We start from the raw sequence: 55,284 nt of genomic DNA, 5'->3' as shown, positions 1-55,284 counted from the left end.
CCAGCGGATCGTCCAGGACCGGCTGCCAGGCCAGTTCCGCGGCGCCGACCAGGCTGCTGTGGTCCAGGGTGCACGGCAGGATGGGGACGCCGCCGCTCTGGCCCCACAGGCTGCGGTCCGCGACCACCGCGCGCAGCCGGCCCGGGTCGGCCGCCAGCAGGGTACCGTGCAGGCCGCCGAGGACGATGCGGTCCGGGTTCAGGATGTTGACCAGGCCGGCCAGGCCGAGGCCGAGGCGGTCGATGAGGGCCTCGGCCGCCCTGCGGACGGCCGGGTCGTCGTACCGGGTGCGCAGCAGGTCGTCGGCCTGCCGCAGCAGCGACAGCTCGGGGCCGGGCGCGCGGCCGGCCTCCACCAGCAGGGCCAGCGGGTCGGCCTCCACGTCCAGGCAGCCGCGGCCGCCGCAGTGGCAGGGGCGGCCCTCCGGGTTGACCGTGAGATGGCCGACCTCCAGCGCGAGGCCCGAACTGCCGGTGTGCAGGCGGCCGTCCAGCACGAGCGCGCCGCCGACCCCGCGGTGCCCGGTGGCCACGCACAGCAGGTCCCGCGCGCCCCGTCCGGCGCCGTGCCGGTGTTCGGCGAGCGCGACCAGGTTGACGTCGTTGCCCGTGAAGGCGGGCCCGTCGATGCCGGCGGCGCGCACGCACTCCGCGAAGATCCGCCGGACGGGCGCGCCGACGGGCCAGGCCAGGTGCAGTGGGTTCAGGGCCAGGCCGTCGGGTTCGGCGACGGCGGACGGCACGGCGAGTCCGGCGCCGACACAGCGCCGGCCGGTCTGGTGCAGCAGCTCCGCGCCCGCCTCCACGACGCTGGCGAGCACCTTGGCCGGGTCGGCGTCGACGGTCTCGCAGCCGGGCGCGGTCGCCACGATCCGCCCGCCGAGTCCGACCAGCGCGGCCCGGAAGCCGTCGGCGTGGATCTGTGCGGCGAGGGCCACCGGCCCGTCCTCGGCGACCTCCAGCCGGTGCGAGGGGCGGCCCTGGGAGCCGGCCGCGGAGCCGGGCCGGGCGTCGACCCGGATCAGGCCGAGCGCCTCCAGTTCGGCGGCCACCGCGCCGGCCGTCGCCCGGGTGACGCCGAGTTCGGCGGTGAGCACGGCCCGGGTCGGCGCCCGTCCCGTGTGCACCAGCTCCAGCGCGGGTCCGAGGGCGCCGCGCCCCCGGTCCAGCCGCGCCCTCGAGGTGGTCCTCTCCCCCGCTGTCCGGGGATCCGCCTTGCCGTTCATGAGGGCGAGTCTCCCATGATCTCCGCCCTGGGTGACCGGTGCCGGCGGCTACCGGCCGCTCACCCGCAGGGTGATGTTCAGCCGGCCGGAAAGGCCCAGCCAGTCCGGGGCCGTGCCCGGGTGGACGCGCGGCACGCCGTGATACGCGAGCCGGGAGGGGCCGCCGAAGACGAACAGGTCGCCGCCGCGCAGCTCCACGTCGGTGTACGGCTTGCCGCGCGTCGCGGCGTTGCCGAAGCGGAAGACGCAGGTGTCGCCGAGGCTGAGGGAGACCACCGGCGCGTCCGTCCGCTCGTCGGCGTCGCGGTGCATGCCCATGCGGGCGTCGGCGTCATAGAAGTTGATCAGCGCGATGTCGTACGGCGCGGCCGGTACGGCGTCCGGGCCGAGCGCGTCGGTCACCGCGCGGCGGCCCAGCTCGTCGAGCCAGTCCGGGAACGGCTTGACCGGGGCGCCGTCGCCGTCCACGGCGGTGCGGGCGTAGGCGTACGGGTACCAGTGCCAGCCCAGGCAGACCTGGCGGGCGGTCATCGTGCCGCCGCCCGGGGTGCGGACCGTGCGCAGCCCGGCGGGGGGCCGGGCCCAGTCCCGGCAGGCGGCGAGCAGGGCGCGCTGCCGTTCGGGTGCCAGCCAGTCCGGGACGTGCACGGCGCCCGGCGCGACCCGTGTGCGCTCCCTCGGGAAGAGCTCGTCCTCCATGCCCCCATCCTGCCGCACGGGCCCTGAGCTGCGGCTCGGCTAGCCTGGACGCACGATGAGCGACCGTATGACGACACCGTGGGGCGAGGTCGAGCTGACCCGTTTCCCCGAGGATCCGCGCGACCGGCTGCGTGCCTGGGACGCCTCCGACGCGTACCTGCTGCGCCATCTCGCCGAGGAGGAGGTGCCGCTCACCGGCACGGTCGTGGTGGTCGGGGACCGCTGGGGCGCGCTGGTCACCGCGCTGGCCGGGCACCGGCCGACGCAGATCACCGACTCCTTCCTCGGCCAGGAGGCGACCCGGGCGAATCTGGCGCGGGCCGGTGTGGAGCCGGGCGCCGTGAGGCTGCTCACCACGCAGGACCCGCCTCCGGAGCGGGTGGACGTGCTGCTGGTGCGGGTGCCCAAGAGCCTGGCGCTGCTGGAGGACCAGTTGCTGCGGCTGGCGCCGGCCGTGCACGCGGACACGGTGGTGATCGGCACCGGCATGGTGAAGGAGATCCACACCTCGACGCTCCGATTGTTCGAGCGGATCCTCGGGCCGACCCGGACCTCGCTGGCCCGGCAGAAGGCCCGGCTGATCTTCTGCACCCCCGATCCGGCGCTGGAGCGGCCCGCGAACCCGTGGCCGTACGGCTACGCCCTGCCGGACGGTGTGGGTGTGGTGTCGGGGCGCCCGGTGGTCAACCACGCGGGTGTCTTCTGCGCCGACCGGCTGGACATCGGCACCCGCTTCTTCCTGCGGCACCTGCCCGGTCCCGGCGCGGGGCGCGTGGTGGACCTCGGCTGCGGCAACGGCGTGGTGGGTACGGCGGTGGCGCTGGCCGATCCGACGGCCGAGGTGCTGTTCGTGGACGAGTCCTTCCAGGCGGTGGCGTCGGCGGAGGCTACGTACAAGGCGAACGGGGTGCCGGGACACGCCGAGTTCCGGGTCGGGGACGGGCTGGCCGGAGTCGCCTCGGGCAGTGTGGACCTGGTGCTGAACAACCCGCCGTTCCACACCCATCAGGCGACCACGGACGCGACGGCCTGGCGGATGTTCACCGGGGCGAAGCGCGCGCTGCGGCCGGGCGGTGAGCTGTGGGTGATCGGCAACCGGCACCTCGGCTACCACCTGAAGCTGAAGCGGTTGTTCGGCAACAGCGAGACGGTGGCGTCGGATCCGAAGTTCGTGGTGTTGCGGGCGGTCAAGAAGGGTTAGGCGGTCCGGCCGGGGGCCGCGCCGCCCGGCCCGGCCGGGGCGCCGGTCCCCGGCCGGTGCCGGTCAGTCGCGGCCGGTACCGCCAGTCGCCACCGGTGCCGGTCAGTCGCCGTCGGTGCCGGTCCCTCGCCGCCGGTGCCGTTCACTCGCCGTCGGTGCGGGACAGGACCCCGATGATGCGGCGCACTTCGCGGGCCATCGCCTCCCGGCCCACGCCGAGGTAGGCGCGGGAGTCGACGGCCTCGGGGCGGGCGGCGAGGAAGTCCCTGATGGCGCCGGTCATGGCCACGTTGAGCGCGGTGCCGACATTGACCTTGGCGATGCCTTCGCCGACCGCCGCGACCAGGTGCCCGTCCTGCACGCCGCTGGAGCCGTGCAGGACGAGCGGCACGCCCAGCGCGGCGGACAGCCGGGTGAGCAGGGCATGGTCGAGGACGGCAGTGCGGCTGGTCATGGCGTGCGCGCTGCCGATGGCGACGGCCAGGGCGTCGACGCCGGTGCCGGCGACGAAGTCCCGCGCCCGGTCCGGGTCGGTGCGCGCGCCGGGCGCGTGGGCGTCCAGCGGGGGCCGGCCGTCCTTGCCGCCTATTTCTCCCAACTCGGCCTCGATCCACAGCCCTTGGGCGTGCGCCCAGTCGGCGGCGGCCCGGGTCGCGGCGAGGTTGTCGGCGTAGGACAGGCGGGCCGCGTCGTACATGACCGAGCCGAACCCGGCGTCGGGCGCCTGGCGGAGCAGGTCGTCGCTCTGTACGTGGTCCAGGTGCAACCCGACGGGTACGGCGGCCCGTTCGGCGGCGGTGACGGCGGCGCGGGCCAGCGGCAGGAGCCGTCCGTAGCGGTACTTCACGGCGTTCTCGCTGACTTGGAGGACGACAGGGGAACCGGCCGACTCGGCGCCGGCGATGACGGCCTCGATGTGTTCCAGGGTGATGACGTTGAACGCTGCGACGGCGGCGCGGGCCGCTGCGGCCCGGGTGACCAGCTCGCCGGTGGGCACGAGGGGCACGGGGGGTGTGTCCTTCCTGGGCGGGGCCGGCGGGTCAGGGGGCGAGGATGACCGAGCGGGTGAGGTGGCGCGGCCGGTCGGGGTCGAGTCCCCGGGCGGCGGCGACCGCGACCGCGAGCCGCTGGACGCGGACGAGTTCGGCGAGCGGGTCCAGCTCGCCCTCGACCCACATCCCGCCGGTGGCGCGGACCTGCGCGGCGAGCCCGTCGGGTGCCGCGCCGAGCATCCAGGTGGCGGTGCCCTCGCAGGTCACGCTGATCGGGCCGTGCCGGTACTCCATCGCCGGATATGCCTCGGTCCAGGACAGCGACGCCTCGCGCATCTTCAGCCCGGCCTCGCTGGCGAGCCCGACCGTCCAGCCGCGCCCGAGGAAGGTGAACTGGCGGCACTCCACGAGCCCTTCGGGCAGGGGGGCGGCGAGGGCGGTGCGCGCGTCGGCCACGGCGGCGTCGGTGTGCAGGCCGAGGTGGGCGCGCAGCAGGGTGAGCGCGGTGGTGGCGAACCGGGTCTGGACGACGGAGCGTTCGTCGGCGAAGTCCAGGACCACGAGGTCGTCCGCGGTGTCCACGACCGGGGTGTCCGGGTCGGCGGTGATCGCGGTGGTACGGGTACGACCGGCCAACTCGCCCAGTAGTTCCAGCACTTCGGTGGTGGTGCCGGACCGGGTGAGGGCGACGACCCGGTCGTAGGACCGCCCGTGCGGGAACTCCGAGGCGGCGAACGCGTCGGTCTCGCCCTGCCCCGCGCCCTCCCGTAGCGCGGCCACCGCCTGGGCCATGAAGTACGAGGTCCCGCATCCGACGACGGCGACCCGCTCCCCCGCCCGCGGCAGCGCCTCCCGGTGCCCCGGCGCCAGTTCGGCGGCCCGTATCCAGCACCCCGGCTGGCTGTTCAGCTCGTTCTCGACATGGGTCATGGCCCATACCCTCCCCTTGCTGATTGTTCTTGCAAGGTATAGCGATCTTTCGAGCACAATCAAGCATTTGGCGGGGAAGCCGGGTGCGCTAGGGTCGCCGGGAGATCGTCCGGAGGAAGAAGACGGAGGCCGCGGATGTCCCGGGACGCCCGCTGGAAGGCGCTGCTGGAACTGCTCGTCGAGCGCGGCCGGCTGGAGGTCGAGGAGGCGGCGGCCGAGCTGGCGGTGTCGGCGGCGACGATCCGCCGGGACTTCGACCAGCTCGCCGAACAGCAGATGCTGGTGCGCACCCGGGGCGGCGCGGTGGTGCACGGAGTGTCGTACGAACTCCCGTTGCGCTACAAGACGGCCCGGCGGGCCTCGGAGAAGCAGCGCATCGCCAAGGCGGTGGCCGAACTCGTCGCGCCGGGCGAGGCGGTGGGGCTGACCGGCGGTACGACCACCACGGAGGTGGCCCGCGCGCTGGCCGTGCGCGGCGATCTCGCCACCGGCTCGCCGGCGTTGACCGTCGTCACCAACGCGCTCAACATCGCCAACGAGCTTGCCGTGCGCCCCCAGTTCAAGATCGTGGTGACGGGCGGGGTGGCGCGCGCGCAGTCCTACGAGCTCATCGGTCCGCTCGCGGACGGGGTGCTGGGCCAGATCACCCTGGACGTGGCCGTGCTCGGTGTCGTCGGTTTCGACGTCGCGCACGGGGCGGCGGCGCACGACGAGGCGGAGGCCGCCATCAACCGCCTGCTGTGCGAGCGCGCCGAGCGGGTGGTGGTCGCCGCGGACTCCAGCAAACTGGGCCGCCGCGCGTTCGCCCGGATCTGCGGGACCGAGCTGGTGGACACGCTGGTGACGGACACGGCGGTGGAGCGGGAGACGGTACGGCGCTTCGAGGAGGCGGGCGTGCGGGTGCTGACGGTGTGAGGCGGGGGGTGCCTGGTGCCACGCGGGCCGACGAAGCCGGTCCGGCTCGGGCTCCGCGACCACTGGAGCGCCGTTCATCTCGGGTGCGGCAGCGACTGAAGCGCCGTTCCGTGCGCACACCGCGCCGATCGGCACGCCGTTCGCCTCGGACACCGCTCCAACCGGGGCACCAGTCACCCCGGTTGCCGTACCGGCTGCCGCGCCGTGCGTCCGCCCGCCTCACATGCCGCGGAGGTCGGCCTTCACGAAGCCCGCGCCCCGCTGGTCGTTGCAGAGCGCCGGCGGCCGGTCGGCCGGGTCCGGCCAGGTCTGCGGGGCCTGGAGCGCCACGCTCACCAGGGTCAGCAGCAGGTCGACGTCGCTCGCGGCGTCCAGGCGCAATGTCACCCACGGCGAGCCGCGCACGATTCTGATCGCGCCCGAGTCCTTGAGGTCCTTGGCGAACCGCCGGACGGCCCGGTCGGTGAGCAGCAGGTCGACATCCCGCTCGGAGTGGAAGTGGACGATCTCACCCTGGGCGGAACTCACCGCCTGCCCCAGGCCGCAGCTCGGCACGGTCTCTCTCAGATCCGGCCAGGTCGCCAGTTGCGCGAGCGCGCGCGAGGCCAACGTCATGGGCCCATCATGGCGCGCTCACCCGTCCGCAACCAGCTCGTGAGTGAGCATTAACCGACCCGTATCCGGCGCGTGTTCAGCGTCTCGTACACGTGTCCAGTCGCCGAACAGGTCCGCATACGCCCGGTATTGCCTCGCCCTACGCCACCCAGGGAGGGGAATCCGCAGGTGGGCCCGTACGGCAGGGCCGCCCGCCCTGCTCCCGCGACCCGGGCGAGCGCGCGATCCGGGGCCGCGACGCGAGCGAGACGGCCCGGGGACGGGGTCCCCGAAAGGGCGAAGCACCGGACGCCGGTTCGTCACCGCCCCGCCCGAAGGGCGCCCGGTACGACGGCCGGCCGCGCGGGGCCGGTCCGCGACCGTCTTGCCCCCTCCCGGTGCCCCCCGTACGCTGAATTTTGTGCCGATAGTAAACAAAACCCGTGTGCACAGCGACGTGCCGGGCCGGAGCCTCACGGCACTGCGCGCCGCGATCACCGCCTTCTTCGCCCTGGACGGTTTCATCTTCGCGGGGTGGGTCGTCCGCATCCCCGACATCAAGCACCAGACGCACGCCTCCACCGGCGCCCTCGGGCTCGCCCTGCTCGGCGTGTCCGCCGGTGCCGTGCTCACCATGACGCTGACCGGGCGGCTGTGCCGTCGCTACGGCAGCCATCCGGTGACCGTGGTCTGCATGGTGGTGCTCGCGCTGAGCGTGGCGCTGCCCCCGCTCACCCACTCGGCGCCGGCGCTGGGTGCCGTACTGCTGCTGTTCGGCGCGGGCTACGGCGGGGTCAACGTGGCCTTCAACAGCGCCGCCGTCGATCTGGTCGCCGCGACGCGCAGGCCGATCATGCCGAGTTTCCACGCGGCCTTCAGCCTGGGCGGGATGGTCGGCGCGGGCCTCGGCGGGCTGGTCGCCGAGCACCTCTCCCCCACCCGGCACCTGCTGGGCCTCACCGTGGTCGGGCTGCTCGTCACGGCCGTCGCCGGACGCGTCCTGCTGCGGTGCGAGCCGCCGGAGCCGCCCGAGCGCACACCGGCACAGGCCGCACAGGCGAGCGGACGGCAACGGCGCGGGGTCGTGATCGTCTTCGGGCTGGTCGCGATGTGCACGGCCTACGGGGAGGGGGCGATGGCCGACTGGGGCGCGCTCCACCTCCAGCAGGACCTCTCGGCCTCCGCGGGCGTCGCCGCGGCCGGGTACGCGTGTTTCGCGCTCGCCATGACCATCGGCCGGCTGACCGGGACGACGCTGCTGGCCCGGTTCGGGCGGGCCCGGACCGTGGTCGCCGGAGGCACCGTCGCGACGGCCGGAATGCTGCTCGGTGCCCTCGCGCCCTCGGTGTGGGCCGCGTTGGCCGGTTTCGCGGTGACCGGTCTCGGGCTCGCCAACCTCTTCCCCGTCGCCGTGGACCAGGCGGGTGCGCTGGCCGGCGCGTCCGGCGTCGCCCTGGCCTCCACCCTGGGTTACGGCGGCATGCTCCTCGGGCCGCCGGCGATCGGGTTCATGGCCGACTGGTTCTCCCTGCCCACCGCGCTCACCAGCGTGGCCGCGCTGGCAGCGGTCGCCACCGTCCTCGGCCTGGCGACGCGGCACGCCTTCACAGACACCGTTTCGCCCGGCCGACGAAGCCGGTGACGAGGTCCCGGGTGCGTATTCGCAACTCGTCCGACTCGGCCCTGCTGTTCGCCTTGGACAGCTTCGTGATCTCCGCGAGCACGTCCTCCGCGGCCCGGCCGAACTCCTCGTCGTCCGTCAGCATCTGCGTGCGGAACAGGGCCTCTTGGGCCCGGGAGCGCAGGTCGTAGGCGCGGATGCGGACCGTGCCGGGGTCCTCGGGCGGTGGCTGTTCGTGCTCGCAGAACCACAAGTGGATCAGGCAACGGCGGTAGTTGACCAACGCGCCCGCGTAGGCCGAGTACGCCTCCAGCCGCTCCTGCCGGAGGCTCTCGCGCCGGGTGAACCGGTGGCCGCTGTCCGTGGTGCGCCGCTGGAACGCGAGGGTGAGTGCCGACCCGAGCAGGGTGCCGAGGACGGCTACGGCGCTGGCGATGATGGATTCCACTCCCCGAGCTGATCACGCACACCGCGAGCCGGCCACCCACGCCGAGTGACCGGTCCGGCCTGGATGACCGACCGCAGTACGGGAGTTGGGGTGGAAGGGAGTGATTCGGTGAGCGTCGTGTCCCACGTTCGGGTGTTTCGGTCCCGTCGCCCGGATGAGCCGGCGCGGCCATGAGCATCGTCGCCTCATGACCAAGCGAAAGACACCCGGCCCGAACCTCGCTGCGGTGCTGGGAACAATCCTGCTCGTGAGCGCCTTCGCGAGTCCCTTGGCGAGCGCGAGCGCCGCCTCCGCCACCACCGTCTCCTCCGCCACTGCCACCTCCTCCGTCTCCGCCGCGCCCGCGGCCCTCGCGGTCCGCGCCTGTGAGACCGGTGGGCCGCACACCGACTTCAAGGGGACGAACATCAACATGCGCAGCACCCCGGGCGGCAACTACGTCGGCACCGCGAACCAGGGTGACTGCGCGTACTGGTACCAGACGGACTCCGGCCCCCGCGTACAGTGCCCGGGCGGCACCAGCACGGTCGCCTGGCATCTCGTGCAGAACAAACGGACAGGGGTGGTCGGTTATGTCTCCGCCTGCTATCTCTGACGACCGGCCGACCCGGTTGCGGGTGAGCGACTTCCTCGAAGTCCTGGACCGGGAGGGCCGGTTGCTGGCGGCGGCCGCCGCTGCCGCGGGGCCCGGCGCGGCCGTGCCCCCGTGCCCGGGGTGGCGCGTGCGCGATCTGGTACGGCACCTCGGCGCCGTGCACCGCTGGGCCGCCGCCCTCGTCGCCGACCGGGCCACCGCGCGCCCGCCGTTCGGCGACCCGCCGGAGCCCGCCGACGACGAACTGGTGAGCTGGTACCGGGACAGCCACCGCCTGGTGGTGGACACCCTGGCCGCCGCGCCCGCCGATCTGGAGTGCTGGACCTTCCACCCCGCGCCCACCCCGTCGCCGCTGGCGTTCTGGGCCCGGCGGCAGGCGCACGAGACGGCCGTGCACCGTTATGACGCCGAAAGCGCGCGCGGCGGGGAACCGTCCCCGATCGCCCGGGACTTCGCGGTGGACGGCATCGACGAACTGCTGCGCGGCTTCCACGCCCGCGACCGGAGCCGGCTGCGCAGCGAGCGGCCGCGCGTGCTGCGGGTGCGCGCGGTGGACGCGGGACCGGACGCCGTGTGGACCGTACGGCTCACGGCCGGGCCGGCCCTGACCGTACGTACGGCCGAGGGCGAGGCGGAGGCCGAACTGTCCGGCCCGGCCGATCAGTTGTACCTGGCGCTGTGGAACCGGACGGCCATCCCGAAGGTGACCGGCGACCCGGCGCTCGCGACCCTGTGGCGGGAGCGGTCCGGGATCTGAGGCCCGGTCAGCCGGCCTCCGAAGCCTGTGGCCCGGTCAGTCGGCCTGGGTCAGCATCCGGGTCAGCACCTCGCGCTGCACGGGTCGTACCTCACCGTGCAGCGCGGATCCCCTCTCCGTGAGGCAGACCCGCACCGCGCGCCGGTCGTCCGCGCACATGCCCCGCTCGACGAGGCCGTCCTTCTCCAGCCGGGCGATCAGCCGGGACAGCGCGCTCTGACTGAGGTGGACCCGCTCGGCGATCTCCTGCACCCGGTAGGCACCGCCGCCGTCCACGGCCTCGCCCTCGGCCAGGACGTCCAGCACCTCGAAGTCACTCGCGCACAGCCCGTGCCCGTGGAGCGCCCGGTCCAGTTCGCACTGGGTGCGGGCGTGCAACGACAGGATCTCCCGCCACTGCTCGACGAGCCCTCGCTCGGCATTCTTCGCCGCCATGCCCGCACGGTAGCAGAAAATCGCGTTTGTTGCACTGTAATTAAATGAGCTTGCATTGAATGCGCGTGCATGTAATTTCGTCGCCATGACTTCTCCGCTCACCCCCTCCGCGGCCCCGTCCCCGGCCGTGCGCTGGACTCCCCGGCTGTGGGGCACCCTCCTGGTGCTGTGCGCCGCGATGTTCCTGGACGCGCTGGACGTGTCGATGGTCGGCGTCGCACTGCCGTCCATCGGCTCGGAACTCCACCTGTCCACGTCGACGCTGCAGTGGGTCGTCAGCGGCTACATCCTGGGCTACGGCGGCCTGCTCCTCCTCGGCGGCCGGACCGCCGACCTGCTCGGCCGACGCCAGGTGTTCCTGGTGGCGCTCGCCGTCTTCGCCCTGGCGTCGCTGCTCGGCGGACTCGTGGACTCCGGCCCGCTGCTGATCGCGAGCCGCTTCGTCAAGGGCCTCAGCGCGGCCTTCACGGCACCGGCCGGCCTGTCGATCATCACCACCACGTTCCCGGAGGGCCCGCTGCGCAACCGGGCCCTGTCCATCTACACCACCTGCGCCGCAACCGGATACTCCCTGGGCCTCGTCTTCTCCGGCCTGCTCACGGAGGCCAGCTGGCGGTTCACCATGCTGCTCCCGGCGCCGGTCGCGCTGATCGCCCTGTTCGTGGGCATGAAGCTGCTGCCGCGCAGCGCGCGGGAACGCGGCCACGGCGGCTACGACGTCCCGGGCGCGGTCCTCGGCACCGCCTCGATGCTGCTGCTGGTCTTCACCGTCGTCCAGGCGCCCGAGGCCGGGTGGGCGTCGGCCCGCACGATCCTGTCCTTCGCCGCCGTGGCCGTCATGCTGATCGTGTTCGTCCTCGTCGAGCGGCGCAGCCCCAGCCCGCTGATCCGGCTCGGGGTGCTGCGTGCCGGCTCCCAGGTCCGGGCCCAGCTCGGCGCGCTGACGTTCGTCGGCAGCTACACGGGCTTCCAGTTCCTGGTCACGCTCTACATGCAGCAGGTACTGGGCTGGTCCGCCCTGCACACGGCGCTGGCGTTCCTGCCGGCGGGTGCGCTGGTGGCGCTCTCGGCGACCAAGGTCGGCACCGTCATCGACCGGTTCGGCACGGGACGGCTGATCGTACTGGGCTTCGTCATGATGACGGCCGGGTACGCGCTGTTCCTGCGCATCGACCTCCACCCGGTCTACGCGTCCGTGATCCTGCCGACCATGCTGCTGGTCGGCGCGGGCTTCGCCCTGTCCTACCCGTCGCTCAACGTCCAGGCCACCAACGGGGTGGGCGAGCACGAGCAGGGCATGGTCTCGGGTCTGCTGAACACCTCGGTGCAGGTGGGCGGCGCGATCTTCCTGGCCGTGGTGACGGCGGTGGTCACCGCGCACGCCCCCGAGAAGGCCACCCCGCAGGCCGTCCTGGACAGCTACCGGCCCGGACTCGTCGTCGTCACGATCGTCGCCGTCGTGGGACTGCTGCTGTCGCTCAGCGGACTGCGCCGGCCCCGGCCGACCCACTCCGTCGTGGTCGCCAGGTCCACCGTGAAGGAGGCGGACGCCGACCGGGTACCGGTCCGCGACTAGGGGGACCGCCTCCAAGGTGCGCCCGGTGGGGGTTCGTTGCCCGCCGGGCGCACCTCTGCGAAGCTGACGGCATGGACGCCCACGGAGGCCGCCGCAGCCAGGCGGAGCGGGACGCGGTGACGGTCGAGATCGGGTACGCGCTGGTCAGCGCGGCCTTCGCGGCTGCCGTGCTGTTCGGGGCCGTGGCCGGGCCCGCGCTGCTCTTCGACCTGCCGAGCCCGCTGTCCACGGTGCTGCTCCGGCTGGGCCTGGTGGTCGCCCCGCTCGTGTTCATGGCCCGGGTGGTCAGCGTTCTGCTGCGTTTCCGCCCGCCGGCCCAGCCCGGCCGGCCCGGCCGCACCAGCCCCGACTCGTAGAGGAGCACGACGAGTTGGGCCCGGCCCGCACGCCCGGCTTCCACCGCCCGCTCAGCCGGACGGCACGCCCGGCCCCGTACGCCCTGCCCCGTGACTCTGCCCCGCCCCGTCAGGAACCGGCCGGCTCCTCCACCGCGGGCTCCGCCGGAGGTGCCGCGCGGTGGTCGAGCGCGGTCAGGGCGCGCTGGGCGATCGGGCGGGAGCGGACGATCTCGGCGAGGGAGGTGGCGCCCGTGGTGATGTCCCGGAACGCCCGCCACGCCGGACGGAAGCCGGTGAGCGCCGCGTGGAACAGGCCCGGACGCCGCTCGAACACGGACAGCAGCCGCCTGCCGACGCTCATCTCGACACCGAGCCCCGCCTTGATCGCGAACGCGTAGTTCAGGGCCTGGCGCCGGGTGTCCACCGCGTCGTGCGCCTCGGCGATCCGTACCGCCCACTCCCCCGCCAGCCGGCCCGAGCGCAGCGCGAAGGAGATGCCCTCGCGGGTCCACGGCTCGAGCAGGCCCGCCGCGTCGCCGCAGACCAGCACCCGGCCCCGGGACAGCGGCGAGTCGTCGGCGCGGCAGCGGGTCAGGTGCCCGGAGGAGAGGGACGGCTCGAACCCGGCGAGACCCAGCCGGGCGATGAAGTCCTCGAGGTACCGCTTGGTGGCGGCTCCCTCACCGCGCGCGGAGATCACGCCGACGGTCAGCGTGTCGCCCTTCGGGAACACCCAGCCGTAACTGCCCGGCAGCGGCCCCCAGTCGATGAGCACCCGTCCCTTCCAGTCCTCGGCGACGGTCTCCGGCACCGGGATCTCCGCCTCCAGGCCGAGGTCGACCTGGTCGAGCTTCACGCCGACGTGGGCTCCTATCCGGCTGGCGCTGCCGTCGGCGCCGACGACCGCGCGGGCCAGCACCGTCTCCCCGCCCTGGAGGACGACGGCGACCGTGCGCCGGTCCGGCACCGCCGAGCCGTGCTGCTCGACCCGCTGGACCGTGACGCCCGTACGCAGTTCGGCGCCCGCCTTCTGGGCGTACTCGACCAGTTGCTGGTCGAACTCCGGCCGGTTGATCAGGCCGAACAGTATCTGCTTGGAGCGGCGGGTGCGGGTGAAGCGGCCGTTGTGGGAGAACGTGACGGCGTGTACCCGGTCCCGGAAGGGCAGTTCGAAGCCGGGCGGCAGCGCGTCGCGCGAGGGGCCGATGATGCCGCCGCCGCACGTCTTGTACCGCGGCAGCTCGGCCTTCTCCAGCAACAGCACACGCCGTCCCGCGACCGCCGCCGCGTAGGCGGCCGAGGCGCCCGCCGGGCCCGCGCCCACCACGACGACGTCCCACACGCGCCGCACGTCGTCCGCTGAAGAGTTCTCGCCGCTCACGATGGTCTACCGCTCCGCTCAAGCCGCTGCCAAGTGTCTGTCGCATCCTACGGCGACCGGCCACGCGATCCGCTGTGGGAGGATCGTCGTACCCACCCCGTACCACGTCGCACCCACGAGGAGCGTGCCCATGCCGTCGAATCCGCTCGCCGAGACCGTCGCCGCGCTGCTGCCCCGGGCGAAGGCGGAGCTGGCCGAACTGGTCGCCTTCCGGTCGGTGGCGGACTTCTCCCAGTTCCCGAGGAGCGAGAGCGAGGCCGCCGCGGGCTGGGTCGCCGACGCGCTGCGGGCCGAGGGGTTCACGGACGTGGCCCTGCTGGACACCCCGGACGGCACCCAGTCGGTGTACGGCTACCTGCCGGGCCCGGAAGGCGCCAAGACGGTCCTTCTCTACGCGCACTACGACGTGCAGCCCCCGCTGGACGAGGCCGGCTGGTCCACTCCTCCGTTCGAGCTGACCGAGCGCGACGGCCGCTGGTACGGCCGCGGGACCGCCGACTGCAAGGGCGGCTTCATCATGCACCTGCTCGCCCTGCGCGCCCTGAAGGCGAACGGCGGCGTCCCGGTGCACGTGAAGGTGATCGTGGAGGGCTCCGAGGAGCAGGGCACGGGCGGCCTGGAGCGGTACGCCGAGCAGCACCCCGAGCTGCTGGCGGCGGACACGATCGTCATCGGCGACGCGGGCAACTTCCGGGTCGGTCTGCCGACCGTGACCACCACGCTGCGCGGAATGACCCTGGTCCGGGTGCGCGTCGACACCCTGGCCGGCAATCTGCACTCGGGCCAGTTCGGGGGTGCCGCCCCGGACGCGCTGGCCGCGCTGATCCGGGTGCTGGACTCGCTGCGCGGCGCGGACGGGTCCACCACCATCGACGGCCTGGACGCGACGGCCCGGTGGGACGGCCTGGAGTACACCGAGGAGCAGTTCCGCGCGGACGCCAAGGTGCTGGACGGTGTGGGACTGATCGGTGACGGTTCGGTCGCCGATCGCATCTGGGCCCGCCCGGCGGTCACCGTGCTCGGGATCGACTGCCCGCCGGTGGTCGGCGCCACCCCGTCGGTGCAGTCGAGCGCCGGTGCCCTGATCAGCCTGCGGGTGCCGCCGGGCACGGACGCGGCGGAGGCCACCAAGCTGCTCCAGGAGCACATAGCGGCGCACACCCCGTGGGGCGCGCAGGTCACCACCGAGCAGATCGGCCAGGGCCAGCCGTTCCGCGCCGACACCTCCAGCCCCGCCTACGCGGCGATGGCCGAGGCGATGGCGGTGGCCTACCCCGGCGAGACCATGCAGTACGCGGGTCAGGGCGGCTCCATCCCGCTGTGCAACACCCTCGCCGCGCTGTACCCGCGGGCGGAGATCCTGCTCATCGGGCTGAGCGAGCCGGAGGCGCAGATCCACGCTGTCGACGAGAGCGTGTCCCCCGAGGAGTTGGAGCGGCTGTCCGTGGCCGAGGCGCTGTTCCTGCGCAATTACGCGGCGGGCTGATCCCTTCTGCCCACGGCAGAGGGCCCTCGCCCGCGGGGGAGGGCCCTCTTTACGGTCGGCGCATGGACGTCATCCCACTGCTGCCCCGGCTGCACCTGCTGCGCTTTCCCGTCGGCCAGGCCTATCTCTGGCGCGATGACGGGGAGTTGACCCTGATCGACGCGGGCCCGATCGGCTCCGGCCGGCCGATCGCCGACGCGGTCGCCGCGCTGGGGCACGATCCGCGCGACGTACGACGCGTCGTGCTCACCCACTTTCATGAGGATCACGTCGGCGGAGCGGGCGAGTTCGCCGCGCTGAGCGGGGCGGAGGTGCTGGCGCACCGCCTGGACGCCCCGTTCGTCCGCGGAGAACGGCCGGGCCCGCCGCCGCGGACGGAGGAGTGGGAGCGGCCCCTGCACGCGGCGGCCCTCGCGCGGTTGCCCCCGGGCCCTCCGGTGCCGCCGGCCTCGCTCACCGAGCTGTCCGACGGCGATGTGCTGGACTTCGGCGGCGGCGCCCGGGTGGTGCACGCCCCCGGGCACACGGACGGCAGCATCGCGGTGTTCCTGCCCGCGCACGGTGTGCTGTTCACCGGGGACACGGTGGCGGCGGCGCCGGACGCCGGGACGCCGATCCCCGGGGTGTTCAACCTGGACCGGGCGCGACTCCTCGCGTCGATCCGCCGGATGGCGGACCTGGGCGCGGACGTGGCGTGCTCCGGGCACGGCGACCCGGTGCTGTCCGGCGCCGCCGCGGTGCTCCGCTCGCTCGGCTAGCCGCACCACGGGGTCAGCCGACCGGCACCCCCGCCTCCAGGTAGAGCGCGCTGCCCCGTTCCCGGGCGCGCAGCGCCCAGCGCAGCCGCTCGTAGCGGACCGGGGGCAGCATCGCGGCGGCCTCCTGCTCGGTGGCGAACCGCCAGGCGCGCAGCTCGGGTCCGGGCAGCAGCACCCGGGACGCCTCGCCGGGGCCGAGCCGGCCGCCGTCGAAGAGCAGCCGCAGCCCGCCGTAGCCGGGCGGGGCGGGGCGTTCCCAGTCCACGACCAGCAGCCGGGGGACCTCGCGCAGCTGTATGCCGGTCTCCTCGGCGACCTCGCGCATCCCGGCGCGGGCCGGCGCCTCGCCGCGTTCCACCACGCCGCCGGGGAACTCCCAGCCGGGCTTGTAGGTGGGGTCGACGAGCAGCACCCGGTCGTGCTCGTCGAAGAGCAGCACCCCGGCGGCGAGTGTCTCGGCGGTCGGCTCGGGGGTCTGCACGATGTCGCAGGCGGGTACGGAGCCGTCGCCGACGGCCTCGGCGATGCGGACGGCGGTCTCGTACGGGGTGAGGGCGCTGGTGTCGAGCGGGTGGGCGTCGGCGGTGAGCCAGGAGGCGAGGGCGGCGCGGTAGGGCTCGATGTGGTCGCAGGACCACTGCCGGGCGGGTATCTCGCCGTCGTCTGTCTCGGGCGGGACCTCCCGGTCGGCCATCCGCTCCCGCAGGATCGTTTCGGTGGGGGCGAGGAGCAGATGGTGCACCGGTATCCGGCGGGCGGCGAGCCCGCCGAAGATCTCGTCGCGGTATTCCTGGCGGAGCAGGGTCATCGGCACCACGAGGGTGCCGCCCAGCTCGGCGAGCATCGCGGCGGCCGTGTCGACCACGAGCCGGCGCCAGATCGGCAGGTCCTGGAAGTCGCCTGCCTCGGCGAGACGCTTGGGCGGCAGCAGGTGCGTCAGTGCCCCGCCGATGATCTCGGGGTCGAAGAGCGCGCTGTTCGGGATCAGTTCGATCAGTTCACGTGCGGTCGTGGTCTTCCCCGCACCGAACGCGCCGTTGATCCAGACGACGGTCACGGACTCCCCCTCTTCTGTTGGCCCCCTGAGGATTGCCCGCTCCACCCTGCCATGGAAACCCCCCGCCGTTGAGGGCGCCTGCCCGCGCGTATACACGCACGTGCCGGTGTCCCCTGGGACGGGGACACCGGCACGGACGCCGTGGGTCGCGGGTCAGTCGTGGTCGAGGATGGAGTCGTCGAGGTCCAGGCTGTCGTGGCTGACGAGATCACCGACCTCCTCCACCGTGTCCGACACGTCGAACGGCCGGTCGACCGCCGCGTGGGAGGGAGTGACGGCGGCCACGACGAATCCGGCGGCGAGGGTGGCGATGGCGAGCATGCTGCGCTTCTTCATGCGCTGATCAACGGCGTGGAGCGGCCGGGGTCACGCGGATCGCGCGAGCTTCCCCCCTCGGTGCCACCCTTTCCCGGTCGAACACATCCGAACAACGCCACGCCCGGCCTGAACGACCCTTCCGACACAGTCCGACACGTCCTACCGTGAGCGCGCATTCATGACGCGCACATGCCGTCATCCGCGCTTTCGCGAGTGGGAGGAACGTCGACGATGCGTCACCCTCACAGCCGCACGACCCGTTTCAGAGTGGCCGGAGCGCTCAGCGCCGGAGTGCTGTGCGCGACAGGCCTCGCCGCCCCCGCCCTGGCGGCGACCGCGCCGGCCCCGGCGGCGCGGACCGCGTCCGCGTCCCTGGACGACGGTCTCGCCCTCACCCCGCCGATGGGCTTCAACAACTGGAACTCCACCTACTGCCGGGCGGAGTTCAACGAAAGCATGGTCAAGGGCATCGCGGACATCTTCGTGGAGAAGGGCCTGAAGAAGGCCGGCTACCAGTACGTCAACCTGGACGACTGCTGGGCCCTGCCCCAGCGCGACGCGAACGGCCGGCTGGTGCCCCACCCGGAGCGCTTCCCGAACGGCATCAAGGCGGTCGCGGACTACGTCCACGCCAAGGGCCTCAAACTCGGCATCTACACCAGCGCCGGCACCAAGACCTGTGACAGCGTGGGCCTTCCGGGCGCCCTGGGCCACGAGTACGAGGACGCCCGGCAGTTCGCCGACTGGGGCGTGGACTACCTGAAGTACGACAACTGCAACAACCAGGGCCTGGACGCCAGAGAGCGCTACCGGACCATGCGCGACGCGCTCAGGGCGACCGGCCGGCCCATCGTCTACAGCATCTGCGAATGGGGCGAGAACAAGCCCTGGGAGTGGGCCGCCGACATCGGCCACCTGTGGCGGACCACCGGCGACATCAAGGACAACTGGCCCTCGGTGCTGTCGATCCTGAAGCAGAACCTCCCCCTCGCCCGGTACGCCGGACCCGGCCGCTGGAACGACCCCGACATGCTGGAGGTCGGCAACGGCGGCATGACGGACACCGAGTACCGCTCGCACTTCTCCCTCTGGTCGATCATGGCCGCGCCGCTGCTCATCGGCACCGACCTGCGCAAGGCGTCCCAGGCGACCTACGACATCCTGGGCAACACCGAGGTCATCGCCGTCGATCAGGATCCGCTCGGCAGGCAGGGCACGGTCGTCTCCGCCGAGGGCGGACGCTGGGTCGTCGCCAAGCAGATGGCGGACGGCAGCCGCGCGGTGGCCCTCTTCAACGAGTCCGGCAGCGCCCAGCGGATCGCCACCAGCGCCGGCGCGGTTGGCCTGCCCCGCGCCGCCGGTTACGCCGTGCGCGACCTGTGGCAGCACCGCACGTACAACACCGCCGGCACCCTCGCCGCCACCGTCCCCGCCCACGGCACGGTCCTGCTGCGCGTCACGGCCGACCGGCACTGGGCCGCGTATCCGCCCGCCGTCGAAGTGGGCCTGGACAGCGACCTGTTGCTGACGGCCGGCGCCCCGGTCACCCTCACCAGCACCGTCACCGACCTGGGGCGCACGCCCGCGCGCCGTGTGTCCGTGGCGCTGACCGGCCCGGCCGGCTGGGACATACGGGCCACCTCGGCGACCTCGGCCACCGCCCTCCGCACCGGCCTGACGCTGCGCACCGGCTGGCAACTGACCGTCCCGGCCGGCACCCCGACCGGCTCCTACGGCCTCACCCTGCGAGCGAGTTACCGATCGCCGTCCGGCACGCCGGTCACCAGCACGGTGCCGCTGACCGCGTCCGTGGTCGTACCGCCGCCGCCCGGGACGTCGTACCTCAGTGACCTGCCGTGGATGTCGGCCGCCAACGGCTTCGGGCCGGTGGAACGCGACACCAGCAACGGCGAGAAGGCCGCGGGCGACGGCCGCCCGCTCACCATCGGCGGCACGGTGTACGCCAAGGGGCTCGGCGTGCACGCGCGCAGCGACATCGCGTTCTACACCGGCGGGGCCTGCGAGAAGGTCACCGCGTCGGTCGGCGTGGACGACGAGAAGGGCGCCAAGGGCAGCGTCACCTTCGAGATCCTGGCGGACGACACCCGGGCCGCCGCCTCCGGCGTCCTCACCAACGCGATGCCCGCCCAGTCGCTCACCGCGGACATCACCGGCGCCCGGGTGATCCGGCTCGTCGTCACCGACGGCGGCGACAACACCGACTCCGACCACGCGGACTGGGCGGACGCCCGCCTGAGCTGCTGAACGCCCGGCGGGGCCGGAGCCGAGCCGTTCGGTAGTGTGTTCGTACGGCGGGGCCCGCCGTCGCCGGACGGCGACGGCCACGGCCGTGACCCACGTCCGACGACCACGGGCGTCGGCACGGCCGTCGGTCCCCGAGCGCGGGGAACGGACGACGCGACGGACGGGGGAACGACCGATGACGACCGCTGATGTCCTGTCCGGGGCCGGAAGCGGCCCGCCGGACGGTGACACGGTCATCGACGTGCGGGAGCTGCGGATGCGCTACCGCGGCCAGGACGTGCTGAAGGGGGTGGACTTCACCGCCCGGCGGGGCGAAGTCGTCGTGCTGCTCGGCCCGAACGGCGCCGGCAAGACGACCACCATCGAGATCCTGGAAGGTTTCCGTATGCGCTCGGCCGGTGACGTGACCGTCCTCGGCACCGATCCGGCCCGCGGAAACGAACGTTGGCGTGCGCGCCTGGGCATCGTCCTGCAGTCCTGGCGCGACCACGGCAAGTGGCGGGTGCGGGAACTGCTGGCCCATCTCGGCTCGTACTACGCGCCGTACTCCACCCCCCTGGTACGGCGGCCGTGGGACGTCGACGAACTCCTCGCCGCCGTGGGGCTGTCCGGGCACGCGGACAAACGGGTCGGGACCCTGTCCGGCGGCCAGCGCAGACGGCTGGACGTGGCCGTCGGCATCGTGGGCCGGCCCGAGCTGCTGTTCCTGGACGAGCCGACGGCCGGTCTGGACCCGGAGGCTCGCAGCGAGTTCCACGGTCTGGTGCGCGGGCTCGCGGACGAGAGCACCACCGTCCTGCTGACCACGCACGACCTCGCCGAGGCGGAGCGGCTCGCCGACCGGATCCTCATCCTGGCCGGCGGCCGGATCGTGGCCGACGGCCCGGCCGTGGAACTGTCCCGGCGGGCATCGGCCGAGGCCACCGTGCGCTGGACCCGGGACGGGCGGCCCTTCGAGGAGACGACGGCCGAGCCCACCCGGTTCGTGCGCCGGCTGTTCGAGGAGTACGGAGAGGCCATCGGCGGGCTGGAGGTGCGCCGGGCGAGCCTGGAGGACACCTATCTGACGATGGTGCGGGAAGTGGAGGCGGGGAGCGTGGCCGGCGAGCGGGCGGCGCACTCGTTCAGGGGGGAAGCGCGATGAGTCCGGTGTGGTACGCGGCGCGGGCCGGGGTGCGGCGCGGTCTGACGGAACTCCGGCAGACCTTCACCACCGGGCAGGACGTGTTCGGCTACGTGCTGTGGACGGTCCTGCTCATGGTGCCGCTGTTCCTGGTCGGGGACGATCCGCTGGAGGGCGCCGGTATCTCGGTCGGCGCGTTCATGCTGCCCAGCATGGTGGGGATGACCCTCGCGTTCACCGGGATGCTGACCACGGCGCAGCTGCTCGCGACCGAACGCGAGGACGGCACCCTGCTGCGGGCCAAGGCCGTGCCCCACGGCATGGTCGGCCACCTGGTCGGCAAGATCGTCACGGTGTCGGGGACGGCTCTCGTCTCCATGGCGCTCCCCTTCCTCCTGGGCGTGTTCCTGGTGGACGGGGTGGCCCGGCAGGGCGGCGGGGCGCTGCTGACGCTGGTGTGGGTGGTGCCGCTGGGGCTCCTCGCGAGCCTGCCGATCGGCGCCGTCCTCGGCTCGCTCGTCGACAGTCCGCGCACCATCGGTCTGCTGACGCTTCCGGTGATGGGACTCGTCGTGATCTCCGGGATCTACTTCCCGCTGTCGAAGCTGCCCGAGTGGCTCCAGACCGTCGGGCAGGTCTTCCCCGTCTACTGGCTCGGCCTCGGCCTCCGGGCCGCGTTGCTGCCGGGCGAGGCGGTCGCCGCCGAAGTCGGCGCGTCCTGGCGGCACCTGGAGACAGCGGGCGCGCTGGGTGCCTGGGCGGTCGCCGGGCTGCTCCTCGCACCGTCCGTCCTGCGCAGGATGGCCCGCCGCGAGTCCGGGGCCACGATGGCCGAACGGCGCCGGAAGGCGATGCAGCGGGTCGGCTAGCGCCGGACGGGCCGGCCCCCGTTGCCGGACCCGCCCGGCCCGGCCGCACCCCGGCGACCGCTACGGACGCCGCCGCACGACGCGCCGACGCGCCGACGCGGCGGTGGGGCCGCGGCAGGGCCTAGCAACTCGCCGCGGTCGCGTCCGGGGTGCGGGTCTGGGCCGCCGCCGCCGCGCCGACCAGGCCGGCGTCGGTGCCCATGCGGGCGGGTACGACGGTCAGCCGCCGCACGAAGGACAGGGTCGCGTAGTCGGTGAGGGCCTGGCGCAGCGGGGTGAACAGGATGTCGCCCGCCTTGCCGACCCCGCCGCCGATCACCGCGATGTCGATCTCGACCAGGGTCGCGGTGGCCGCGATCCCGGCGGCCAGCGCCCGCGCCGCCCGCTCGAAGGAGGCGACGGCGACCGGGTCGCCCGCGCGGGCCGCCGCGGCCACCGCGGCGGCCGAGGTGTCGCCGTCGGGGCCGGGGCGCCAGCCCCGCTCCAGCGCCCGGCGGGCGATGTTGGGGCCGCTGGCGATGCGCTCCACACAGCCGCGCGCGCCGCACGGGCAGGGGTCGCCGTCGAGGTCGACGCTGATGTGGCCGATGTGCCCGGCGTTGCCGGTGGGTCCCGGGTGCAGCCGCCCGCCGAGGACCAGACCGCCGCCGACGCCGGTGGAGACCACCATGCACAGCGCGTTGTCGTGGCCCCGCGCGGCGCCCTGCCAGTGCTCGGCGGCGGTGATCGCGACCCCGTCGCCGATCAGCTCGACGGGCAGGCCCCCGGTGGCCGTACGCACCCGGTCGACCAGCGGGAAGTCCCGCCAGCCCGGCACGTTCACCGGACTCACGGTGCCCGCCGAGGCGTCCACCGGGCCGGCGCTGCCGATGCCGACCGCCCCGGCGCGGTCCCACAGCGGCGACGCGGACAGCTCGCCGAGCACCTCCGCCACGGCCCGCATGACCGTTTCGCCGTCCTGCCGGGCGGGCGTGGGGCGCTGGGCGCGGACCAGAAGGCGTCCGTCGCCGTCCACCAGCGCGCCGGCGATCTTGGTGCCGCCGATGTCCAGGGCCGCCACGAGGTCGGTGTGCAACAAGTCAGATCTCCCCGTTGAAAGCTCGAGAACCAAAGAGAGCCGGCCGGTCAGGCGGTGGGGGCGCAGGCCGGAGACAGCGGTGCACAGTCTCTCGCGGTTCTGACAACGTTGTCCAGGCTCTATGCTCGACGCCACATCCTCATACAAGCCCACGGATGCCGCACCCCCGTGGACGGGATGAATGACCGCCGGACGACAGACAGGACAGCGCACGTGCCCGAGACCACCCGCCGCGCAGACCGCCCCACCGGGAACCGGTACGGCAACCGCCCGACGATGAAGGACGTGGCGGCCCGCGCCGGGGTCGGGCTGAAGACGGTCTCCCGCGTGGTCAACGGCGAGCCCGGGGTCACCCCGGACACCGAGCGCCGGGTGCAGGAGGCGATCGACGCGCTCGGCTTCCGCCGCAACGACAGCGCGCGGGTGCTGCGCAAGGGGCGGACCGCGAGCATCGGGCTGATCCTGGAGGACCTCGCGGACCCCTTCTACGGCCCGCTCAGCCGCGCCGTCGAGGAGGTGGCCCGCGCCCACGGCGCGCTGCTGATCAACGGCTCCAGCGCCGAGGACCCCGAGCGCGAGCAGGAGCTGGCGCTGGCGCTGTGCGCGCGCCGGGTGGACGGGCTGGTGGTGATCCCGGCCGGGGTCGACCACCGGTATCTGGAGCCGGAGATCCGGGCCGGTGTGGCGACCGTGTTCGTGGACCGCCCGGCCGGCCGGATCGACGCCGACGTGGTCCTGTCCGACAGCTTCGGCGGCGCCCGCGACGGCGTCGCCCACCTCATCGCGCACGGCCACCGGCGGATCGGCTTCATCGGCGACATGCCCCGGATCCACACGGCGGCGGAGCGGCTGCGCGGGTACCGGGCGGCCATGGAGGACGCCGGAATATCCGTGGCGGAGCGCTGGATGTCCCTGGGTGCGACCGACCCGGAGCGGGTGCGCCGGGCGGCGGAGGAGATGCTGACCGGCCCCGACCCCGTGACCGCGGTCTTCGCCGGCAACAACCGGGTGACGGTCACCGTCGTCCGGGTGCTGGCCGAGCGGGCCCGCCGGGTCGCGCTCGTCGGCTTCGACGACTTCGAGCTGGCCGATCTGCTCCAGCCGGGCGTCACGGTCGTCGCCCAGGACTCGGCGGCCCTCGGCCGCACGGCCGCCGAACGCCTCTTCCGCCAGCTCGACGGCACCCTGGTCGCCCCGGAGCGCATCGAACTCCCGACCCGCCTCATCACCCGCGGCTCGGGCGAACTGCCGCCGACGGACTGAGCGGGGCGGGCGGGGCCGGGCGGGGTCGCTACGGAGTGGCCGTGCGGCCGTGCCGGCCCGCCGCCTCCTGAGCCGCATCGAAGGCACGTCGGCCGGCACCGCGACCGTACGACGGGCCGGGCCGGAGCGGTCCCGGCGCGGCCAGGCCACCGGAGCGCCGACCGACCGGCGGCGGGGACGTTCAACACCCCACACCGGCCGGAGGACCACGGGCCCCCGCCGGACCCCCGGCCGTGCCCGCCGCCGCCCTTGCCTGCGGCGGGCACGGTGACCACAGCCGGTACGGCGGGGCGCGGGCCGGCCGGTCGCCCGCCGGTACGGGCGCTCGTACCGCCCCGGTCAGCGGCCCCTCGGGCTACTTCGCGGACGCCGTCAGGTCGCCGCGGCGGGGGGAGGCGAAGGATTCCAGGTCGGCGCGGGTGAGCCCGGTGAGGCGGGCCACCTCGGCGATGTCCAGGGCGCCGCAGTCCAGGCCGCGCAGCAGATAGCCGCTGAGCGCCTTGGCGGTGGCGGGCTCGTCCATGACGTCGCCGCCGGCCCGGTTGGCGTAGCGGGCGAGGCGGGCCGCGGCCTGCTCGAAGCCCTCGCGGTAGAAGGCGAAGACGGCGGCGTAGCGGGTGGGGATGTGGCCCGGGTGCATGTCCCAGCCCTGGTAGTAGGCGCGGGACAGCGCCCGCCGGGTCAGGCCGTAGTGGAGGCGCCAGGCGTCGTGGACCTTGGCCGTCGGGCCGACGGGCAGGACGTTGGTGGAGCCGTCCGAGACGCGGACGCCGGTGCCGGCCGCGGCCACCTGCATGACCGCCTTGGCGTGGTCGGCGGCCGGGTGGTCGCTGGCCTGGTAGGCGGCGGAAACGCCGAGGCAGGCGCTGTAGTCGAAGGTGCCGTAGTGCAGCCCGGTGGCACGGCCCTCGGCGGCCTGGATCATGCGGGCGACGGCGGCGGTGCCGTCGGTGGCCAGGATGGACTGGCTGGTCTCGATCTGGATCTCGAAGCCGAGGCGCCCGGCGTCCAGGCCGTGCGCCTTCTCGAAGGCCTCCAGCAGCCGGGCGAAAGCGCTCACCTGCTCGGGGTAGGTCACCTTGGGCAGGGTGAGGACCAGGCCCTCGGGCAGGCCGCCGGCCTCCATCAGGCCGGTGAGGAAGACGTCGAGGGTGCGGATGCCCCGGTCCCGTACGGCGGCCTCCATGCACTTCATGCGGATGCCCATGTAGGGCGCGGCGGTGCCGTCCCGGTACGCCTCGGCGATCAGGCGGGCGGCGCGGGCGGCCGTCGCGTCCTCCTCGTCGTCGGGGCGGGGGCCGTAGCCGTCCTCGAAGTCGACGCGCAGGTCCTCGATGGGCTCGCGCTCCAGCTTGGCCCGCACGCGGGAGTAGACCGGCTCGGCCAGCTCGTCCGACAGGCCGAGGACGGCCGCGAAGGAGGCGGCGTCCGGGGCGTGTTCGTCGAGCGCCGCGAGGGCCTGGTCGCCCCAGGAGCGGATGGTGCCGGCGGCGAAGGCGTCGCCGGGGACGTACACGGTGTGGACGGGCTGGCGGGTGCCCGGGTCCCCGGGGTAGCGGCGCTCCAGCTCCGCGTCGACCGGTGCGAGGGAAGCGCTGATCTCCTCGCTGACGGCGCCCGCGAGGCTCGTCGCCACCTTCTCCTGCTGACCCATCCCACACCCTCCAGTTTTCCGCTCTATGGAATCAACAATCCGTATAGCGAAGCTATCTGGCAACCTTCCGACTGGTCAACACCACATCGTGTGCTCTCCACTCCGCGCTCTCGACACGGTCACCTCCCTCTGGCACCGTGCCGGAGCCGCACCCCTCGACCGCACCAGCCCGCCGGCGACGAGTCGCCCGGAAGCCGCAGCAGGAGGAGCACCCGTGCCGAGCCACAGCCGAGTCACGCGCCGCAGGGGCCTGAAGGCCGCACTGGCAGCCGCGATTCCCCTGCCCCTGTCCAGTACAGCACTCTCCCCCGGCCCCGCCGGGGCGGGCAGCGGCCACCGCGTCCCCCTGCGCGTGATGTCGTTCAACCTCCGCTTCGCGAGTACCGCCGAGCCGCACAGCTGGGCCGCCCGCCGCCCCGTGACGCGCGCCCTGCTGCACCGCGAGCGCCCGCATGTCATCGGCACCCAGGAGGGCCTCTACCAGCAGGTGCGGGACATCGAGGCCGACCTCGGGACCGCGTACGACTGGATCGGCACCGGGCGCGCGGGCGGCAGCCGCGACGAGTTCATGGCCGTCTTCTACGACACGCGCCGGCTCGCCCCCGAGGAGTACGACCACTTCTGGCTCTCCGACACACCGGACGTGATCGGGTCCAACACCTGGGGCGGCGGTTCCATCCGCATGGTGACCCGGGTCCGGTTCCGGGACCTGCTGTCCGGCGGCCGGGAGTTCCACCTGCTGAACACCCACCTCGACAACCACAGCCAGTACGCACGCGCGCGTGCCGCCGCCCTGATCGCCCAGCGCATCGCCGGGCTCGGCACCTCGCTCCCGCTCGTCGTCACCGGCGACTTCAACGTGGCCGCCCACGGGAACCCGGTCTACGACACGATGCTGGGCGCGGGGCTGACCGACACCTGGGACACGGCGGCCGAGCGGAGCGAGCTGTACGGCACCTTCCACGGCTACCGGCCGCTGACGCCGGGCGGCGACCGCATCGACTGGATCCTGGCCACCCCCGGTGTCACGGCGCACGAGGCCCGCATCAACACCTTCTCGGCGCACGGGCAGTACCCGAGCGACCACCTGCCGGTGCAGGCCACGCTGACGCTGGGATGAGCGAGGCCCCCGGGACCGTCGGCGCGGTCACGGGGGCCTCGTACAGCGGATGCGGGGATCAGCCCTTGCGGGCCTTGATCTCCTCGGTCAGCTGCGGCACGACGTCGAACAGGTCGCCGACCACGCCGTAGTCGGCCAGCTCGAAGATCGGGGCCTCCTCGTCCTTGTTGACGGCCACGATCGTCTTCGAGGTCTGCATGCCGGCGCGGTGCTGGATCGCGCCGGAGATGCCGTTGGCGATGTACAGCTGCGGCGACACGCTCTTGCCGGTCTGGCCGACCTGGCTGGTGTGCGGGTACCAGCCGGCGTCGACGGCGGCACGCGAGGCGCCGACGGCCGCGCCCAGCTGGTCGGCGAGGGCCTCGATGATCGCGAAGTTCTCCGCGCCGTTCACACCGCGGCCACCGGAGACCACGATCGCGGCCTCGGTCAGGTCCGGGCGGCCCGTGGACTCACGCGGCGTACGGCCGGTGATCTTCGTGCCGGTCGCCTTGTCCGAGAAGGTCACCGACAGGGCCTCGACCGCACCGGCGGCCGGGGCGGCCTCGACGGCGGCGCTGTTCGGCTTGACCGTGATAACCGGGGTGCCCTTGACGACACGGGTCTTGGTGGTGAAGGACGCGGCGAACACCGACTGGGTGGCCACCGGGCCCTCGTCGCCGGCCTCCAGGTCGACGGCGTCGGTGATGATGCCCGAGCCGATGCGCAGCGCCAGGCGGGCGGCGATCTCCTTGCCCTCGGCGGAGGACGGGACCAGCACGGCGGCCGGGGAGACGGCCTCGTAGGCGGCCTGGAGGGCGTCCACCTTCGGCACGACCAGGTAATCGGCGTACTCGGCGGCGTCGTGGGTGAGCACCTTGACCGCGCCGTGCTCGGCGAGCGTGGCGGCGGTGTCGGCGGCGCCGTTGCCCAGCGCGACGGCGACGGGCTCGCCCAGCCGGCGGGCCAGGGTCAGCAGCTCCAGGGTGGGCTTGCGGACGGCACCGTCCGCGTGGTCGACGAAGACGAGGACTTCAGCCATGGGATTGCTCTCCTGCGTAACGAAGTTGAGGGGCGGTCGGCGGGGCGGGCCCTTAGATGAACTTCTGGGCCGCGAGGAACTCAGCGAGCTGCTTGCCGCCCTCGCCCTCGTCCTTGACGATGGTGCCGGCCGTGCGCGCCGGGCGCTCGGTCGCGGACTCGACCTTGGTGAAGGCGCCGTCCAGGCCGACCTCCTCGGCCTCGATGTCGAGGTCGGACAGGTCCCAGGACTCCACCGGCTTCTTCTTGGCCGCCATGATGCCCTTGAAGGAGGGGTAGCGGGCCTCGCCGGACTGGTCGGTCACGGAGACGACGGCCGGGAGCTGCGCCTGAAGCTGCTCGGAGGCGGCGTCGCCGTCACGGCGGCCCGTGACCGTGCCGTCCTCGACGGAGACCTCGGACAGCAGGGTGACCTGCGGGACGCCCAGGCGCTCGGCGACCAGCGCCGGGACGATGCCCATGGCGCCGTCGGTGGAGGCCATGCCGGAGATGACCAGGTCGTAACCGGCCTTCTCGATGGCCTTGGCCAGCACCAGGGAGGTGCCGATGGCGTCGGTGCCGTGCAGGTCGTCGTCCTCGACGTGGATGGCCTTGTCCGCACCCATGGACAGGGCCTTGCGGAGCGCGTCCTTGGCGTCCTCGGGGCCCACCGTCAGCACGGTGACCTCGGCGTCGTCCGCGTTCTCCGAGATCTGCAGGGCCTGCTCGACCGCGTACTCGTCCAGCTCGGAGAGCAGACCGTCCACGTCGTCGCGGTCGACGGTCAGGTCATCGGCGAAGTGCCGGTCGCCAGTGGCGTCGGGCACGTACTTCACAGTGACAACGATCCTCAAGCTCACGCCGGCTCTCCTACTGCATCGTCATTTCGGGCTGCCTCTTGCAGGCAGCATAGGCGCCTCAAGCGGCCGATCCCGATCGGGGCGTCCGCGCGCTCCGAACGAGATATTACTCGTCAGTACACCCAGTTCATGCCCGCTAAGCAAGCGCTTTGAACTGTGACCTTCGCAACGCAGCGTAACCGGAACCCGACGGGCGCGCAGCGGCGCTCGGCGTGATCAATCCCGCAGGGCGTTGAAGCGGCCCTGGTGGTAGAGGAGCGGGCGGCCGTCGCCCGAGGGATCGCCGAACACGACCTCGGCGAGCACGATGCGGTGGTCGCCGGCCGGGACCCGCCCGACGATCCGGCACACCAGCCAGGCCAGCACGTCGTCCAGCACCGGCACCCCCTCCGGCCCCTCCCGCCAGGCGGTGGGCGCACCGAAGCGGTCGGCGCCGCTGCGCGCGAAGGTGGCGGCCAGGTCGCTCTGGTGCTCGGCGAGTATGTGCACGCCGACGTGGTCCGTCTCGGCGATCGCGGGCCAGCTGGAGGCGCCCGTGCCGATACCGAAGGAGACGAGCGGGGGTGCGGCGGACACGGAGGTGAGGGAGGTGGCGGTGAAGCCGACCGGGCCGGAGGCGCCGCGCGCGGTGATCACCGCCACGCCGGCGGCGTGCCGGCGGAAGGCGGAGCGCAGCAGGTCCGGGGAGGCGGTCCGGGGGGAGCCGAGGCCGGGAGTGGCCGTCATGGAGTCGTCCTTCTGCCGGGGGTCACGAGCGGGTTCACGGGTGCTCAACGGCCCGGACACCCCGCGCTCGCGGTGCGGGCCAGATCGATGTGGACCCGCCCGTAGAGAAGGAGTTCGGTCGGCATGCGGTCAGGTTGGCGACCGGCGAGCCGTACCGTCAAGCGGCTTCCGCGCTCCGGAAGTCCGCGCACCGGGCGCCGGGCCCCGCTCATACCGCTTCCCCCAGGGCCGCTATGACGTCCGCCTTGCGGGGCTGCCCGATGGCGCGCCGCACCACCCGTCCGCCGGCGTCCAGCACCAGGACGGTCGGCGTCTTGACGATCTCCAGCGCGCGTACGAGGTCCAGGTGGGCCTCCGCGTCGATCTCGACGTGGGTCACGCCCGGGACCAGCCCGGCGACCTCGCCGAGGACCCGCCGGGTGGCCCGGCAGGGCGCGCAGAAGGCGCTGGAGAACTGCACCAGCGTGGCCCGCTCCCCCAGCTCCGCGCCGAGTTCGGCCGCACCGATGCGCCTGCCGTCGTCGCGCCCGCCCACCCGCACTCTCCCGTTCCGCCGCCGGCGCGGCTCGTCGCGGCGGGCACGTCAGGGGCGCGCCGCCGGTCCGGTCGTCATCGGAACAACCGGTCACGGGGCCGGGAAGATTCCCGGCGGCTACCCGGGGAACAGTAAAGGGGGCTTAAAGATCCGAGGTGGGATGTAGGCCGACGTGACGAGGATCTCGCGTTAGGGAGGCACCAGAACTGGTCACCCGTACGTTCTTCGGGCACGATCTGCGAGACGCCGTAAACCTACGGCTGCGTAACCTTCCCGCCGGGAGCCCCCTTTCCCGAGCAGAGCAGAAAGGGCACACCCCGCCCATGGCAGAGCTGGTCTACCGTCCCGTCATCGGTATCGCCAAGACGGCGTTCAAGGTCTGGGATCTGAAGATCGACTGCCGGGGGTCGGAGAACATCCCACGCGCGGGCGGCGCCGTGCTGGTGAGCAATCACATCAGCTATCTGGACTTCATCTTCAACGGCCTGGCCGCCCTGCCACAGAAGCGGCTGGTGCGCTTCATGGCGAAGGACTCCGTCTTCCGGCACCGGATCTCCGGGCCCCTCATGCGCGGCATGAAGCACATCCCGGTGGACCGCGGACAGGGCGAGAAGGCGTACGCGCACGCGCTGGACGCGCTGCGTTCCGGCGAGGTCATCGGGCTGTTCCCGGAGGCGACGATCTCGCAGTCCTTCACGCTGAAGAGCTTCAAGTCGGGCGCGGCCCGGCTGGCCCAGGAGGCGGGCGTGCCGCTGGTCCCGATGGCGGTGTGGGGCACGCAGCGGCTGTGGACGAAGGGGCAGCCGCGCAACTTCAAGCGCAGCCACCTGCCCGTCACCGTCCGGGTCGGCGAGGCGGTGGAGGCCCCCCGCGACCAGTACGCTGGCGCCATCACCCGCCGGCTGCGCGAACGCGTCCAGGATCTGCTGGAGGCCGCGCAGCGTGCCTACCCGGGCCGCCCCAAGGGCCCGGAGGACACCTGGTGGCTGCCCGCGCACCTCGGCGGCACGGCCCCCACGGCGGAGCAGCTGCGGATCCAGGCGTAACACCCGCGGCGCCCGGCCGTCGAGCGGCCGGAGGCCCAGGCCTCAGAGGCTTGACGGGAGGGTCTTCCACAGGTGCGGGCGGTCGGGGGCCGTTCGCAGGGCGGCGAGGACCGCCGGGTGCGGGGTGGCGTACAGGCCCGGGTAGTCCGTCTCGCCGGCCGCGGGGTCCGGGGTCCAGGCCAGCCGTTCGCCGGTCAGGGAGAACCGCGCGTCGACACCCGGCTTGTTGCCGCGGGGGTCCTGCCGGTGCCAGGCGCCGTGGAAGCGTACGGCGACCAGGCCGTGGAGCAGATGGCCGCCCGCGTCGTCGGTCAGGCGCTGGTAGCACAGGGCCGTCGGGATGTCCTCGGCCCGCAGCAGGGCGGCCAGGGCGTGGGACTTGGCGTGGCAGATGCCGGTGCCCTCGGCCAGCACGTCGGAGGCGCGCCAGGTGACGCGCGGGTCGCCGGAGTCCTGGGAGTGCGGGATGGTGTCCCGTACGAACTCATACGCGGCCCGCGCATATTCATACGAGTCGGCGGCGTCGGCCGCGAGGCGGGCGGCGGTCTCCCGGACCAGCGGGTGATGGTGGTCGATGACCTCGTCCGCGGCGAGGTACGCGGACAGGTCGGCCGTGTTCTGGATCAGCTCCATGCCCGCAGAGCATAGGAACGCGATCACCGGACGTCAATGACTTTCCAGGTGATCGCATAACTATGCAGCACTGGGGATCAGCGGGCCATCTCCTCCTTGAGGGCGGCCACGAACGTGTCGACGTCGTCCTCCGTGGTGTCGAAAGCGCACATCCAGCGCACCACTCCGGCGGCCTCGTCCCAGAAGTAGAACCGGAACCGCTTCTGCAGCCGCTCGCTCACGTCGTGCGGGAGCCGGGCGAAGACGCCGTTGGCCTGCACCGGGTAGAGGATCTCCACCCCGTGCACCGCGCGCACGCCCTCGGCGAGCCGCTGGGCCATCTCGTTGGCGTGCCGGGCGTTGCGCAGCCACAGGTCCTTGGCGAGCAGCGCCTCCAACTGCACCGAGACGAAACGCATCTTGGAGGCCAGCTGCATGGACGTCTTCCGCAGGCGCTTCATCTGCCGCACCGCGTCCTGGTTGATGACGACGACGGCCTCGCCGAACAGCGCGCCGTTCTTCGTCCCGCCCAGCGAGAGGATGTCCACGCCGACCGCGTTGGTGAAGGTGCGCATGGGCACGTCCAGGGAGGCGGCGGCGTTGGCTATCCGGGAGCCGTCCAGGTGCACCTTCATGCCGTGCGCGTGGGCGTGCTCGCAGATCGCGCGGATCTCCCCGGGCGTGTAGAGGGTGCCCAGTTCGGTGGACTGGGTGATCGACACGACCTGCGGCATGGCCCGGTGCTCGTCCTCGAAGCCCCAGGCCTGCCGGTCGATCAGCTCCGGGGTGAGCTTGCCGTCGGGCGTGGGCACGGTGAGCAGCTTCAGCCCGCCCATGCGCTCGGGGGCGCCGCCCTCGTCGACGTTGATGTGCGCGCTCTCGGCGCAGATCACCGCGCCCCAGCGGTCGGTGACCGCCTGGAGCGCGACCACGTTGGCGCCGGTGCCGTTGAAGACCGGGAACGCCTCGGCGGTGGCGCCGAAGTGGCCGCGCACCACCCGCTGGAGGTGCTCGGTGTAGTCGTCCTCGCCGTACGCCACCTGGTGGCCGCCGTTGGCCAGAGCCAGGGCGGCCAGCACCTCGGGGTGGGCTCCGGCGTAGTTGTCACTGGCGAAACCGCGGACCTGCGGGTCGTGATGGCGACGCGCGTCGGTCTTGGGTGGGTTCACGGCTTCTCGGTCAGCCACAGACGGTTTCCGTTCACTTCTGCGGCGGGCTTGCTCCAGACGCCCTCGATGGCCTCGGCCAGGTCCTTGACGTCCGTGAAGCCCGCGAACTTCGCGTTGGGGCGTTCGGCGCGCATCGCGTCGTGCACCAGCGCCTTCACCACCAGGATGGCAGCCGCCGAACGCGGGCCCTGCTCGCCCCCGGCCTTGCGGAAGCCGTCGGCCATGGCGAGCGTCCATGCCTCGGCGGCGGCCTTGGCCGCGGAGTACGCCGCGTTGCCCGCCGTCGGCTTGGTGGCGCCGGCCGCGCTGATGAGCAGGTACCGGCCTCGGTCGCTGCGCTGGAGGCCGTCGAAGAAGGCGAGGGAGGTGTGCTGGACGGTGCGCACGAGCAGCTTCTCCAGCAGCTCCCAGTCGGCGAGGTCGGTGCCGGCGAAGGTGGCACCGCCGCGCCAGCCGCCGACGAGGTGGACCAGGCCGTCGATCCGGCCGTGGTCCTTCTCGATGCGCGCGGCCCAGGCCCGGGTGTCCTCCAGGTCGAGCAGGTCGACGGTCTCGCCGGTGACGGTGGCGCCGCCGCGGGCGTAGCGCGCCGCGTCGACGGCCTCCGCGAGGCGTTCGGGATTGTTGTCGGCACCCACGACGACCGCGCCCGCCTCGGCGAGCCGGACCAGCGCCGCGTGCCCGGCGGGGCCGCCGGCGCCGGCCACCGCGATCACCGCACCACTGAGAGACCCGTTGTTCCCCACGTTCTTCCCCTCTTGAACAGTGTTGTGGACGCGGTCGCTCACGCGGCGATCCGCTCGGCGCCGTCCGCCGTGATGCCCTTGGTGGAGGCGATCACATTCTTCAGCTTCTTCGCCAGCGCCTCATAGAACATGCTCAGCGGAAACTCGTCCGGCAGCACGTCGTCCACCAGCTTGCGCGGCGGCTGGGTCAGGTCCAGGGCGTCCGGGCCCTTGGCCCACTTGGAGCCGGGGTGCGGGGCGAGGTAGGCGGAGACCAGTTCGTAGCCGGCGAACCAGTGCACCAGCTTCGGACGGTCGATGCCGTCCCGGTAGAGCTTCTCGATCTCGGCGCACAGCTGGTTGGTGACCTGCGGGGCGCGCTCCCAGTCGATGGAGAGCTTGTTGTCGGTCCACCGGACGACGTCGTGCTTGTGCAGGTAGGCGAAGAGCAGCTGGCCGCCGAGGCCGTCGTAGTTGCGGTTGCGGTCACCGGTGACGGGGAAGCGGAACATGCGGTCGAAGAGCACCGCGTACTGCACGTCACGGGCCTGCGGGACGCCGTCCGCCTGGAGCTTCACGGCCTCCTTGAAGGCGGTGAGGTCGCAGCGCAGCTCCTCCAGGCCGTACATCCAGAACGGCTGGCGCTGCTTGATCATGAACGGGTCGAACGGCAGGTCGCCGTGGCTGTGGGTGCGGTCGTGGACCATGTCCCAGAGCACGAAGGCCTCTTCGCAGCGCTTCTGGTCGTGCACCATGGCGGCGATGTCCTCGGGCAGCTCCAGGCCCAGGATGTCCACGGCGGCGTCGGTGACGCGGCGGAACCGGGCGGCCTCGCGGTCGCAGAAGATGCCACCCCAGGAGAAGCGTTCCGGCGCCTGACGGACGGCGATGGTCTCCGGGAAGAGGACGGCGGAGTTGGTGTCGTAGCCCGAGGTGAAGTCCTCGAAGGTGATGCCGCAGAAGAGCGGGTTGTCGTACCGGGTGCGCTCCAGCTCGGCCAGCCAGTCCGGCCAGACCATGCGCAGCACGACCGCCTCCAGATTGCGGTCCGGGTTGCCGTTCTGGGTGTACATCGGGAAGACGACCAGGTGCTGAAGGCCGTCCGCGCGGTGGGCGGCGGGCTGGAAGGCCAGCAGCGAGTCGAGGAAGTCCGGGACCTCGAAGCCGCCCTCGGCCCAGCGGCGCAGGTCCTTCACGAGGGCCTGGTGGTAGGCGGCGTCGTGCGGGAGCAGCGGAGAGAGCTCCCCGACCGCCTCGGCGACGCGCTCGACGGCCGCCGCGGCGTCGGCCCGCCGCGGGGCGCCCTCGGCGGCGAAGTCGATCGATCCGTCCTTGGACTGCCATGGCCGGATCCGTTCCACGGCATCCTTGAGCACGGCCCAGGCCGGGTGCTCGACCACCCTGGTCGGCGAAGGAATCCGCTCCTCCACGCCTGCCTGCACAAGAATTTCCGTCATGCCCCATCCTCCACGGGAGAACCTCACGTATGGATACCGTAGGCGTACCCTGTTTCTCTCAGCAAGAGCAGGAGCGGGAAAATATTCTGTCCGACCCCATGGTCACCGACGTTTTTCCTGCCGCAAACCGTGACGGCGCTCACTTTCATCAACGGCGCGCGCTCCCCGGCGCGACGGCGCGCCCGGTGGTCAAGGGTGCGGGGGACGCGCCCACCGGAGGGTGACGGCCAAGGCGGATACCGGCCAACTGGCGTCTGCCCCGGCTCCCGAATGCCCGGCGCAGCCGCGGGTCCATCGCACGGCCCGGCCATTAGGCTGCGGCCTTGCCGCGTGGACGACGACGTCCGGCACGGGTCCGTCGGTCCGCGCGTCGCCGAGCCGCCGTCGACGGAAGCGAGTTGAACCTTGAACTTCCTTACCATCGGTCATCGCGGGGTCATGGGCGTCGAGCCCGAGAACACCCTCCGTTCCTTCGTCGCCGCGCAGCAGGCCGGCCTGGACCTGATCGAACTCGATCTGCACCTGAGCAAGGACGGCGCCCTCGTCGTCATGCACGACGCGGAGGTGGACCGCACCACCGACGGCTCCGGGCCGATCGCCGAGAAGACCCTCGCGGAGCTGCGCGCCCTGGACGCGGGCCGCGGGGAGCGGGTGCCGGTGTTCGAGGAGGTGCTGGAGGCGGTGCGGGCGCCGTTGCAGGCGGAGATCAAGGACGTGGCGGCGGCCCGGGCGCTGGCCGAGGTGATGCGCGCGCGGGACCTGACCACGCGGGTGGAGGTGTCCTCGTTCCACGACGAGGCGATCACCGAGATCGCGCGGCTGGTGCCGGGGGTGCGTACGGCGCTGGTCGCGAGCCGCTACGGCACCGAGGTGGTGGACCGCGCCGTCGCCGCGGGCGCCGCGACCGTGTGTCTGAACATCCGCCGGCTCACCCTGGAGATCGTCGAGCACGCGCGCGCGTCCGGGCTGCGGATCCTCGGCTGGGTGGTGAACACCCAGGAGCACCTGCGCCTGGTCCGCGCCCTGGAACTGGACGGGGCGACGACCGACTACCCGGAGATCAAGCGCACGGGCCGGTTCACGGCGTAGCCCCGGCGGCCGGGCCGCGAACCGGCGGTCGCACCCTCACCCGAGCTCCTTGACCAGCAGCTCGAACTCCAGATCGGCGCGGCGCGGGATGCCGAAGCGCTCGTCGCCGTACGGGAACGGGGACGTCCGTCCCGTACGGCGGTAGCCGCGGCGTTCGTACCAGGCGATCAGGTCCTCGCGCACGGAGATCACCGTCATGTGCATCTCGCCGACGCCCCAGGTCCGCCGGCACCGGCGCTCGGCCTCCGCCAGGACGGCCTTGCCGACGCCCCCGCCCTGCAGGGCGGGGCTCACCGCGAACATGCCGAAGTAGGCGTGGTCGCCGCGGTGCTCCAGCTGGCAGCAGGCGACGATCCGGCCGTCCAGCTCCACGGTGAGCAGCACGCTGTCCGGCGACTTGATCACCTCCAGCACACCCTCCGGGTCGGTCCGCTGCCCGTCGAGGATGTCCGCCTCGGTGGTCCACCCGGCCCGGCTGCTGTCCCCCCGGTACGCCGACTCCACGAGCGCGACGAGGGCGTCCACGTCGGCGTCGGTGGCGTCGCGGAAGGTGAGGCCGGTGGCGGGGGTGTCCATGGCGGTGGTCTCCGATCTCGGGCGTGGCCGGGGCACGGAAGAGGGTAACCCTGCTGCATGGTGCATGTACTCAGCAGCCGGACCCTGCTCCGGCCCTCCGATCCCGAACGCTCCCGCGCCTTCTACGGCGAGCAGCTGGGACTGTCCGTCTACCGCGAGTTCGGGACCGGTCCCGAACGCGGCACGGTCTACTTCCTCGGCGGCGGTTTCCTGGAGCTGTCCGGCCGGTCCGACGACCCGCCCTCGCCCGCGGTACGGCTGTGGTTGCAGGTCGAGGACGCGACGGCCGCGTGCGAGGAACTGCGGGCGCGGGGCGTGGAGATCGCACGGCCCCCGGTGAAGGAGCCCTGGGGCCTGGTCGAGATGTGGATCAACGATCCGGACGGCACACCGATCGTCCTGGTGGAGATCCCGGCAGACCACCCGCTGCGGTACCGGCCCGGGATCTGAGGTCCGGTCCGCGAAGGTGCCCGGGGACGGCGGCGGCCGTCCCCGGGCACGTTCGCGGGTCTGCGGCCGTGCGTCCGGCGGGCCGGGCGGGGGTTTGCCTTCGAGGGCGCTCCAGCCCCTAGCGTCGCTCCCACCACCCGCGAGATCGCCCGCGCCACCCGCGAGGCCGCTCGCACCTTCCGCGAAGAGGGAGAGACACACATGCGGTACACGCTGTTCGGGCGGACCGGGCTGCGCGTCAGCGAACTGGCGCTGGGCACCATGACCTTCGGGGAGGACTGGGGGTGGGGCGCCGACAAGGACACCAGCGCCCGGATCCTCGACGTCTACGCCGACGCGGGCGGCAACTTCGTGGACACCGCGAACAACTACACCTCCGGCAGCGCCGAGCGGATCCTCGGCGAGCTGCTCGCCGGGCGCCGCGACCGGTTCGTGCTGGCGAGCAAGTACACCTGCGGCACCCGCGACGGCGACCCCAACGCGGCGGGCAACCACCGCGGGAACCTCGTCCGGTCGGTCGAGGACAGCCTGCGCCGGCTGCGCACCGACCGGCTCGACGTGCTGTGGGTGCACGCCCGGGACAACTTCACGCCGGTGGAGGAGGTCATGCGCGCCCTGGACGACGTGGTCCGCGCGGGCAAGGTGCTCTACGTGGGCGTCTCGGACTGGCCGGCCTGGGAGATCGCGCAGGCCAACACCCTCGCCGAGCTGCGCGGCTGGACGTGCTTCGCGGGCTCGCAGCTGCGCTACAGCCTGCTGGAGCGCACCCCGGAGCGTGAACTGCTGCCGCAGGCCCGGGCGTTCGACCTCACCGTGTTCGCCTGGGCGCCGCTGGCGGCGGGCCGGCTCACCGGGAAGTACCGGCGCGGCGGGACCGGGCGGCTGGACACGCTGGACGTGCGGCCCGAGGCGTGGGAGGAGGACGTCGTCGACGCGGTCCTGGAGATCGCCGGGGCGGGCGGCTGGAGCCCGGCGCAGGTGGCCCTGGCCTGGCTGCTGGGCCGCCCCGGGAACGTCGTACCGCTCGTGTCGGCCACCCGGCCGGAGCAGCTCGCGGACAACCTGGCGAGCACCGGGGTCCGGCTCGACGCGGACGCGCGCGCCCGCCTGGACGAGGTGAGCGCGGTCCCGCTGGGCTTCCCGCACGACTTCCTGCGGGAGGCGCCCATCACCCGCAATGTGTACGGCGACCGCTGGCCGGACATCGTCGACCGCCGCTCCACGTACCGCCGTACCGTGCACGACGTCCTGTGAACGTCCGGCCCCTCAGGCCCGCAGCGCGCCCATCCGGCCCTCCAGGCGGCCGAGCAACTCGGCCAGCAGTCCGGCGAGTTCGTCCTGGTCCCCCGGGGGCAGGACGGACAGTACGGCCGTCTCGTAGGCGAGTTGGTCGGGCAGGATGCCGTCGACCAGGCCGCGGCCGGTGTCGGTGAGCCGGACGTGGGCCACCCGCCGGTCGCGGGTGTCGCCGCGCCGCTCGACCAGGCCGCGCTCGGTCAGCTGCTTGAGCCGCTTGGTCACGGCGGCCCCGGAGGAGAAGGTCTCCCGGGCCAGCTCCCCCGGGGTCAGTTCGTGGCCGGTGCGGCGCAGCGCGCCGAGCAGGTCGAACTCGGCGCGGCTTAGTCCGGCCCGGCGCAGCGGGGCGTCCTCGGCCTGCTGGAGCAGGGCGGCGCAGCGGTTGATCCGGCCGATGATCTCCATCGGCCCGGTGTCCAGCTCGGGGTGGACGGCCTGCCACTGGCGGACGACGGCCGAGACGGTGTCGCCGCGCGCGGGCTCGGGCCCGGCCCCGGGCCGGGCTCCGGTCGCGTCGCTCCCGGGCGTCGGTCCGCCGTTCGTCGCCGTCATGGCCGCATGTCCTCCGTCGTCCTGTCCGGGTCCCGGTCGCCGTCGGGCGCCCGGCCCGGGTCCTCGTCCCGGTCCCGCGGTACGAGTCCCTGGCGTCGTACCGTCGCCGCGAGCGTACGGTGTCCGGCCTGCTCGGTGAGCACGACCCGGTCCTCGGGCAGGGCGCGCTGCCACCACTCGCCGGCGGCGGCGTCGGCCGTGGCGCGCAGGTCGACCAGGGCGGCGGCCAGGGCGCGGCGGGCGGACTCCAGGGCGCGGGGCTCCGGGTGCGGCTCGGCGAGCAGGCGGGCGGCGTGCTCGCGGGCGCGCTCGGCGGCGGTCAGCGCCTGGTCCAGGCGGGCGCCGGCGCGCCGGTTGGTGACGGCGACGGCGGCGGCGAAGCCGACCAGCGCGCCGATGAGGGTGTCCACGACCCGGTCGGCGATCAGGTCGGCCGCGTCCTGGCTGCGCGCGAACTCGGTGATGAGCAGCGCCATCGGGGTGACGCAGACACTGCCCAGCCAGTAGTTGCGGCCGATCAGCGCCTCGGCGCCGAAGTTGAGGGCGAGCGAGACCAGCACCAGGGCGGCGGGGTGCAGATGGGTGAGCGGGGCGAGGGCGGCGAAGACGAGGACGCCGACGAGGTTGCCGACGACCCGCTGGACGGCCCGGCTCCAGGTGAGGGTGACGTTGGCCTGGTAGAGGGAGGCGGCGGTGACCAGCGCCCAGTAGGGGCGGCCGACGCCGAGGGCGAGGGCGGCGTAGCCGGCGAGGGCGCAGCCGAGCGCGGTGCGTACCGCCAGCGGGGCGAGGGGGGCGAGGCGGTGCCGCAGCGAGCGGGGCGGCAGGGACTGTTCGGCGGCGACGCCGAGGAGTTCGTCGGCGTCGCCGCCCGTCGGCGCGACGCGCGGGACACGGCCGGTGCCGCGCAGGGCGCGGGCCCAGGCGCGCAGCCGCTCGGGGTCGGTGTCGGCGGGCGCGGCGAGGGCGACCTCGGCACGGACCAGGAGGTGTTCGAGGGCGCGCCGGGTGCTGTCGGGGCGGGCGCCGACGGCGAGCAGCGACTGCCAGGCGGCGTGGATCGCGGCGGCGCAGGCGGCACGGGCCCGGGCGTGGCCGTCGCCGGTGCCGCGGGTGCCGGCGTACGCGGCGGCGGCGTTCAGGGCCTGGGCGGTGGCCCGGCGCTCGGGGCCGTGCGGGCGCAGCAGTCCGGGTGCCATGCAGACCAGCCAGGCCCAGGCACCGGCGGCCAGGGCCAGCCCGATGTGCCCCGGCAGCCGGCCGAGGGTCTCGGGGACGAAGAGCGAGGCGGAGCTGATGAAGGTGAGGACCACATTGGCCGGCGGGCCGACCCGGGTGGCGTCGCAGACCGTCTTCTGGACCGCCGCGAGGACGGCGCCGACGGTGACGAGGACCACGGCGCTGGTGGTCAGCGCGGCGGCGAGCAGGGCCACGGCGAGGCCGCCGACCATGCCGAGCACGACCCGGGCCAGGGTGCGGGCGCGGGCGGCGTAGGGCCGGTTGTGGCCGTAGAGCGCGCACAGCGAACCGGCCATCGTGTACATGGCGAGATCGAGGCGGCCGAGCGCGAGGAGCGTCAGGTTGGGCGGGGCGACCGAGACGACCACGCTCAGCGCGGGCTTGAACCAGATGTCGGAGGGGCGGCCGAGGCGGAGCGCTCCGGCGAGGGGAAGACGGTGGGGGGTCGCACTGCTCATGGCATCGAATTTAACACGTGTTTTACTCGTAAAATAATTGCCGCGTCCCGTGCGTGACGGCCTGTGCTCCCCCGGATGCTCCCCGCGTACCCCCTTGCGCTCGCGTGCGCTCCGCCGCCCCGGGGCATGGCGTCCTGGAAACGGGTCCGGAGCTCGTCCGGAGCGACCGTCGAGCGGGAGGTGCGCATGCACGGACCGATGTCGACAGCCTGGCTGCTGATGGCGCTGTGCGCGGCGACCGGCGCCTACTGCCTGCTGCGGATGCGCAGTGGCGTGGCCGAGCAGCGCCGGGCCGCGGGCGGTGAGGCGCTGATGGGCTTCGGCATGGCCGCGATGGCCGTGCCGGCGGCGGTGTTCACGCCGCCGGGGTGGGCGTGGCCGGTGTACGCGGCCGTGTTCGGCGCGGCGGCGCTGCGCGCGCTGTGGGCCGTGCGCGGCGACCTCGGCCATCTGCACCACCTGGTGGGCAGCGCGGCGATGGTCTACATGGCGGTGGCGATGGCCGGCGCCCCGCCCACCGCCCACCACGGTCACGGCGGCACCGGCATCCCCCTGCTGACCGGCGCCCTGCTCCTGTACTTCACCGGGTACGTACTGCTCTCCGGCGCCCGGCTGGTGCCCGCCGCCGTTCCCCTGGCCGGGGCCGCGCCGGACCGCTGGGGCGACCGTCCGGAACTGGCCCGGGCGTGCCGGCTGTCGATGGGGATCGGCATGGTGGCGATGCTGCTGGCGATGTAAGGACGGCACCGCGTCCTCCGGGTGCGGACGGGCCCCGTTGAGAAGCTCCGGCGCGCCGCGGGCGTCCGGCGGGCGCGGACTCGGCACGACCGGCTGCCCCGCACCGCTTGACCGCACCGCTCGGCCGCATCGCTCGGCCGCACCGGCGGGTGGATTTCCGCAGGTGCCGGCGTTTCCGGAGGTGCCGTTCTCCGCGCGGGTACGCGACCGGCCCGGGAGCCTCCGCCCGCCTCCGGTCATGCCGGGCTTGGCCTCGGCCGCCGTATCCACAAAGATCGCGGCATGCGCGATCGTCCCACCGCTCCCCCGCCCCCGCCCTCCTCCGCGGACCCGCCGCCGGCCTCCTCCGGCTCGCCGCCGCACCGCACGGCGGCCCGGGCCGCCGCGGTGGCCGCCCTGGCGCTCGGGGTCTGCTCGGTCCTGCTGCTCGTCCTCGTCGCGGTGCGCTGGCACCCGCTGCTCATGCTGGACGGCGACATCGCCCTCACCACCCACCGCTGGGCGGTCCGCGACCGGGCGGTGACGCAGGCGTGCCGGGTGCTGACGGACTGGGTCTGGGACCCGCTGACCATGCGTCTGCTGTGCGCGGCGGCGGCCGGGTGGCTGGTCTGGCGCCACGCGGCGTGGCGGACCGCGCTGTGGCTGGCGGGCGCCGTCGCGCTGGCGACGATCGTGCAGCAGTCGGTGAAGGCCGCCGTCGGCCGCCCCCGCCCGGCCTGGCCGGACCCCGTCGACTCCGCCCACTACGCGGCCTTCCCGTCCGGTCACGCGCTGACCGCGACCGTGGCCTGCGGCCTGCTGCTGTGGCTGCTGCGCCGCCGCGGCGCGGGCCGCGCCCTGTGGCGTACGGGGGTGACGGCGGCGGTCGTCTCGGTGGCCGGAGTGGGCGTCACCCGGGTCTGGCTGGGCGTCCACTGGGCTTCGGACGTGCTCGGCGGATGGCTGCTGGGCGCGCTGTTGGTGGCGCTGGCGGTGCTGGTGTACGAGTGGCCGCGGAAACGGCGGGAGGCCCCGGCGGGCCGACGGGGGTGAAGTGGCGGGCGCGGCCGCCGCGTTGCCCGGCTGCCGCCGGGACACCGCTCCCCGGCGAGTGCGCCACGTCGCGGCCCCGCGCGGGACCGGTCACGCTCAACAGGGCTGCTCACACGGCGATTTGTGCCTGACCGGCAAACACCTGGCGCAGTGTGCCGCCCGTCTGAGACGATCCCCCGCGTCGCCCCAGACGGACGGCTTCTCCGAGCGCCCCGAACACACGGGTGCCCCGATGCGTTGAGTATAGTTGGCTGGCAGCCAGTCAACGCAGGAGTTACAGGATGTCCCCGCGCAGCGCTTCGGTCAATGAAGAATTGCGGCGGCGTTCCAGGGAACGGCTGTTGCAGGCCGCCGTCGAACTGGTGGGCGAGCGCGGGTTCGAGGCCACGACGCTGGGCGACATCGCCGACCGGGCCGGTTCGGCGCGTGGATTGGTGTCCTACTACTTCCCCGGCAAGCGCCAGTTGGTGCAGTCCGCCGTGCACCGGCTGATGCACCGCACGCTGGAGGAGGCGCTGGAGCGGGAGCCGCGCACCGAGGACGGCCGGGAGCGGCTGGCCCGGGCCATCGACGCGATCCTGGGCCTGGCCCGGGACCGGCCGGTGCTGATGCGCCAGCACATGGCGGGCCTGCTCCAGGCCGAGGGCTTCGTGCAGTGCCCGGAGCAGCGCCGGCTGGCGGAGCTGCTCGGCGAGACCGTGGCCCGCTACGGCTCGCAGACGGTCTCGGTCGACTACCCGATGCTGCGGGCCCTGCTGATGGGCGCGGTGTACGCGGCGCTGGTGCCGGGCGTGCCGATGCCCGTACCGGCGCTGCGGGCCGAGTTGTTCCAGCGGTACGGGCTGGAGTGGGAGATGGGCGTACCCCCCGAGAACACGACGGACGCGCGGGCGGAGTGCGAGGACCTGTCCCGGTTCTTCGCCACGGAGGAGCGGCCGGAACGGGCCTGAGCGGGGACGGCGCTTCCCGAGCGGTGCGGCGCCCGCCGCCGGACGGGCGGGCACGCGGTGCGGTCGTACCGTCACGTGGTGCGGTCGTACGGTCGCACCCCCTGACGAGCGCGTACGCGTCCGGATCACTCCACCGGCCCTGCCCGCCCGGGCCGCGCGGTGCCATGCTGGAAGTGTCCGCACGCCCTTCCTTCGGGCAAGGAGTACCGCTGTGCTGCGTGTCGCCGTCGTCGGATCCGGGCCGAGCGGGTGTTACACCGCCCAGGGCCTGGTGCAGCGTGATCCGGAGGTCCTGGTGGACGTCCTGGACCGGCTGCCGTGCCCCTACGGCCTGGTCCGCTACGGCGTCGCACCGGACCACGAGAAGATCAAGTCCCTCCAGGGCAGCCTGCGGACGGTGCTGGAGCACGAGCGGGTGCGGTTCCTCGGCGGGGTGCGGGTGGGCGGCCCCGGCGGTCTGCCGGTGGAGCGGCTGAGGGAGCTGTACCACGCGGTGGTGTACTGCGTGGGCGCCGCCAGTGACCGGCGGCTGGGGATCCCCGGCGAGGACCTGCCGGGCAGCTTCTCGGCGACCGAGTTCGTCTCCTGGTACAGCGCGCACCCGGACGCGGCCGACGCCGGTTTCCTGCGCGGGGTGCGGTCGGCGGTGGTCGTCGGGGTGGGCAACGTCGCGGTGGACGTCACCCGGATGCTGGTCCGGGGTGCCGCGGAGCTGCGCGGCACGGACATCCCGCAGGCCGCGCTGGACGCGCTGGCGGCGAGCGCGCTCACCGAGGTGCACATGGTGGGCCGGCGCGGCCCGGCGCAGGCCCGCTTCACCACCAAGGAGCTGCGCGAGCTGGGCGCCCTGCCCGGCACCGACGTGACCGTGGACAAGGCCGACCTGGCGCTCGACCCGGCCGACCCCGCCGCGCTGCCGGCCGGGCAGCGCCGCAACGTGGAGGTGTTGCGCGACTGGGCGGCACGGTCCACCGAGACCGCCGCCCGGCGGATCCGGCTGCGATTCTTCCTGCGCCCGGTGGAACTGCTCGAAGCCGGCGGCCGGGTGGGCGCCGTCCGCTTCGAGCGCACGGCGCCGGACGACCGGGGCGGCGTCACCGGGACGGGCCGGTACGAGGACGTGCCCGCGCAGTTGGTGCTGCGCTCGGTGGGCTATCGCGGAGTGCCCCTGGAGGGGCTGCCGTTCGACCCCGCCGACGGCACGGTCCCGCACCGCGAGGGACGCGTCCTGCGCGACGGCGTGCCCGCGCCCGGCGAGTACGTCGCCGGGTGGATCAAGCGCGGTCCGACCGGGGTCATCGGTACCAACCGGCCCTGCGCCAAGGAGACGGTGACCTCGCTGCTCGTGGACGCCCCCGCCCTCGCCCGCGCGGACGTGCCCGCGGATCCGGTCGCCGCGCTCCGGGCGGCCGGCGTCGAACCCGTGCCCTGGGGCGGCTGGCTGGCGATCGAGCGGGCCGAGGCCGAGCTGGGGGCGCGGCTGGGCCGGAACGTGGTCAAGCTGTCCGACTGGGACGCCCTGCTGGCGGCGGCACGGGTGCCGTAGGCGGCGTGGCGGCGGGAGCGCCCGGAACGCGGGACACACAGCGGCAACAGACCTGAAATCAACAAACTGTTCAAGGCCCTTACGGTCTCCTGCTGTCCGGATCCGGATGTCGATGCCTGGATGCCCGGATGCCCGGCTGTCCTCTTGTCCGGATCCCGCCCCGTACGCCGCAGATGGAGACCTCATGGCCATGACCGCAGCCGCGCACCCCGTCGACGAGATTCCCCCCGTCCGGCAGCTGGCCGCCTTCGGGCTCCAGCACGTGCTCGCGATGTACGCGGGCGCCGTCGCGGTGCCGTTGATCGTGGGCGGCGCGATGCGGCTGCCACCCGCCGACCTGGCGTATCTGATCACCGCGGACCTGCTGGTGTGCGGGGTCGCCACGCTGATCCAGTGTGTCGGCTTCCGGTGGTTCGGGGTGCGGCTGCCGGTCATGCAGGGGTGCACGTTCGCGGCCGTGTCACCGATGGTGCTCATCGGGACGACGGACGGCGGACTGCCCGCGATCTACGGCTCGGTGATCGTCGCCGGGCTGGCGATCATGCTGCTGGCGCCGGTCTTCGGCAGACTGCTGCGCTTCTTCCCGCCGCTGGTCACCGGCACGGTGATCCTGGTCATCGGGGTCTCGCTGCTGCCGGTCGCGGGCAACTGGGCGGCGGGCGGCACCGGTTCGGAGGACTTCGGCGAGCCGCGGAACCTGGCGCTGGCGGGCTTCGTCCTGGCCGTGGTGCTCGGGGTGCAGCGGTTCGCGCCCGTCTTCGTCTCCCGGATCGCCGTGCTCGTCGGCATCGCGGCCGGGCTCGCGGTCGCCGTGCCGCTGGGGTTCACCGACTTCGGCGGGGTCGCCGGCGCCGACTGGCTGGGCATCAGCACGCCGTTCCACTTCGGGGCGCCCGAGTTCCGGGTCTCCGCCATCGCGTCCATGCTGGTGGTGGCCCTGGTGTCGATGACCGAGACCACGGGGGACCTGATCGCCGTCGGCGAGCTGACCGGGCGGCGGGCCGAACCGCGCACGCTGGCCGACGGGCTGCGCGCGGACGGCCTGTCGACCGTGCTGGGCGGGGTGTTCAACACCTTCCCGTACACGGCGTACGCGCAGAACGTGGGCCTGGTGGGGATGACCCGGGTGCGCAGCCGCTGGGTGGTCGCGGCGGCCGGCGGCATCCTGGTGCTGCTCGGTCTGCTGCCCAAGCTGGGCGCGGTGGTCGCGGCGATCCCGGCGCCGGTGCTCGGCGGGGCCGGGCTGGTGATGTTCGGGACGGTCGCGGCGAGCGGGCTGCGCACGCTGAGCCGGGTCGACTTCCGGGGCAACGGCAATCTGACCGTGGTGGCCGTCTCGGTCGCGATCGGCATGCTGCCGGTGGGCGTGCCCACGCTGTACGCGAAGTTCCCGGACTGGTTCCAGACGGTGATGAACAGCGGCATCAGCGCGGGCTGCCTGTCCGCGATCGTGCTGAACCTGCTCTTCAACCACCTTCCGGGGAAGGGTGGTTCAGCCGCCGGCCGGGACGCGGGCGGCGTCGCCGAGCCGGGCGGCCTGCCGGTCGGCCGCGGCGAGGACGCTGTCGAGCAGCCCCGGGAAGAGGCTCTCTAGATCGTCCCGGCGCAGGCCGTTCATCTTGGCCGTGCCCCGGTAGACCTGCCGGACGACCCCGCTCTCCCGCAGCACCCGGAAGTGGTGCGTGCTGGTGGACTTGGTCACCGGCAGGTCGAACTGCGAGCAGGCCAACTCCGCTTCCTTGGCGGCCAGTTCACGAACGATCCGCAAGCGCATCGGGTCGGACAGCGCGTGCAGCACGGACTCCAGCCGGATGTGCTCACGCTCCGGGTGCGGCAGCGCGCGGCCGGTGGCGGCTGTCTCGGTCACGGGGTCCGCCCTTCGTCACGGGACTCCTTCGATGGCCATCGTACGAGATCTCCCGTAGTTCGACACCTGCCGTAGTTTCACGTTCGTCGTAGTACGATGGATGACGTACGAGAGGATCAAGCCGTCCGCGACGAAATGGAGTCCGTCATGCCCGCGCTCTTCGAGCCCCTCACCCTGCGCGAAGTGACCATCCCGAACCGGGTGTGGATGGCGCCGATGTGCCAGTACTCGGCCGAGCCGGAGGGTCCGCTCGCCGGCGTGCCGCACGACTGGCACTTCGCGCACTACGCGGCGCGGGCCGCCGGAGGCACCGGGCTGATCGTGACGGAGGCCACCGCGATCGCCCCCGAGGGCCGGATCTCCCCGTACGACCTCGGACTGTGGAACGACACCCAGGTGGAGGCCTTCCGGCGGATCACCCGCTTCCTCACCGAGCAGGGCACCGTGCCCGGAATTCAGCTCGCTCACGCCGGCCGGAAGGCGTCGACGGACCGGACGTGGAAGGGCGGCGGACCCGTCGGGCCGGAGGCGCACGGCTGGCAGCCGGTCGCCCCGAGCGCGCTGCCGTTCGACGAACGGCACCCGGTGCCGACCGAACTGACGGTTGCTCAGATCCAGGAGATCGTCGGGCAGTTCGCCGCCGCCGCGGGCCGGGCGCTGGCCGCGGGCTTCGAGACCGTGGAGATCCACGGTGCCCACGGCTACCTGGTCAACGAGTTCCTCTCCCCGCTCTCCAACCGTCGCACGGACGCCTACGGCGGCTCGTACGAGAACCGCACCCGGTTCGCCCTGGAGGTCGTGGACGCGGTACGCGAGGTGTGGCCCGCGGAGAAGCCGGTGCTGTTCCGCATCTCCGCCACCGACTGGCTCGACGAGGGCGGCTGGACCGCGGACGACACGGTCCGCTTCGCCCGTGACCTGCACGCCCACGGCGTGGACCTGCTCGACGTCTCCACCGGCGGCAACGCCAACGGCGTCAGCATCCCGACCGGGCCGGGCTACCAGGTGCCGTTCGCCGCCCGGGTGAAGGCCGAGACCCCGCTGCCGGTCGGCGCCGTCGGGCTGATCACCGAGGCCGGGCAGGCCGAGAAGATCGTGGCGAACGGCGAGGCGGACGTGGTCCTGCTCGGCCGCGAGCTGCTCCGCGACCCGTCCTGGGCCCGGCGCGCAGCCCGCGAACTGGGTGCGGAGATCCGGGTGCCGATCCAGTACCACCGGTCGGTCTGACCCCGCTCCCGACGGCCGGACCACACCGGACCGCACCGGACCACTCCGGCCGGACGACACCTGCCGGACCGCACCGGGCGGTCCGGTGCCGGTGCCGGTGCCGGTGGCCGTACGGTTGCTCCTTGCTGCCTTCGCCCCACAGTGGTGAGCATGCCGAACCGAGTAGCCGTCCTGTCCGACATCCACGGAGTCCTGCCGGCCCTGGAGGCAGTGCTCGCCGAACCGGATGTCGGCGCCGCCGACCGCATCGTGCTCACCGGCGACATCGCCGCCGGTCCGCAACCCACCCAGGTCCTCGACCTGCTGACCGGCCTCGGCGACCGCGTCAGCTGGATCAGCGGCAACGCCGACCGTGAACTCCTCGAGTACCGCCGGGGACAACGCGACACGATCCCCGATCCGATCGCTCCCTGGGCGGCCGCACAACTCCGCGAGGACCATCTCCACCTGCTCGCCTCGTTGCCCCGATCCCTCTCCCTGTCCGTGCACGGCCTGGGCGAGGTGCTGTTCTGCCATGCCACCCCTCGTGACGACGAGGAGGTCGTCCTCGTCGACTCCCGTCCCGCCCGGTGGCGGGACGTCTTCGCGGGGCTCGACCCTGACATCCGCACCGTGGTCTGCGGCCACACCCACATGCCGTTCGTCCGCCTCGCCCACGGCCGACTGGTGATCAACCCCGGCAGCATCGGGATGCCCTACGGGCGCCCCGGGGCGCACTGGGCCCTTCTGGGGCCGGGCGTCGAACTCCGCACCACGCACTACGACACCGAGGCCGCCGTCACCCGGCTCGGCCAGGGCTCGTCCTACCCCGGGATCGCCGAGTGGGCCGACTACTTCCTGCACGCTCGGGCGACCGACACCGACGCCCACGCGGTCTTCGCCGCACGGGTCGGACGCGGCCCTGCCCGTGACACTCACCCGTAGGTGGCGTGGCGGCCGGTCCCGGCCGTCACCTCGTGGGCAGGAGTCGTCCCACCGTCCGCTCCAGGCGGGGCAGTGACCGCTGGCCCGCCAGGGCCAGGGCGATCGCGGCCACGACGCCCGCCCACGCGAACGGGCCGAGCGGGGTGCAGCCGAACGCGCGGCTGAGGACCGGGGTCTGGACCACGGCGACGAGCGCCAGCGCGGAGCCCAGCGAGGTCACCTGCACCAGCCGGCTGTCCCGCCGGTCGAGCAGGGTCTGCACCAGCTGGGTGCCGACCACCCCGCACAGGGCCATGGTGCTGGAGCGGCGGGCGGTGCCCGGGGTGAAGCGGCCGATCAGCCAGGCCGTGACCGCGCCCAGACAGGTGGTCAGCGCCCGGTGCCGGATCTGCCGCAGCAGCGGGGCGCCCAGCACCGCGGCGGCGTCCTCCGGCGACCCGCCGCCCGCCCGGACCGTGCCCTGACCGTCCTCCTTCTCCGTCACCGCCACGGCCATCGACGGGAAGAGGTCGGTGAACAGGTTCACCATCAGCATCTGCCGGGTGGACAGCGGCGCCCGCCCGGACAGCAGGGTCCCGATGATGCCGAACCCGACCTCGCCCGCGTTGCCGCCGATCAGGATGGCGATGGCGTCGGCCACGCTGTGCCACAGGGCGCGGCCTTCGCCGACCGCGTCGACCAGGACCGTCAGATCGTCGTCGGTCAGCACGATGTCCGCCGCGTTGCGGGCGGCGGCCGAGCCCCGGGCGCTGATGCCGACGCCGATGTCCGCCGCGCGGATCGCCGCGGCGTCGTTGGCACCGTCGCCGACCATGCCGACCACCCGGCCCGCGTCCCGCAGCGCCTCCACCACCTGGAGCTTCTGCTCGGGCGCCACCCGGGCCACCACGCCCGCGTCGCGCAGCATCCGGGCCCGGGCCGCCCGGTCGGCGGCGGCCAGCTCATCGCCGGTGACGACCACCGTGTCCGCGGGCCAGCCCAGGTCGGCGGCGATGGCCCGCGCGGTCTGCGGATGGTCGCCGGTGAGCATCACCGGCCGTACGCCCGCCCCGTTGAGCGCGTCCACCAGTGCCGTGGAGGTCACCCGCGGTACGTCGGACAGCGCCAGCAGGCCGATGAACTCCAGGTTCTCCAGCGGCCGTTCGAGGGCCTCGTCCTCCTGCTCGGCCGGATCGAGGCGCCGTTCGGCCACCGCGAGCACCCGCAGCCCGTCCCCGGCCAGCGCGTGGGCGGTGTCGGCGGCGTGCTCCGGCAGCCCGGCGCAGGCGGGCAGTACGGTCTCGGGGGCGCCCTTGACCACCAGCACGGGCGGACCGTCCCCGGCGCGGCCGACGGCGGCGGCGTATCCGCGCGCGGCCTCGAACGGCAGGTCGGCGCTCCGGGACCAGTCCGGGTCGGGCGGGGCCGCGGCGAGCACGGCCTCGTCGGTGGCGTGCACCGGCCGGCCGGAGCCGCCGTCGAGCTGCGGACAGGCCCGCGCGGCGGCCCGTACGGTGTGCTCGGCGCCGGGGTCGTCCACGGCGTGGACCTCGCCCTCGGTGTCGGCGGTCCGCACCAGGCGCAGCCGGTTCTCGGTGAGCGTGCCGGTCTTGTCGAAGCAGATGGTGTCCATGCGGCCCAGCGCCTCCAACGTGCGCGGGGTGCGCACCAGCACACCGCCCCGGCTGAGCCGGCGGGCCGCGGCCAGCTGGGCGACCGTCGCCACCAGCGGCAGCCCTTCCGGTACGGCGGCCACGGCCACCGACACGCCGCCGCTGACCGCCTCGCGGATCGGGGTGCCGCGCAGCAGCGCCAGGCCCGTCACCGCGGCGCCGCCGCCGAGGGTCAGCGGCAGCGCCTTGCGGCTCAGTTCCTGGAGCCGGGCCTGCACTCCGCCGGCCGGGGGCGTGCGCGCGGCGAGGTGGACGGCGCGGGCCGCCTCGGTGCGGTCGCCGGTGTCGACCACGACGGCCCGGGCCTCGCCCGCCACCACCGTCGTCCCTTCGAAGACCATGCAGCGCCGATCGGCGACGGCGGCGTGCGGGGTGGGGTCGGTCTGCTTCTCCACCGGCAGCGACTCGCCGGTGAGCGCGGACTCGTCCACCTCCAGGCCCTCCTGCCACAGCAGCCGGGCGTCGGCGGGCACCACGTCGTCCGTCTTGAGCTGGATCACATGGCCGGGCCGCAGCCGGCCCGCGTCCACGGTGCGGGTGCCGCCGGCCGGGGCCTCGGCCTGCGGCGGCACCAGGCGGGCCTTCTGCTTCTGTTCCGCGACGAGTCCGGACAGCGCCCGTTCGGCCCGTAGCCGCTGGAGGCCGCCGACCAGGGCGTTCAGGTCCAGGGCGCCGACCACGAGCAGCGCGTCCACGACCGAGCCGAGGATGGCGGACGCCGCCGAGCCGACGGCCAGTACGGGGGTCAGCGGGTCCTGGAGTTCGCTCCGGACGGCCCGGCCGAGCCGGTACGACCAGCGGACGGGCGCCGCGGCCGGGTGCCCGGTGACGCCCTTGGCCGCCTTGCGCACCCGGGCGGTCAGCGTGTCGGCCCCGGTGTCGGCGGCCGGTTCCCGGGCCAGCCGGTCCTGGGCCTCGTCCACGTCCAGTTCGTGCCAGTGCACCCGGGGGCGCGGGTGCGGGGCGCGGGCCGTCGCCACGCCGAGCGCGGCGCGCACCCCGGACAGCAGCGCGGAGGCGGCGCCCGCGTCGACCGGCGCGTGCCGCAGCCCCGGCAGCACGGCCCGGCGGCCCCTGCCGCCGCCGGACTCGCCGACGGCGACGAGCAGCCCGGACAGCGCGGCGCCGGAGCGGGCCAGCGTCTGGGCCCGGCGGCCGACCCGGCGGGCGGCCGGGACCGCGGTCAGGACCCGCCACACGTCGGGCAGGCCGTGCGGGGCGAGCAGGTCGGCGCCCCAGACGACCGCGCCGTCCCGGTCGGTCAGGGCGAGGGCGATGTCGGCGGCGCGCAGGGCGGCCAGGACGTCGTGCTCGGCGGCCGTGCGCACGCGGGCGACCACCAGGACGGCGCCCTCCTCGCCGCGCGCCTCGTAGACCACGTCGTCCAGCGGCCGTCGAGGGTCGACGACCTGGTCGGCGAGGCCGGTGAAGTCCTCCAGGGCCGGATCGTCCACGAGCACGACCCGCAGTCCGGCCCGGCGGGCGGCGTCCAGCACCGGTTCGGCCCACGGGTCGGGTTCGCCGTCCTCGGTGCGCAGCGCGCCGGGGTGCAGTACGACGGTGCCGGCCATCTCCAGCTGGCGCAGCCGCTCCGGGGCGCGGACCAGCACGCCGGTGCGGGACAGCGCGCCGGAGAGCACGGCGTGGAAGGCGGCCGGGCCGTAGCGGGCCGCCTTCGGGGAGCCGGCCAGCACCGCCTCCGCCGCCTCGTTGGCGTCGTGCTTGACCAGCAGGGTGGCCGCCGCGCCGAGCACGCTGCCGGCGGAGGCGTGGGCGGCGTACTCCTGGGCCGGGGAGACTCGCAGCGGGGGTCGGGGCGGGCCGTCCGGGGCGATGCTGACCCGCTGCGGGGCGCACAGCCGGTCGTGCACCGCGTCGAAGGCGGCCGAGCGGGCCACCGTCTCGGCCACCTGGCAGGCGCGCAGGGCGCCGTCGAGTATCAGCGAGGTGGGGCTCTGCCCGGCGCCGTGCACGGCGGCGTTGGCGCAGGCCAGCGCGAGGTCCATGCCGGAGTCGCCGAGCCGGGCGCGCAGCCGGTCGCGGAAGCCCGGGTTCTCCCGCAGCAGGGTCACCACGGCGGTCACCATCCGGGGGGACGGCGGCAGCCGCAGCGTGTAGGCGGTCAGGGCCACGGCGATGCCGACGGCGTCGGCGGCGAGCGTGGCCGCGGCGGCGCGCACCCCGGCCGGGTCGGCGGGGTGCGTGGTCTCGGCGACGTCCCCGTCGGCCAGTGCCAGGCCGTGCCGTTCGGCCAGGTCCGCGGCGTGCGCGAGGACCCGGTCGGCGGCCTGTTCGCCGGTCGCGGTCACGACCAGGCGGGCGAGCCCCTGGTCCCAGTAGGCGATGAGCACCTCGGGGTGTTCCTCGAGTGCCTCGGCCAGCCTGCGCGCCAGGTGCGCGGTGCCCCCGGTCCCCCGCGCCGGGTCCCGCTCCAAGGGGCGTACGGCCAGATGGGCGCGGGCGCCGGAGCGCCAGTGGGTACCGGCGCCGGGCAGCGCGTTGCGGGCCACCCGGGCGACCCGTGCGGCGGTGTCCGCGCCGCGCACCCCGGCGCGCGCGGTACTCGCGGCGGCACCGGCGGCCATGCCGACCGCCGGTGCCGCCGCCCGCGCGAGCAGGCGTGGTGCCGCGGGCAGCAGCCGTGCGGCGGCTGTCGGCGCCGTCAGCAGTCCGGCCACCATGACCTCCTAGAGCGTGGTGCGTTCGGGTCGGGCGGTCGGCCCGAGCGGGCCCGAGGACGTCCTGCTCCCGGAGGCCCTGGTCCCGGACGTCCCGGCGCCGTGGTCGGATGCGGGAGGCCCCGGCGCCTCGGTGTGTCCCGGTCCCTTGGCGCGCCCGGGGGCCGGGTCTCCCGCGTGGCTCCCGCTGCCGCCCGGCGCGCTCTCGACCACCCGGCCGTGTCCCGCGCCGGACCTGAGGGCGGCGGTGCCGAGGTCGTGCGCGGGCTCCGGGCGCGGCCCGGTGGTGTCCCCGGCCCGCGCCGGCCGGCCGGGCCGGGGCTGGGTGAGCCAGGCCACCGCCGCGCCGGTGAGCGCCACGGGCCACTCCACCACGCCCGCCACGCCGAGCACCCCGGCGCCCGCGTACACCGCCATGCGCCGGCCGCGGGGCGAGACCGCGCCGATCTTGTCGAGTGTCTCCTCGGCGGCCCTGCCCACCGTTCCGGCGCCGGGCACCCTGCGCAGGACCGAGGTGGCGCCGCGCAGGGGCGCCGTGAGGACCGACGACGACTTCTGCTCAGCCATGACTCTCCTCGGGGGTGAGATCGCCTTGCGTGCCCACCGAGTGCCCGCGACCGCGCTGGTCACCCCCTCCTTCCCGGGGGGACGCCCACTGCTACCAGGAAACCTCTCCGCCCCGCGCGACGCCACCCCCGCCCGCGGGGATGACCGAGGTCGAGCGGCGTGCCGGGCTCACGGACCGTGCCGGGGCGCCGTACGCGGCGCGGCGATCTCGGCGGGATCCCGGGGCGGGGCGGTGCGCACCGACCGGCCGTCCCCTGCCGGACCGGTGCGCCTCCGCGAGTGATCAACCCACCGTGCAGGCGCTCCCGTTGAGGCTGAACGCGGTCGGCGCCGTGCTGTCGCCGGTGTGGGTGGCCTGGTAGCCGAGGGTGACGCTCGCGCCGGGGGCGATGGTGGCGTTGTACGCGGCGTTGGTCGCGGTCACCGCGCCGGTGCGGGCGCTGTAGTCGGCGTTCCAGCCGTTGGTGATGGTCTGGCCGGCCGGGAGGGCGAAGCCGAGTTTCCAGCCGTTCACCGGGGCCGTGCCGGTGTTGGTGACGGTCACGGAGGCGGTCAGGCCGGTGCTCCAGGTGCTGACGGCGGCCGTGACCGCGCAGGGCCCGGCGGGCGGCTGCGGACCGGTGCCGCCGTCGCCGTCGAGGCCGAAGAAGGTGAGGGCGCGGGAGGCCATGCCCCAGCTGTAGAGGTTGTGGCCGACGCCCTGGAGGCTGATCGCCTCGACGGGGGCCGTGTCACCGGTGCCGCCGTAGCGGGTGCGGATCCAGCCGGTGGCGGGGGTGTCGGTGGCGGCGGGGGTCTCGCTCACGCCGAGCACGTTCGTCCACTGCTTGACCGCCTCCCCGAAGTTGGGGTAGCGCAGGGTGTCGTCCTCGGTGCCGTGCCACAGCTGCACGCGCGGTCGCGGACCAGTGTGGCCGGGGTGGGCGGCGCGCACCAGGTCGCCCCACTGCCGCGCGGTGCGGGTGACGGTGCCGCCGGCGCAGGCGCTGTTCCACTCGGAGCCGTCGGTGGTGGCGAAGCAGCCGAAGGGGACGCCGGAGAAGGCGGCGCCCGCCGCGAACACGTCGGGGTAGTCGCCGAGCAGGACGTTGGTCATCATCGCGCCGGAGGAGATGCCGGTGACGAAGATCCGGCCGGTGTCGGCCGCGTAGGCGCGGGTCGCCCAGTCGACCATGGACCGGATGCCGACCGGGTCGCTGCCGCCGTCACGGCGCAGCGCCTGCGGGGAGGAGACGTCGAAGCACTTGCTGGCGCGGGTGACGGACGGGTACACGAGCACGAATCCGTGCCGGTCGGCCAGCGAGGGCCATTCGGTGCCGGAGTACATCGCGGAGGCGGAGCCGCCGCACCAGTGCACGGCCACGACGATCGCCGGGTGCGGGCCGACGTTCCGCGGGACGTAGACGTACATCTGGAGGTCGCTGGGGTTGGCGCCGAATCCGGTGACCTCGGTGAGAGTGGCCGCGGGGACGGCCCCGGTCCGCGCCTGGGCCGGCGGCGCGGCGAGGCCGAGGACCGCGAGGAGCGGCAGCAGGACGCCCAGCAGGGCGACGAGTACGGGGCGCGGGCCGGTTCCCGACCGGTGCGGTGTGGGGGGCACGTCACCTGTCCCTTCT

General features: G+C 73.8%; 52 protein-coding genes (1 of these 52 running past the window's edge). 25 read left to right on the top strand and 27 right to left on the bottom strand.

Annotated elements, in window-relative coordinates:
• Both ACSURM_RS31970 and ACSURM_RS31965 read right to left on the bottom strand, forming a co-directional pair.
• Nucleotides 1-1,225 carry the 5' portion of an ROK family protein gene (locus ACSURM_RS31970; protein WP_436959240.1) on the bottom strand. The gene continues 20 nt to the left of window position 1, outside the view, so only the first 1,225 of its 1,245 coding nucleotides appear in the window; its start codon is at nt 1,223-1,225; the stop codon falls past the left edge of the window.
• Between the two features lie 48 nt (nt 1,226-1,273).
• Nucleotides 1,274-1,924: an alpha-ketoglutarate-dependent dioxygenase AlkB family protein gene (locus ACSURM_RS31965; RefSeq protein WP_436959239.1), complete on the bottom strand. Its 651-nt coding sequence runs from the start codon at nt 1,922-1,924 to the stop codon at nt 1,274-1,276.
• Between the two features lie 67 nt (nt 1,925-1,991).
• Here ACSURM_RS31965 and ACSURM_RS31960 point away from each other — a divergent pair, with 67 nt between their 5' ends.
• Complete coding sequence (locus tag ACSURM_RS31960) at nt 1,992-3,125, top strand: methyltransferase (RefSeq protein ID WP_436959238.1); 1,134 nt, start codon at nt 1,992-1,994, stop codon at nt 3,123-3,125.
• Between the two features lie 142 nt (nt 3,126-3,267).
• Here the strand turns inward: ACSURM_RS31960 and ACSURM_RS31955 are convergent, their stop codons facing one another.
• Nucleotides 3,268-4,131: a class II fructose-bisphosphate aldolase gene (locus tag ACSURM_RS31955; RefSeq protein ID WP_436959237.1), complete on the bottom strand. Its 864-nt coding sequence runs from the start codon at nt 4,129-4,131 to the stop codon at nt 3,268-3,270.
• Between the two features lie 34 nt (nt 4,132-4,165).
• Nucleotides 4,166-5,047 (bottom strand): SIS domain-containing protein, encoded by an 882-nt coding sequence (locus tag ACSURM_RS31950; protein ID WP_436959236.1) that lies wholly within the window; start codon nt 5,045-5,047, stop codon nt 4,166-4,168.
• Nucleotides 5,048-5,182: 135 nt separating this feature from the next.
• On the opposite strand from ACSURM_RS31950, the gene ACSURM_RS31945 reads away from it, so the two are divergent.
• Entirely contained in the window at nt 5,183-5,962 is a 780-nt protein-coding gene (locus ACSURM_RS31945; RefSeq protein ID WP_436959235.1) for a DeoR/GlpR family DNA-binding transcription regulator, read from the top strand.
• 219 nt (nt 5,963-6,181) lie between these two features.
• On the opposite strand, the gene ACSURM_RS31940 is transcribed toward ACSURM_RS31945, so the two are convergent.
• A complete protein-coding gene (locus ACSURM_RS31940) occupies nt 6,182-6,577 on the bottom strand; it encodes a luciferase domain-containing protein (protein WP_436959234.1) in 396 nt (131 codons plus the stop codon).
• A 436-nt stretch (nt 6,578-7,013) separates the two neighbouring features.
• Between ACSURM_RS31940 and ACSURM_RS31935 the strand changes: the two genes are divergently transcribed.
• Entirely contained in the window at nt 7,014-8,198 is a 1,185-nt protein-coding gene (locus tag ACSURM_RS31935; RefSeq protein ID WP_436961221.1) for an MFS transporter, read from the top strand.
• Here ACSURM_RS31935 and ACSURM_RS31930 read toward each other — a convergent pair.
• Complete coding sequence (locus ACSURM_RS31930; protein ID WP_436959233.1) at nt 8,161-8,625, bottom strand: hypothetical protein; 465 nt, start codon at nt 8,623-8,625, stop codon at nt 8,161-8,163. The genes ACSURM_RS31935 and ACSURM_RS31930 overlap by 38 nt on opposite strands.
• A 187-nt stretch (nt 8,626-8,812) precedes the next feature.
• Between ACSURM_RS31930 and ACSURM_RS31925 the strand changes: the two genes are divergently transcribed.
• Both ACSURM_RS31925 and ACSURM_RS31920 read left to right on the top strand, forming a co-directional pair.
• Nucleotides 8,813-9,220, top strand: coding sequence for a hypothetical protein (locus tag ACSURM_RS31925; RefSeq protein WP_436959232.1), 408 nt, complete (start codon nt 8,813-8,815; stop codon nt 9,218-9,220).
• 16 nt (nt 9,221-9,236) lie between these two features.
• A complete protein-coding gene (locus tag ACSURM_RS31920) occupies nt 9,237-9,977 on the top strand; it encodes a maleylpyruvate isomerase family mycothiol-dependent enzyme (protein WP_436961220.1) in 741 nt (246 codons plus the stop codon).
• A gap of 36 nt (nt 9,978-10,013) precedes the next feature.
• Here the strand turns inward: ACSURM_RS31920 and ACSURM_RS31915 are convergent, their stop codons facing one another.
• Nucleotides 10,014-10,412, bottom strand: a complete 399-nt coding sequence (locus ACSURM_RS31915; protein WP_436959231.1) for a MarR family winged helix-turn-helix transcriptional regulator — start codon at nt 10,410-10,412, stop codon at nt 10,014-10,016.
• A gap of 85 nt (nt 10,413-10,497) precedes the next feature.
• Here ACSURM_RS31915 and ACSURM_RS31910 point away from each other — a divergent pair, with 85 nt between their 5' ends.
• Together ACSURM_RS31910 and ACSURM_RS31905 are read left to right on the top strand one after the other, a co-directional pair.
• A complete protein-coding gene (locus ACSURM_RS31910; protein WP_436959230.1) occupies nt 10,498-11,988 on the top strand; it encodes an MFS transporter in 1,491 nt (496 codons plus the stop codon).
• Between the two features lie 71 nt (nt 11,989-12,059).
• The gene (locus tag ACSURM_RS31905; protein WP_436959229.1) at nt 12,060-12,344 is read left to right on the top strand and encodes a DUF6332 family protein; all 285 of its coding nucleotides are present in this window, start codon (nt 12,060-12,062) and stop codon (nt 12,342-12,344) included.
• Nucleotides 12,345-12,453: 109 nt separating this feature from the next.
• On the opposite strand, the gene ACSURM_RS31900 is transcribed toward ACSURM_RS31905, so the two are convergent.
• Complete coding sequence (locus tag ACSURM_RS31900; protein WP_436959228.1) at nt 12,454-13,707, bottom strand: geranylgeranyl reductase family protein; 1,254 nt, start codon at nt 13,705-13,707, stop codon at nt 12,454-12,456.
• A gap of 130 nt (nt 13,708-13,837) precedes the next feature.
• Between ACSURM_RS31900 and ACSURM_RS31895 the strand changes: the two genes are divergently transcribed.
• Nucleotides 13,838-15,193, top strand: coding sequence for a dipeptidase (locus ACSURM_RS31895; RefSeq protein WP_436959227.1), 1,356 nt, complete (start codon nt 13,838-13,840; stop codon nt 15,191-15,193).
• 62 nt (nt 15,194-15,255) lie between these two features.
• On the top strand, nt 15,256-15,951 hold the full coding sequence (locus ACSURM_RS31890; RefSeq protein WP_436959226.1) for an MBL fold metallo-hydrolase: 696 nt from the start codon (nt 15,256-15,258) through the stop codon (nt 15,949-15,951).
• A gap of 13 nt (nt 15,952-15,964) precedes the next feature.
• Here ACSURM_RS31890 and ACSURM_RS31885 read toward each other — a convergent pair whose 3' ends face one another.
• Together ACSURM_RS31885 and ACSURM_RS31880 are read right to left on the bottom strand one after the other, a co-directional pair.
• On the bottom strand, nt 15,965-17,008 hold the full coding sequence (locus ACSURM_RS31885; RefSeq protein WP_436959225.1) for an NUDIX hydrolase: 1,044 nt from the start codon (nt 17,006-17,008) through the stop codon (nt 15,965-15,967).
• Nucleotides 17,009-17,161: 153 nt separating this feature from the next.
• The gene (locus ACSURM_RS31880) at nt 17,162-17,344 is read right to left on the bottom strand and encodes a hypothetical protein (RefSeq protein ID WP_436959224.1); all 183 of its coding nucleotides are present in this window, start codon (nt 17,342-17,344) and stop codon (nt 17,162-17,164) included.
• A gap of 213 nt (nt 17,345-17,557) precedes the next feature.
• Between ACSURM_RS31880 and ACSURM_RS31875 the strand changes: the two genes are divergently transcribed.
• The 3 genes from ACSURM_RS31875 to ACSURM_RS31865 all read left to right on the top strand — a co-directional run bounded on the left by ACSURM_RS31875 (nt 17,558) and on the right by ACSURM_RS31865 (nt 21,583).
• Nucleotides 17,558-19,591 (top strand): NPCBM/NEW2 domain-containing protein, encoded by a 2,034-nt coding sequence (locus ACSURM_RS31875; RefSeq protein WP_436959223.1) that lies wholly within the window; start codon nt 17,558-17,560, stop codon nt 19,589-19,591.
• 175 nt (nt 19,592-19,766) lie between these two features.
• A complete protein-coding gene (locus ACSURM_RS31870; protein ID WP_436959222.1) occupies nt 19,767-20,735 on the top strand; it encodes an ABC transporter ATP-binding protein in 969 nt (322 codons plus the stop codon).
• Nucleotides 20,732-21,583 (top strand): ABC transporter permease, encoded by an 852-nt coding sequence (locus tag ACSURM_RS31865; protein ID WP_436959221.1) that lies wholly within the window; start codon nt 20,732-20,734, stop codon nt 21,581-21,583. Before ACSURM_RS31870 ends, ACSURM_RS31865 begins: the two co-directional genes overlap by 4 nt.
• 121 nt (nt 21,584-21,704) lie before the next feature.
• Here ACSURM_RS31865 and ACSURM_RS31860 read toward each other — a convergent pair whose 3' ends face one another.
• Nucleotides 21,705-22,658 (bottom strand): ROK family protein, encoded by a 954-nt coding sequence (locus tag ACSURM_RS31860; protein ID WP_436961219.1) that lies wholly within the window; start codon nt 22,656-22,658, stop codon nt 21,705-21,707.
• A gap of 216 nt (nt 22,659-22,874) precedes the next feature.
• Between ACSURM_RS31860 and ACSURM_RS31855 the strand changes: the two genes are divergently transcribed.
• Nucleotides 22,875-23,924, top strand: coding sequence for a LacI family DNA-binding transcriptional regulator (locus tag ACSURM_RS31855; RefSeq protein ID WP_436959220.1), 1,050 nt, complete (start codon nt 22,875-22,877; stop codon nt 23,922-23,924).
• Nucleotides 23,925-24,279: 355 nt separating this feature from the next.
• Here ACSURM_RS31855 and ACSURM_RS31850 read toward each other — a convergent pair whose 3' ends face one another.
• The gene (locus tag ACSURM_RS31850) at nt 24,280-25,578 is read right to left on the bottom strand and encodes a DUF6986 family protein (RefSeq protein WP_436959219.1); all 1,299 of its coding nucleotides are present in this window, start codon (nt 25,576-25,578) and stop codon (nt 24,280-24,282) included.
• A gap of 214 nt (nt 25,579-25,792) precedes the next feature.
• Here ACSURM_RS31850 and ACSURM_RS31845 point away from each other — a divergent pair, with 214 nt between their 5' ends.
• Nucleotides 25,793-26,698 (top strand): endonuclease/exonuclease/phosphatase family protein, encoded by a 906-nt coding sequence (locus tag ACSURM_RS31845; protein ID WP_436959218.1) that lies wholly within the window; start codon nt 25,793-25,795, stop codon nt 26,696-26,698.
• Between the two features lie 58 nt (nt 26,699-26,756).
• Here ACSURM_RS31845 and ACSURM_RS31840 read toward each other — a convergent pair whose 3' ends face one another.
• From ACSURM_RS31840 to ACSURM_RS31825, 4 genes are all read right to left on the bottom strand, one after another.
• Entirely contained in the window at nt 26,757-27,719 is a 963-nt protein-coding gene (locus ACSURM_RS31840; RefSeq protein ID WP_436959217.1) for an electron transfer flavoprotein subunit alpha/FixB family protein, read from the bottom strand.
• A gap of 52 nt (nt 27,720-27,771) precedes the next feature.
• Complete coding sequence (locus tag ACSURM_RS31835) at nt 27,772-28,557, bottom strand: electron transfer flavoprotein subunit beta/FixA family protein (RefSeq protein WP_436959216.1); 786 nt, start codon at nt 28,555-28,557, stop codon at nt 27,772-27,774.
• Nucleotides 28,558-28,773: 216 nt separating this feature from the next.
• Nucleotides 28,774-29,283, bottom strand: a complete 510-nt coding sequence (locus ACSURM_RS31830; RefSeq protein ID WP_436959215.1) for a flavin reductase family protein — start codon at nt 29,281-29,283, stop codon at nt 28,774-28,776.
• Nucleotides 29,284-29,491: 208 nt separating this feature from the next.
• Nucleotides 29,492-29,824: a thioredoxin family protein gene (locus ACSURM_RS31825; RefSeq protein WP_436959214.1), complete on the bottom strand. Its 333-nt coding sequence runs from the start codon at nt 29,822-29,824 to the stop codon at nt 29,492-29,494.
• Nucleotides 29,825-30,141: 317 nt separating this feature from the next.
• Between ACSURM_RS31825 and ACSURM_RS31820 the strand changes: the two genes are divergently transcribed.
• Nucleotides 30,142-30,864 carry a lysophospholipid acyltransferase family protein gene (locus ACSURM_RS31820; RefSeq protein WP_436959213.1) on the top strand — a complete coding sequence of 241 codons (723 nt, stop codon included), beginning with the start codon at nt 30,142-30,144 and terminating at the stop codon, nt 30,862-30,864.
• A gap of 42 nt (nt 30,865-30,906) precedes the next feature.
• Here ACSURM_RS31820 and ACSURM_RS31815 read toward each other — a convergent pair whose 3' ends face one another.
• From ACSURM_RS31815 to ACSURM_RS31800, 4 genes are all read right to left on the bottom strand, one after another.
• Complete coding sequence (locus ACSURM_RS31815; RefSeq protein ID WP_436959212.1) at nt 30,907-31,497, bottom strand: transglutaminase-like domain-containing protein; 591 nt, start codon at nt 31,495-31,497, stop codon at nt 30,907-30,909.
• Between the two features lie 77 nt (nt 31,498-31,574).
• Nucleotides 31,575-32,645 (bottom strand): threonine aldolase family protein, encoded by a 1,071-nt coding sequence (locus tag ACSURM_RS31810; RefSeq protein WP_436959211.1) that lies wholly within the window; start codon nt 32,643-32,645, stop codon nt 31,575-31,577.
• Nucleotides 32,642-33,433, bottom strand: coding sequence for an SDR family NAD(P)-dependent oxidoreductase (locus tag ACSURM_RS31805; RefSeq protein ID WP_436959210.1), 792 nt, complete (start codon nt 33,431-33,433; stop codon nt 32,642-32,644). The genes ACSURM_RS31810 and ACSURM_RS31805 overlap by 4 nt, the downstream gene beginning before the upstream one ends.
• The gene (locus ACSURM_RS31800; RefSeq protein ID WP_436959209.1) at nt 33,430-34,827 is read right to left on the bottom strand and encodes a DUF6421 family protein; all 1,398 of its coding nucleotides are present in this window, start codon (nt 34,825-34,827) and stop codon (nt 33,430-33,432) included. The genes ACSURM_RS31805 and ACSURM_RS31800 overlap by 4 nt, the downstream gene beginning before the upstream one ends.
• A gap of 405 nt (nt 34,828-35,232) precedes the next feature.
• Between ACSURM_RS31800 and ACSURM_RS31795 the strand changes: the two genes are divergently transcribed.
• On the top strand, nt 35,233-35,916 hold the full coding sequence (locus ACSURM_RS31795; RefSeq protein ID WP_436959208.1) for a glycerophosphodiester phosphodiesterase: 684 nt from the start codon (nt 35,233-35,235) through the stop codon (nt 35,914-35,916).
• A 36-nt stretch (nt 35,917-35,952) separates the two neighbouring features.
• Here the strand turns inward: ACSURM_RS31795 and ACSURM_RS31790 are convergent, their stop codons facing one another.
• Nucleotides 35,953-36,492: a GNAT family N-acetyltransferase gene (locus tag ACSURM_RS31790; RefSeq protein WP_436959207.1), complete on the bottom strand. Its 540-nt coding sequence runs from the start codon at nt 36,490-36,492 to the stop codon at nt 35,953-35,955.
• A 57-nt stretch (nt 36,493-36,549) separates the two neighbouring features.
• Here ACSURM_RS31790 and ACSURM_RS31785 point away from each other — a divergent pair, with 57 nt between their 5' ends.
• Both ACSURM_RS31785 and ACSURM_RS31780 read left to right on the top strand, forming a co-directional pair.
• Nucleotides 36,550-36,942 carry a VOC family protein gene (locus ACSURM_RS31785; protein ID WP_436959206.1) on the top strand — a complete coding sequence of 131 codons (393 nt, stop codon included), beginning with the start codon at nt 36,550-36,552 and terminating at the stop codon, nt 36,940-36,942.
• Nucleotides 36,943-37,143: 201 nt separating this feature from the next.
• A complete protein-coding gene (locus tag ACSURM_RS31780; RefSeq protein WP_436959205.1) occupies nt 37,144-38,196 on the top strand; it encodes an aldo/keto reductase in 1,053 nt (350 codons plus the stop codon).
• A 12-nt stretch (nt 38,197-38,208) separates the two neighbouring features.
• On the opposite strand, the gene ACSURM_RS31775 is transcribed toward ACSURM_RS31780, so the two are convergent.
• A complete protein-coding gene (locus tag ACSURM_RS31775; RefSeq protein ID WP_436959204.1) occupies nt 38,209-38,790 on the bottom strand; it encodes a MarR family winged helix-turn-helix transcriptional regulator in 582 nt (193 codons plus the stop codon).
• Nucleotides 38,787-40,487, bottom strand: coding sequence for an FUSC family protein (locus ACSURM_RS31770; protein WP_436959203.1), 1,701 nt, complete (start codon nt 40,485-40,487; stop codon nt 38,787-38,789). Before ACSURM_RS31770 ends, ACSURM_RS31775 begins: the two co-directional genes overlap by 4 nt.
• Nucleotides 40,488-40,673: 186 nt before the next feature.
• On the opposite strand from ACSURM_RS31770, the gene ACSURM_RS31765 reads away from it, so the two are divergent.
• The 5 genes from ACSURM_RS31765 (at nt 40,674) to ACSURM_RS31745 (ending at nt 46,347) form a co-directional block, all read left to right on the top strand.
• Nucleotides 40,674-41,225, top strand: a complete 552-nt coding sequence (locus tag ACSURM_RS31765; RefSeq protein ID WP_436959202.1) for a DUF5134 domain-containing protein — start codon at nt 40,674-40,676, stop codon at nt 41,223-41,225.
• 282 nt (nt 41,226-41,507) lie between these two features.
• Nucleotides 41,508-42,257: a phosphatase PAP2 family protein gene (locus ACSURM_RS31760; RefSeq protein WP_436959201.1), complete on the top strand. Its 750-nt coding sequence runs from the start codon at nt 41,508-41,510 to the stop codon at nt 42,255-42,257.
• A gap of 281 nt (nt 42,258-42,538) precedes the next feature.
• Complete coding sequence (locus tag ACSURM_RS31755) at nt 42,539-43,207, top strand: TetR/AcrR family transcriptional regulator (RefSeq protein ID WP_436959200.1); 669 nt, start codon at nt 42,539-42,541, stop codon at nt 43,205-43,207.
• A gap of 211 nt (nt 43,208-43,418) precedes the next feature.
• Complete coding sequence (locus ACSURM_RS31750; RefSeq protein WP_436959199.1) at nt 43,419-44,753, top strand: FAD-dependent oxidoreductase; 1,335 nt, start codon at nt 43,419-43,421, stop codon at nt 44,751-44,753.
• A 184-nt stretch (nt 44,754-44,937) separates the two neighbouring features.
• A complete protein-coding gene (locus tag ACSURM_RS31745) occupies nt 44,938-46,347 on the top strand; it encodes a nucleobase:cation symporter-2 family protein (protein ID WP_436959198.1) in 1,410 nt (469 codons plus the stop codon).
• Here ACSURM_RS31745 and ACSURM_RS31740 read toward each other — a convergent pair.
• Nucleotides 46,246-46,620: an ArsR/SmtB family transcription factor gene (locus tag ACSURM_RS31740; RefSeq protein WP_436959197.1), complete on the bottom strand. Its 375-nt coding sequence runs from the start codon at nt 46,618-46,620 to the stop codon at nt 46,246-46,248. The two genes, ACSURM_RS31745 and ACSURM_RS31740, sit on opposite strands and share 102 nt — an antisense overlap.
• 147 nt (nt 46,621-46,767) lie before the next feature.
• Here ACSURM_RS31740 and ACSURM_RS31735 point away from each other — a divergent pair, with 147 nt between their 5' ends.
• Entirely contained in the window at nt 46,768-47,847 is a 1,080-nt protein-coding gene (locus ACSURM_RS31735) for an NADH:flavin oxidoreductase/NADH oxidase (protein WP_436959196.1), read from the top strand.
• A 150-nt stretch (nt 47,848-47,997) separates the two neighbouring features.
• Nucleotides 47,998-48,771 (top strand): metallophosphoesterase family protein, encoded by a 774-nt coding sequence (locus ACSURM_RS31730; protein ID WP_436959195.1) that lies wholly within the window; start codon nt 47,998-48,000, stop codon nt 48,769-48,771.
• A 25-nt stretch (nt 48,772-48,796) separates the two neighbouring features.
• Here ACSURM_RS31730 and ACSURM_RS31725 read toward each other — a convergent pair whose 3' ends face one another.
• The 3 genes from ACSURM_RS31725 to ACSURM_RS31715 all read right to left on the bottom strand — a co-directional run bounded on the left by ACSURM_RS31725 (nt 48,797) and on the right by ACSURM_RS31715 (nt 55,268).
• Nucleotides 48,797-53,104 carry an HAD-IC family P-type ATPase gene (locus ACSURM_RS31725; RefSeq protein ID WP_436959194.1) on the bottom strand — a complete coding sequence of 1,436 codons (4,308 nt, stop codon included), beginning with the start codon at nt 53,102-53,104 and terminating at the stop codon, nt 48,797-48,799.
• Between the two features lie 6 nt (nt 53,105-53,110).
• Complete coding sequence (locus ACSURM_RS31720) at nt 53,111-53,668, bottom strand: hypothetical protein (RefSeq protein WP_436959193.1); 558 nt, start codon at nt 53,666-53,668, stop codon at nt 53,111-53,113.
• Between the two features lie 283 nt (nt 53,669-53,951).
• Entirely contained in the window at nt 53,952-55,268 is a 1,317-nt protein-coding gene (locus tag ACSURM_RS31715) for an extracellular catalytic domain type 1 short-chain-length polyhydroxyalkanoate depolymerase (RefSeq protein WP_436959192.1), read from the bottom strand.
• Between the last annotated feature and the right edge of the window lie 16 nt (nt 55,269-55,284).

This window comes from Streptomyces sp. SudanB182_2057 (assembly GCF_964272715.1).
GTDB classification, from domain to species: domain Bacteria; phylum Actinomycetota; class Actinomycetes; order Streptomycetales; family Streptomycetaceae; genus Streptomyces; species Streptomyces rubradiris.
The sequence above is the reverse complement of the archived record's forward strand: the minus strand, read 5'-3'. Positions and strand labels throughout refer to the sequence as shown.

Bases quoted from the DNA above. Each gene is read 5' to 3' on its own strand.
- ACSURM_RS31940 (WP_436959234.1), bottom strand. From the start codon at position 6,577: ATGACGTTGGCCTCGCGCGCGCTCGCGCAACTGGCGACCTGGCCGGAT.
- ACSURM_RS31820 (WP_436959213.1), top strand. From the start codon at position 30,142: ATGGCAGAGCTGGTCTACCGTCCCGTCATCGGTATCGCCAAGACGGCG.
- ACSURM_RS31780 (WP_436959205.1), top strand. From the start codon at position 37,144: ATGCGGTACACGCTGTTCGGGCGGACCGGGCTGCGCGTCAGCGAACTG.
- ACSURM_RS31755 (WP_436959200.1), top strand. From the start codon at position 42,539: ATGTCCCCGCGCAGCGCTTCGGTCAATGAAGAATTGCGGCGGCGTTCC.
- ACSURM_RS31815 (WP_436959212.1), bottom strand. From the start codon at position 31,497: ATGGAGCTGATCCAGAACACGGCCGACCTGTCCGCGTACCTCGCCGCG.
- ACSURM_RS31925 (WP_436959232.1), top strand. From the start codon at position 8,813: ATGACCAAGCGAAAGACACCCGGCCCGAACCTCGCTGCGGTGCTGGGA.
- ACSURM_RS31735 (WP_436959196.1), top strand. From the start codon at position 46,768: ATGCCCGCGCTCTTCGAGCCCCTCACCCTGCGCGAAGTGACCATCCCG.
- ACSURM_RS31945 (WP_436959235.1), top strand. From the start codon at position 5,183: ATGTCCCGGGACGCCCGCTGGAAGGCGCTGCTGGAACTGCTCGTCGAG.
- ACSURM_RS31725 (WP_436959194.1), bottom strand. From the start codon at position 53,104: ATGGTGGCCGGACTGCTGACGGCGCCGACAGCCGCCGCACGGCTGCTG.
- ACSURM_RS31965 (WP_436959239.1), bottom strand. From the start codon at position 1,924: ATGGAGGACGAGCTCTTCCCGAGGGAGCGCACACGGGTCGCGCCGGGC.
- ACSURM_RS31850 (WP_436959219.1), bottom strand. From the start codon at position 25,578: ATGGGTCAGCAGGAGAAGGTGGCGACGAGCCTCGCGGGCGCCGTCAGC.
- ACSURM_RS31870 (WP_436959222.1), top strand. From the start codon at position 19,767: ATGACGACCGCTGATGTCCTGTCCGGGGCCGGAAGCGGCCCGCCGGAC.
- ACSURM_RS31950 (WP_436959236.1), bottom strand. From the start codon at position 5,047: ATGACCCATGTCGAGAACGAGCTGAACAGCCAGCCGGGGTGCTGGATA.
- ACSURM_RS31760 (WP_436959201.1), top strand. From the start codon at position 41,508: ATGCGCGATCGTCCCACCGCTCCCCCGCCCCCGCCCTCCTCCGCGGAC.
- ACSURM_RS31890 (WP_436959226.1), top strand. From the start codon at position 15,256: ATGGACGTCATCCCACTGCTGCCCCGGCTGCACCTGCTGCGCTTTCCC.
- ACSURM_RS31790 (WP_436959207.1), bottom strand. From the start codon at position 36,492: ATGGACACCCCCGCCACCGGCCTCACCTTCCGCGACGCCACCGACGCC.
- ACSURM_RS31915 (WP_436959231.1), bottom strand. From the start codon at position 10,412: ATGGCGGCGAAGAATGCCGAGCGAGGGCTCGTCGAGCAGTGGCGGGAG.
- ACSURM_RS31905 (WP_436959229.1), top strand. From the start codon at position 12,060: ATGGACGCCCACGGAGGCCGCCGCAGCCAGGCGGAGCGGGACGCGGTG.
- ACSURM_RS31895 (WP_436959227.1), top strand. From the start codon at position 13,838: ATGCCGTCGAATCCGCTCGCCGAGACCGTCGCCGCGCTGCTGCCCCGG.
- ACSURM_RS31865 (WP_436959221.1), top strand. From the start codon at position 20,732: ATGAGTCCGGTGTGGTACGCGGCGCGGGCCGGGGTGCGGCGCGGTCTG.
- ACSURM_RS31720 (WP_436959193.1), bottom strand. From the start codon at position 53,668: ATGGCTGAGCAGAAGTCGTCGTCGGTCCTCACGGCGCCCCTGCGCGGC.
- ACSURM_RS31875 (WP_436959223.1), top strand. From the start codon at position 17,558: ATGCGTCACCCTCACAGCCGCACGACCCGTTTCAGAGTGGCCGGAGCG.
- ACSURM_RS31840 (WP_436959217.1), bottom strand. From the start codon at position 27,719: ATGGCTGAAGTCCTCGTCTTCGTCGACCACGCGGACGGTGCCGTCCGC.
- ACSURM_RS31745 (WP_436959198.1), top strand. From the start codon at position 44,938: ATGGCCATGACCGCAGCCGCGCACCCCGTCGACGAGATTCCCCCCGTC.
- ACSURM_RS31960 (WP_436959238.1), top strand. From the start codon at position 1,992: ATGACGACACCGTGGGGCGAGGTCGAGCTGACCCGTTTCCCCGAGGAT.
- ACSURM_RS31775 (WP_436959204.1), bottom strand. From the start codon at position 38,790: ATGACGGCGACGAACGGCGGACCGACGCCCGGGAGCGACGCGACCGGA.
- ACSURM_RS31785 (WP_436959206.1), top strand. From the start codon at position 36,550: ATGGTGCATGTACTCAGCAGCCGGACCCTGCTCCGGCCCTCCGATCCC.
- ACSURM_RS31880 (WP_436959224.1), bottom strand. From the start codon at position 17,344: ATGAAGAAGCGCAGCATGCTCGCCATCGCCACCCTCGCCGCCGGATTC.
- ACSURM_RS31910 (WP_436959230.1), top strand. From the start codon at position 10,498: ATGACTTCTCCGCTCACCCCCTCCGCGGCCCCGTCCCCGGCCGTGCGC.
- ACSURM_RS31800 (WP_436959209.1), bottom strand. From the start codon at position 34,827: ATGACGGAAATTCTTGTGCAGGCAGGCGTGGAGGAGCGGATTCCTTCG.
- ACSURM_RS31765 (WP_436959202.1), top strand. From the start codon at position 40,674: ATGCACGGACCGATGTCGACAGCCTGGCTGCTGATGGCGCTGTGCGCG.
- ACSURM_RS31770 (WP_436959203.1), bottom strand. From the start codon at position 40,487: ATGAGCAGTGCGACCCCCCACCGTCTTCCCCTCGCCGGAGCGCTCCGC.
- ACSURM_RS31730 (WP_436959195.1), top strand. From the start codon at position 47,998: ATGCCGAACCGAGTAGCCGTCCTGTCCGACATCCACGGAGTCCTGCCG.
- ACSURM_RS31830 (WP_436959215.1), bottom strand. From the start codon at position 29,283: ATGACGGCCACTCCCGGCCTCGGCTCCCCCCGGACCGCCTCCCCGGAC.